Origin of the sequence: Pantoea sp. B65, assembly GCF_047308185.1 — a bacterium.
Lineage (GTDB): Bacteria > Pseudomonadota > Gammaproteobacteria > Enterobacterales > Enterobacteriaceae > Erwinia.
This window is the reverse complement of the sequence record NZ_JAHXPU010000007.1, coordinates 1-49,492: the sequence shown is the minus strand read 5'-3', so window position 1 is coordinate 49,492 and position 49,492 is coordinate 1. Positions and strand designations below refer to the sequence as shown.

The following is a 49,492-nucleotide window of genomic DNA, read 5'->3' as shown; positions in this document are numbered from 1 at the left end:
TTCAGCGAACGGTGCATCCGCTCATGCCGTCCGTTCTGCTCCGGGTGACCTTTCCTGATGCGCTCCGGCAGGATACCCAGCTTTATCAGCCACACGCTGAGCTGGCTCAGTCCGGCGATGCCTGAACCGGCGAAAGGCGCCCCGTTATCCGTACGCAGTACTTCCGGCAGCCCGCACTCCCTGAAGACCTTTTCCAGACAGGCGCGAACGAACACCGTACTTTCCGCCTGGCCAGCCTCGCATGCCAGCAGGTAGCGGCTGTGGTTGTCGGTCAGGGTAAAGGGACGGCAGTAGCTGCGGTCCAGTAGCCGGAAGCGGCCCTTGAAGTCAGCGCTCCAGACCTGATTAACGTGACGGATATCGGTCAGCTTCTGCACGTTGCCCGGTGTGCGTCTGCGCTTTTTACGGTCAGGTATTAAGCCTTCGCGTTTGAGGAGGTCACCGACAGTGCTGCCGGCCGGGACATCAAAGTTTACGTTGTGGTTCAGGAGCCACTGACGGATTTTACTGGCCCCCCAGTCCTGATGAGTGAGCCTGAGGTCGATGAGCTGCCGGGCGACATCGGGTGGGATGCGGTGCGGCTGCGTAAGACGTGCACGGGAACGGTCAGCCAGAGACAGGGGGTCATCGTGCTGAAAACGGTTAAGCCACTTGTATCCGGTTTTACGGCTGATGCCGAACTGGCGGCAAAGGGAAGCAAAAGAATGAGTGCCTGCATGGCAGGCACGGATGAATTCGAGGCGTTGCATGATAACAGTCTCAGTCCAGGGCATAGTGAGTCTCCTCCGCTATGCCAGTTATAACTGTTACCCATGTGCCCGGTCTAAAGTGTTACCCATGTGACCGGTTTGTACCTAAATGCCGCCCGTATCAATGGTTTGCACTGCTGCCACCTTCGGGACGGGAGCCATGGGACGCAAACTATGTAGCTACCGCTTGACGTTCAAGACGGTAGCTACAGGGGGGAGGCAGATAAGCGTAGGGGGCGGAATTCACCGCTAAACCGGCTAATTATTGATAAATTTTTCCAGAAACTGACGGGTGCGTGCATGCTGTGGATCGGCAAAGAGCGCTTTTGCCGGCCCCTGCTCAACAATACGACCGTGATCCATAAATATCGCGCGGTCGGCAACATCGCGGGCAAAACTCATCTCATGAGTGACAATCACCATGGTACGCCGCTCCTGCGCCAGGGCGCGAATGGTGTTCAGCACCTCGCCCACCAGCTCAGGATCCAACGCCGAAGTGGGTTCATCAAACAGAATCACCTCAGGCCGCATGGCTAACGCACGGGCAATGGCCACGCGTTGCTGCTGCCCACCCGACAAACGTCGCGGATAGCTCTGCTCTTTACCCTGCAAACCCACTTTTTCCAGCAGCTGACGCGCACGCGCCACCGCTTCAGCCTTATTCTCCCCCTTAACGATAACCGGCCCTTCAATAATATTTTCCAGTACCGAGCGATGAGGAAACAGATTAAAACTCTGGAAGACAAAGCCGACCTGCTGACGCAACTGGCGCACTTTCTCTTTCTGCCGGTTAAGGGAAACCGCCGCATCAATCAGAATATTACCCACCTTAATAGTGCCGCTATCCGGCACCTCCAGCAGATTGATGCTACGTAGCAAGGTGGTTTTCCCCGATCCGCTGGGGCCGATAATCGCCACCACTTCACCGGAACTGACCTGCAGATCGATGCCATGCAACACCGTCTGGCCGTTAAACTGCTTCACCAGTTTACTGACTTCGATGGCGCTCATTTTGACTCCCGATCCTGACGATTAACATGGTTTTCCAGTTGGTTTTGCAGCGCCGACAGCAGCGTCGCCATCACCCAATAAATCAGCGAGGCCGCAAGATACATGGTAAAGACTTCCAGCGTACGCGAGGTAATTAACTGCGCCTGGCGAAACAGTTCCGGCACCTGAATCGTTGCCGCCAGCGAGGTATCTTTCACCAGACTGATAAAACTGTTGCCGAGCGGCGGTAATGCGGTCCGCGCCGCCTGCGGCAGGATCACCCGCCGTAGCGTCTGCCAGGGCGTCATGCCGATACTGGCGGCGGCTTCCCACTGACCACGCTCAATGGCCGCAATGGCGCCGCGTAATGATTCCGAAGCATAGGCGGCGGTATTCAGCGACAGGCCAATCATCGCCGAAGGAATCGGATCCAGTTCAATACCAAACTGCGGCAGACCGTAGTAGATCATAAACAGCTGGGCGATCAGCGGCGTACCGCGGAAAATCGAGACGTAAAAGCGGGCCAGCCAGCTTACCGGCCAGAAGGGAGACAGGCGCATTAACGCCAGAATAAAACCGAGCACCAGGCCAAAAAACATGCCGCCGATACTCAGTTGCAGCGTAAAGACGGCACCTTTCAATAAAAAAGGTGCTGAATCCAGCACCAGTTGAATGCTCTCTTGCATTATTTAGTGACGTCCGCGCCAAACCATTTCGCCGACAGCTTAGCGAGCGTTCCGTCTTTTTGCATATCCGCAATCGCGCCATCAATGGCTTTCACCAAATCGTCATTACCTTTACGGATCGCCACACCGGCTTCCTGGCGGGAGAATGCCGGCCCCGCGACAGCGAGGGTATCACCGGTTTTCTTCACCAGATCCAGCGCGGCCAGGCGATCAACCAGGATGGCATCAATACGACCGACGCGCAGATCCTGATATTTGGTCGGATCATCATCATAGGTACGAATATCCGCCTGTTTGACATTTTCACGCAGCCACTGCTCGTAATTCGAACCAAGGCCAACGCCGACTTTCTTGCCATTCAGGTCTTCCGGCTTAGTGATACTGGCCGCGTTCTGTTTTTTGGTCAGCGCCTGAATACCGGAAATAGTATAAGGCGTAGAGAAGTCATATTTCTTTTTGCGCTCGTCGGAGATGGTCACCTGATTGATCACCACATCAATACGTTTTGAGTCCAGCGATGCCAGCATTCCGTCCCATTTGGTCGGTTTCAGACTGGCTTTAACCCCCAGATGCTGTGCCAGCGCATTCGCGAAGTCGACCTCAAAACCGGCCAGCTTGCCGCTTTCGTCCTGGAAACTGAATGGCGGATAAGTGCCTTCCAGACCGACCAGCAACGAACCGCGCTGTTTCACTTTATTCAGTAAATTCTCAGCGGCAAAGGTCTGGGCATTAAAGCCGGCCACCAGTGCAACTGCCATCACCCCCATCACCAGCTGGCGACGTAGCAGAGAAAATTTCATATCAACCCCTTTAATTATTAATGTAACCGCCCGGATTATAGACTCTTTTTCGTAACGGATTTAGACCGAAGGATGATAAGCAAATAACGCCGGTGCTCCACCGGTATGCACAAAGACGATCGGTCCTTCACGACGGAAGCGCTGCTGCGCAATCCCGTCAATCAGCCCCGCCATCGCTTTGCCGGTGTAGACCGGATCCAGCATAATCCCTTCCAGACGCGCCAGCAGCTTCACCGCCTCCATCCCCTCTTCATTTGGCATACCGTACTGCGGAGCGTAGTAGTCATCCCATAGCGTAATCGCCGCCGTGGCGTTAATCTCCAGCGATTGCGCCAGTGACTGTTGCAGGCGCGCGACTTTTGGCAACTGATCGATAATCTTGCGCGATACCGTAACGCCAATCAGTTCGGTATCCGGTAGCAGCTGCTCCAACCCAACCGCCAGTCCGGCATGGGTACCGGCGCTGCCGGAGGCCACCACCACCGCCGCAATATCAATTACGCCTTCACTCTGGTGGACAATCTCCTGGGCGCACTCGACATAGCCAAGCGCACCAAGCGCATTGGAGCCACCGATCGGGATCACATAAGGACGGAAGCCCTGCGCTTCCAGCCGCGTCGCCTGCTCTTCCAGCTGGCGGTCTGGCGCATCCAGCGCATCGACCATCACCACTTCGCAGTCCAGCAATGACAGCAGCAGTCGGTTACCATTACTCAGGTAGTTTTCGGCGGCGGTCGCGATCGGATTTTCCAGTAGCGCGACGCATTTCAGGCCCAGTTTAGCGGCAACGGCGGCGGTCTGACGCACATGGTTCGACTGGATGGCGCCGGCGGTGACCAGCACATCGGCCCCCTGGCGCAACGCATCAGCGGCGAGAAATTCAAGTTTTCTCAGTTTATTGCCGCCAAACGCCAGCGGCGTGACATCATCACGCTTGATAAAAATATCGCGGCCAAGGTAGTCAGAAAAACGCGGAAGGTGCTCTAACGGCGTAGGGGCACCAATAAATTCGAGACGGGGAAATTGCATCAAATGGTGTAAGGACAACGTAGCCTCCGCAGAAACTGTTTTCAGTTATCCTTACAGTTTTGCAGAAGATGACCATTTGGTCATCTTCCATTTAATAAGAGTGCTAATTACGTTGCCAGCCAAGGAACTGATCGTACTTGCGCAGCGCGATGCGGTAGTTATCATGACCCGCATCCGGCAGGTCGTTTTCCAGGCATTCACGCCAGCTATTGCCCCGCAGTTTATCTGCCGGGAAATTACGCGCCGACAACATATCGTCGAGGCGGCGCAGGCGCACCACGTACTCGCGAATGGTGCTATGACTCATTTCGGTCTGCTCAAACAGATACTGTTTGAACGCCATGATGTCGAAATAATTAGGATGGGTATTGCAAAAAATATCACTACAAAAGCGACACAGCGCTGTAAGCTCATTTTGCAATTTAAACCAGACTTGATCATCAATCAGCTGGTCCATCCGGGCAATGGCCTCTTTATTTATTATCTGGCCACGAAAAACTAATGCCATTCTGTCTAAAACTTTACCGCAATGGGAACAGTGGCTCTGACTATGTTTATAGTCTTTCAAATATCGGCTTAATGGCCTTGTTTTTGTTTTGGATCCCATTAGTGAGTCCCCGGTTAGTTTTCTGAAAGCGAGAACTGACAATGTCAGCGCGCTCCCGTTAACCGGGCGCGCAGGCGTTTAATCGCCTGACTGTGCAGCTGGCTGACCCGGGATTCCCCGACCTCCAATACCGCGCCAATCTCTTTCAAGTTCAGTTCTTCCTGGTAATACAGTGTCAGCACCATCTTTTCGCGATCCGGCAAAGCCTCAATCGCTTCGATGACACGTTCACGCAGATTCCCTTCCATCAACTGATGCAGTGGGTTAGCTTCTTCATGCCCCTCTGTCACCAATTCCGCGCTGTCGCCGTGTTCCTCACGATATTCGTCGTAGGAAAAAAGCTGGCTATTGTTGGTATCCAGCAGTATCTGTCGATACTCTTCCAGCGATAAGTTCAGTTGCTCCGCAACCTCCTGCTCGGTAGCCGATCGCCCTAAGGATTGCTCGACCTGATGCATCGCACCGGCCACTTCGCGAGCGTTACGACGCACGCTACGAGGAGCCCAGTCACGGCTGCGCAGTTCATCCAGCATTGCTCCCCGGATTCGTTGCACCGCATAGGTGGTAAAGGCTGTCCCCTGTAGCGCATCAAAGCGCTCCACGGCATTTAACAGACCAATACCTCCTGCTTGTAGCAGATCGTCCAATTCGACGCTGGCTGGCAGCCGCACCTGCAGGCGCAATGCTTCATGGCGCACTAACGGTACGTATCGCTGCCACAGCGAATGTTTATCCATCACGCCTTCGGCGGTATATAAATCGTTCACTATGACTACCCTGCGTTAATTAAGTTATCGGCATGATTATCCGATTCTGTAGGGATATTGATTGGCGGAATAAGGATAAAAAAGGCGGTTTATTTAAGATTTGTCCGATCCAGCGATCGTCGCGGGATCCGCAAACCAGGGCGGGGATCCCGCCCTGTGGAGAAGTATTTCCTAACGCAGAAGATCGAGCCTGGCGCGCGTGGCTGCTGGCACCGCGTCCCAGAGCGCACAGACTTTACCGTCTATTTCACGCCAGAACTGACTCAGTATTTCATCCTGCTGCATCGCCTGACGAAATCGTACCGTACCGCGGGTGGCGTCAATGCTAATCATCCGGCTGGCAAACAGGCGTTGCAAATCACTACGCAGGTAGAGGCCGTTATCGACACTATTATCGATGAGAAATCCCTCTTCATTTTCACGCGTATCAATATGACAAACCTCCAGCCATGGATAAGGCATATGCGGGGTGAGCAAGGTGCCGGTGATCACACAGGCGCCATAGCGTGCCTTTACCGCGCTGGTAAACTCTGCCTGAACCGCATGCTGCCACACTTTGACTTTCACCCGCCGCCCGACCTGAGTACCGGCAATCACCGCCGCTGGCGGCGTCAGCAACGGCGTCGTCAGCACCACGATAAACTGCACCCGCCGTGAATGGTTAAAACAAGGATGCAATTGTGGATTAAACAACTGCCAGTACTCCTCTTCCCCCTCCTGCCGCATCAACGACAGCTTATAGCCGCGGCTGGCCAGCAGGTTCTGCGTATCGGCGGAAGTGGGATCGAGCATGGCCCAAACCTGGCTTTCCCCCATCACTTTCCAGCGATTATCTTTACCGCCCGCCTCCCCACGACGTAAATAAAGGAAAGATTGTTGCTGCTTCAGATAGTGTTCAAAGCGGCGGAGATAGTTTTTACGTTCATTATCGCCAGCGACAAAGAGCAGATCCTCCAGCGGGCCGTTGGACTCCTGATGGGCAAATACCGCACGAATCACCAGATGGCGATTCACTGTCGACGGACTCAGCAATCCGCGCGCCGTCAGCTCTTTTTCTTCGGGGTAGCGCTGCGCATAACGCAGCGCAATCTCCTCAAAGCTCAACAGCTGCCCAGGTAACAAGTCATAATTGAAGCGCATAAGGACACTCCAGAGATAAAAAAACCCCGCCAAAGCGGCGGGGTTTGAATGTTTTAACTGGCTTGTGAAACCGATTAGCCCTGCAGCAGAGACAGAACCTGCTGTGGAACCTGGTTAGCTTTCGCCAACACAGAGTTACCCGCCTGCTGAATAATCTGTGCTTTAGACAGGTTAGAAACTTCCACCGCGTAGTCAGCATCCTGAATACGAGACTGCGCTTCAGACAGGTTAGTGGTGGTGTTGTTCAGGTTGGTGATTGCAGAATCCAGACGGTTCTGCACCGCACCCAGGCTTGAACGGAAGGTATCAACTTCAGCAATCGCTTCGTCCAGCAGTGCCAGTGGATCAGCAGTTGCCGCACCTTCGAATTCAGCCGTGGCAGAAGCACCGCTCAGTTCAACCGTTACAGTTTCAGAGGTGGTGGTAGCGCCGCCGTTGACCAGACCGCCGGTAACAGCATAGTTTTTACCATCAACTGTAGTGTAAGCAGTGTTAACACCCGCTTCAGTTGTTGCAACTTTCAGCAGTGCGCCAGTCTGAGTGGCGGCAGCAACGCCGTTGTCATCATCATCGTAGGTTACATCTACGGTGTTCAGAGTCACGTCGCCAGTGGTATCGTCAACAGACGCGGCATAGTATTCACTACCGTATTTCACCACATAGTTAGCGGTTGCGGCACCAGTACTGTCCTGCAGGTTGTGCAGACTCAGGCTGTCAGAGCTAACGGTAGTACCGGTTGCAGTAGACAGAGTGGTGGCAACAGCAGACAGGTCTACTGCAGCAGGTGCGGCAGAACCGTCGCCAATTTCGCTCAGGGAATCGCCAACCTTAACTGCGTTACCGCCAACAGAGAAGCCGCCCAGACCCAGAGTGGTTGAGTCAATTTTCTTCAGGTCGATAGAGATGGTTTCACCATCGTTTGCGCCAACCTGGATTTTCATGCTACCGTTTTCTGCCAGTACGTTCACGCCGTTGAACTGAGTCTGACCAGATACGCGGTCAATTTCAGACAGACGTGAAGTGATTTCATCTTGGATTGAAGTCAGGTCGGAATCGGAGTTAGTGCCGTTCTGAGCCTGTACGGTCAGTTCACGGATACGTTGTAAGTTGTTGTTGATTTCTGACAGCGCGCCTTCAGTAGTCTGTGCTGCAGAGATACCGTCGTTAGCGTTACGAGACGCCTGAGTCAGGCCGCTGATGTTAGAAGTGAAACGGTTGGCAATAGCCTGACCAGCTGCGTCATCTTTTGCGCTGTTGATGCGCAGACCAGATGACAGACGCTCGATAGAAGTAGACAGAGCAGACTGGTTCTTGTTGATGTTGTTCTGAGTGATCAGCGAGAGGCTGTTGGTATTAATGACTTGTGCCATGATTAATTTTCCTGTAATTCAAGTCTATCGGTTAAGGTGTGGGCTTCAACCCGCCGGCTTCAGCGCCGTCAAAGTTGTTATCGTCTACCTCTCAGCAACCTTTAGAATTTTTTTATTATCCCACCATTTTTTTTACCGTTAGAAATACCCTTCTCTATTACCGTTATTCGCTTTATTAACGCCGCATAAATAATCGTAAACTTCACACATCAATTGCCGATAACCCACGTTATGCATTCTTACCGTGACAAATTAAGGAAACCATCATGGCTAGTATATCTACCCTGGGTATCGGATCCGGACTGGATCTAACAACTATTCTTGACAGTCTGGAAACAGCAGAAAAGATCCCACTCACTCTGATTTCCGACCAGCAAACGTCGTACACAGCAAAACTCAGTGCCTACGGTACTCTGAAAAGCGCCCTGGAAAAATTTCAGACTGCCACGGATACACTAGCCAGCGCGGATACTTTTTCCGCAGCAACCGCAACCAGTAGCTCAAGTGCATTTAGCGCAACAACGGGGTCTGATGCCGTCGCCGGGAAATACACCATTAGTGTGTCAACGCTGGCCACCGCACAAACCCTGACGTCAGCCAGCAAAACCGATAAAACCACCGCCATTGCCAGCTCGGCCAGCACCATTACCATTCAACAGGATAATGGCGATGACGCGGTAACCATCGATCTGACGGCGGCGAATTCGTCATTAACCGGTATCCGTGATGCTATCAACGCAGCCGATGCCGGCGTAACCGCCAGTATTATTCAGGTATCCAGCGGCAGCTACGTATTGTCGGTCACTTCCGACGATACCGGCGTTGATAACGCCATGAGCATTAGCGTCAGTGGCGACAGTACACTACAGAGTTTCCTCGGTTATGACGCCAGCGCCAGTAGCAATGGTATGACCGAAAGCGTTGAAGCGGTGAATGCCGAGTTAACCGTAAACAATGTGGCAATTGAAAGCAGCAGTAATTCTCTCACCGAAGTGATCCAGGGAATTACGCTTGAGCTGTCTGATGTTACCAGTGGTAACCAGACGCTGACCGTCACCAAAGACACCTCCGAAGCGTTAGATGCCATCACCGAATGGGTTGATGCCTATAACACTCTGCAGGACAGCTTTTCCAGCCTGACGAAATATACTGCTGTCGATGCTGGTACTGATGAACAGGATAGCAGCAATGGCGCACTGCTTGGTGACAGTACCCTGCGTACCATTCAGACCCAGTTAAAAAGTTTGCTAACCAACGCCTCCAGCTCATCAACATTTAAGAGCCTGTCGCAAATTGGTATCACTACCGATACCGGCACCGGCCAGTTGGAACTGGATTCTGATGCCCTTGAAGAAGCTCTGGCAAGCGACGCGGACGGCATTAAAGAGATGATTATTGGTGATGGCAGCACTACAGGTATTGCTACCACCATGTCTACCCGCCTGACCGGCTGGTTAGCCGACGACGGCATTTTGCAGGCAGCAACCGATGGCGTGAGTTCTACGTTGAATGATTTAACCGATCAGTACAACGCAATGAGCACCCGTATCGACAATATTGTGGCGCGCTACAAAGCACAATTTACCCAGTTGGACGTACTGATTAGTCAGTTAAACACCACCAGTGATTATCTAACTCAGCAGTTCAGCAGTTCAGACAGCAGTTCGAGCAGCAGTTAGTGATAAAGAGAGGATATAATGTATAGCGCAAATGGCACCAAAGCCTACGCAAAAATAGGCGTAGAAAGCGCAGTAATGAGCGCCAACCCAAGTCAGCTGATGACACTGCTTTTTGATGGGGCGCTTAGCGCCCTGGTCCGCGCCCGTCTGTTTTTGCTGGACGGTAATATTGTCGGCAAAGGTGAATCGCTGTCGAAAGCGATTAACATTATCGAGAATGGTTTACGCGTCGGCCTGGATGAAACCAGCGGTGATGAGCTTACTGAGAACTTAGCTTCACTTTATACTTATATGGTACATCGCTTACTGCAGGCTAACCTGCGGAACGATGCCGATGCTATTCAGGAAGTTGAAACGTTATTACGTAATATCGCCGATGCCTGGAAAGAAGTCTCAGGTTCCACAGAACTGGTTCAGGACGCCGTTTAAATGGATATTGCACCGCACTTGCTCGAAATCTATCAACAATTATTGCGTATCAGCCAGTCAATGTTAAATCTGGCATCCGAAGGCAAATGGGACGCCTTAATTGAAATGGAAGTTCATTATCTCAGTGTGGTTGAAAAGCTGGCGCAGAGTACCGAAAAAACGCCGATCAGTGCTCACGCGCTGGAGCAGTTGCGCCCGGTATTGCGTCATATTCTGGATAATGAAGCCGAAGTTAAAAGCCTGCTTCAGGCGCGCATGGATGAACTTTCACAACTTATTACGCAATCCACACGCCAGAAATCAGTTAATTCAGCTTACGGCAAACTTTTCGGGAATGTGCTGTATCCTAATGATCCTGGCTAAAAAACATTATTTTCCTTGCCTCATCCTGACAAACGCTATACAGCGGGCCGACAGTAAAAATAATTCTGTTACGGCCCGCGCTTTTCTCCCCGCTTACTCCATACTTGATTTTCAGTTAGTTAACCATGGAGTCTGGCATGCGCAATCCCACCCTGTTGCAGTTCTTTCACTGGTATTACCCGGATGGCGGCAAACTCTGGCCCGAAGCCGCCGAACGTGCAGCATGGCTGGAAGAGGTCGGCTTTACCGCTATCTGGTTACCCCCGGCTTACAAAGGTGACTCCGGCGGTTATTCAGTCGGCTACGATAGCTACGATCTGTTTGATCTGGGTGAATTTGACGCCAAAGGCAGCCGCGCCACCAAATATGGTGACAAGGAACAGTTGCTGGCGGCGGTTGCGGCGCTGAAATCCCATAACCTTGGCGTGCTACTGGATGTGGTGCTCAACCATAAGATGGGCGCCGATGAAAAAGAGCCGGTGCTGGTTAACCGCGTCAATCCGGATAATCGCGAAGAGATCGACGATGAAGTGGTCGAGGCCGAAGCCTGGACACGCTTTACCTTTCCGCAACGCGCCGGCAAATACTCGCAATTCATCTGGGATTACAAATGCTTTAGCGGTGTCGATCATATCGAGAATCCGGATGAAAACGGTGTGTTTAAAATCGTTAATGACTACACCGGCGACGGCTGGAATCAACAGGTGGACGACGAACTGGGTAATTTTGACTATCTGATGGGCGCCAACATCGATTTTCGTAACCATGCGGTCACCGAGGAACTGAAATACTGGGCACGCTGGGTGATGGCGGAAGTACACTGTACCGGCTTCCGGCTTGATGCGGTAAAACATATTCCCGCATGGTTTTATAAAGAGTGGATTGAGCATATTCAGGAAGTGGCCGACCAGCCGATGTTTATTGTGGCGGAATACTGGTCCCACGAGGTGGATAAACTACAGCAGTACATCCATCAGGTAGAGGGAAAAACCATGTTATTCGATGCGCCGCTGCAGATGAATTTTCATAACGCCTCGAAACAGGGCGCCGATTACGATCTGAGCCAGGTCTTTAACGACACGCTGGTGGCTGCCGATGCCTTTCACGCCGTCACTATTGTCGCTAACCACGACACCCAACCGCTACAGGCGCTGGAAGCCCCGGTTGCCCCCTGGTTTAAACCCCTCGCCTACGCGCTGATTTTGCTACGCGAACAGGGCGTGCCGACGGTATTTTATCCCGATCTGTTTGGCGCCAGCTATCAGGATGAAGGCGGTGATGGCGAACCGCACCAGATTGAGATGCCGGTCATCCCCGAGCTGGAAGCGTTAATCCGCGCCCGCCAGCTGTATGCCCATGGGGTGCAGACCGATTATTTCGATCATCCCAACTGTATCGCCTTCAGTCGCAGCGGAACCGGGGAGTTCGCCGGCTGTGTGGTTGTGATGTCTAACGGTGATGAGGGTGAGAAAACCGTGGCGCTGGGAGAAGATCATGCGCATTCACAATGGTATGACTATCTGGGTCATCGTCAGCAGATTATTACCTGCGATAAACAAGGCAACGGGCAGTTTTACTGCAATGGCGGCAGCCTGAGCGTCTGGGTGGCGCAGCCAGCCTGATAATCACCCCGGAGAGAGACTCTCCGGGCTTCATCGCCAGCGCTTACTGCGCGATTTTTTGCACCTTCATCAGTGACGGTTCGATATTTTGCAATGACGTGGCGTTTGGCTGAGCCGGCAGCGCGTCCAGCGCCTGTTGGCACTCTGCGGTCGGATGCTCCATTTTTTGCAATTCCAGCTTGTCGTAGTGTAATACCTGGCCTTCCCTCTTCAGCGGCATTACACGTAACTGTCTGTTGACGTTAACATACTCGCCACCGCGTACCGTCAGTTTGCCCGGTTTGGCAATCACCCGCTGCCACTGGCGACAATCCAGCGTATCCCCCTGTGGGGTGATAATCAGGCTGGCCACCGCCTGGTCGCTGATTAACCCCGCCTGGGGAGTAAGAGTTTGCCAGTAACCCTGCAGGTCAGCAGGTGCTGGCGTCTTAACCGCCTGATCATAACTGGTAATCTGCGTACAACCGCTCAGTGCTAACGCACAAAGTGCAATCCACTTCTTCATTTTAATTCCCTAAGCTCAATGCGTACGCCGGTACGGTATAATCATTCCGGTAATTTCTGCAAGAAACATTCGCCAGATTTCCCTCCGTCTGCCGCCGGGGAAGCATCTGCGCTTTATGAAGTGTAAACTACCCGGATTGAATCAAAAGGATAACCCCGCATGAAAACCCCTGAAGAGTATTACACCCTCGCCCGCGCCATGTTCTTACAGGCGCATCCCGATTTCCATGCCGCCATGGATAAAATCAGCGAGCAGGATGCCCGGGCCATGGGGGTATCACTGGAGAAACTGCGCGAAATTCAGGCTGACCGCATCTATGCCGCTTTTCTGCGGGCGAAAAAACAGGATGCGATACTGTTCTCCATCCAGCTGGCCGAGCCAAATAAACAGGTAGCGGCGCAGGCGATAGAGAAATATCTACGTTCGCACGCCCGGGCATTGGGGATGACATGGGAAGAGTTCTGTATTAAAAATGATCTCTGAGCTGTGAAATGGGCAGGGAAACTGCTCATTATGCTAATTTATAATGATTATTTAACAAATATACGCCATTTCGACGATTAAAATTGTACAATTAACTATTTTTTGTATAACTTTAATACGCGACCAATAATCGCGTATTACCCTTGTAACCAATCGTGCGCTTGCACGGCCTCTGGAAGTGGCACAGGATTTCCACCTCCAGAGGTTTATTTTCTCCCTTTTCTCTCCCCGGCAACATTTGTAAACAACCGCGGTGATTCGCCCGGCAGCTAATGGTCTACCCTTAATAATGCCTCGTAGTGAGGACGTAACAGATTAAGGAGAAATTATGTTTGAACAGGCAAAAGACAAAGTTGATGAAGCCATCGGTGCCGGTCAGGAACAATTTGGCAAAGCCTCGCGTTCACCTGAATATGAAGTGAAAGGAAAAGTGCGTAAGCAGTTGGCGCGCGGCAGTTATGCGGTGGATGATCTTGTCGATTCTGTAAAACAGCAAACGCAAAGCTCTCCGCTCGCCTCACTGGCGATTGCTGTCGGCGTGGGTTTTGTCCTTGGGAAAGTTATTGGCCGCAAATAAGCCACGCCAGAGATCGGTGTAGCCGTTGACACCCGGCTATGAATGCCGCACTGAACGGGAGCCATCAACGGCTCCCGTCCGGCGTTTCAGATATCCGACCCGGCTGCGGCTTTATGCCTCTGATTTCTCATCAACATAACGTGTCACCGCCAGCAGGCGATTCACATGCGTCAGCAGCAGATCAACATCAGTTTGTAGAAACTCAGCAGGAGACTCGGTTGCCGTAAGAATGGCATTCTGAATATTCTGCGAAATATTATTTGAACCCTCTTTCCCTGCGGTCAGGAGCAGCGCGGCAATCAGCAAAGATTGCGCTTCAACCTGAGCCGTCAGCTCTTTGGTATCTACATCCATCTTCGCCAGCTTCATTAAAATGTCGATAACCAGTTGCTTCATTGGTATTCCCCTGTGATTTTTTTGCCAAAGACCTGACCAGACAGTCAGATAACGCTCATCGCCTTGATACGTGAATAGCCATAGCTGAAGGTCTGATCGCCGGGGCAAACCAGTACCAGTACATCGCCAGATTGCGCCTCGCCGAGCATCTCTGCGAGTTCAGTATCAAACTCTTTACTCAGCCCGGGCAACGCCATAAACATTTCACCAGGATAATCGTCGTTATCGTCCAGCGGCATATCTTCTATACGTGACCCCTTCACCACATAAATCAGCAGCTGCCTGCCTTCATGCAGCACTTCCGCTTTTAAATGTTTTCCTGTTGGATGCTTAGCCATATCCACTCCCGATCTGTACGCTGCCCGCAGACACGTCATTCTTAACGATTGCCAGCGATGAAACTACCACTGTCGCCCGCGTTTCGGAACGCTTGTTACCGCAAGAAACGATAATTATTGCGACAATCGCCGGATAAAACAGCAGTTAAAGCGCAGCCACCATTGATACTGTATTATTATCCAGTATTATTGGCGAGCAAAAAGATCACGGCAGGATTACTTACCAGAGAGGTTGACAGCAATGTTCGTCGAGTTGATTTACGATAAGCGCAATGTGGCAGGGCTAAACAATGCCAATGAGATGATCCGCGAAGAGCTGGAGAAGCGCATTCACCGTGCGTTCCCGGATGCAGTGGTAAAAGTTAAACCAATGCAACGTAATGCGATTGAAACCGATGCCAGTAAAGGTGACAAAGCGATCATGGCGCGCATTATCGAAGAGATGTTTGAAGAAGCGGATATGTGGCTGGTTGCAGACTTATAATCCGGCAGGCGCCGGGGGCTAATTATCCGGGCGCTGCCAGGCTAACCAGCGGATATAAAACAAGCTATTGCCAGCCACAGGGCGTAGACTGAGCTACCTGTAACGAGTGAGATAAAGAAAATGATCAGTCTCGACAGTTTACGCTTTTTTCGTTCCGGCACCCGGCAAATAAAATGCCCCGCCTGTGCGCATACTCATAAACAGCTTTCAGCGAAAATCAGCAAAGATCACACGCTAATTTGTCCTCAATGCGGCCACTATTTTACTGCCGTCCAACGCAACAGCGAAAAAACACCCTAAAAAATAATATTGCGCCAGGCCAAACTGCATTGCAACCGGTCGTAATAGTGCGAACCGTTGTAATGCAGGCGCGAGGTGTAGGTTGTCAGCAGAAAATACAGACGTAAAAAAACCCGCACAAGGCGGGCTTTTTTTTCAGGCTCTCTAACTGCTCAGGCCGGGGCCATCATCGCTATCGTAACAGAGCCTGCGGCGTTATTGCTTAGCGTGCAACAACGTTGGTCGCTGAAGGACCTTTAGCGCCGTTCTCAACAGAGAACTCTACGCTCTGACCTTCGTCGAGGGTCTTGAAGTTATCACCCTGGATTGCAGAGAAATGTACGAATACATCTTTGCTGCCATCGGTAGGAGAAATAAAGCCGAAACCTTTCTCAGCGTTAAACCATTTTACTAAACCAGTCATTTTGTTAGACATAATTCTTTCCTCTGAATTTCGAAGCCCGTAAACAGGCGGACAGGATTGCTTTGCAGATAATACTTATGAGCAAGGTAATAAGAAGATTCAGGAAAAGAGATATCTAAGATAACGCTCGAACTGAGAACTGCTTTAATAAAACCGCTTGGCATAAATAGGTCTGTACCACAAACCGATGCGCTATTTACACACGTAACGACTTTTTAAGCAAGCACTATCATCAATTTATTTTTAACAGGCGTAACCTGACGGCAACAATATCCGGCCGGTAACCGCCATGAAAAAGACTCGCACAATGCGAGTCCCGGCAGATAATCAGGCTTCATTCTCGATACGATTGGCTTCAATCTCGAGATCCTGCACGGTTTTTTCCAGTGTTTCGAGTACCGCCCCCTGGCGGGTAAGCAAATCATTGATCGCGGCGGCAAAGGTGTCGTTTTTATATTCACCCGCATCAAATGCCAGCCACTGTGCTGACAGGGTTTCCGTATTGGACTGGGCATAGTGACGCATCTCTTTCAGCTGCGAAGTCACATCACGTAAATAGTCGGTCTGCGTTTTCAGCGTTTCATTATCACTCATGCTGGTTCCCTTTCTGGTTATTTAAAGTAAATAAGGCGAACTACCCAGTTAAATGTAGTGAAAAATCGCCAGTTAACCTTAAGAATAATCGGAAGATGCCGCAGCAGGGTGAAGCAGAACAAAAAAAGGCCGCCAGCAAAGCTGGCAGCCTGGTAAAATTTGTGACCTCTCCCCGGCGCTTATCTCCGGCACTCACACTGCGGTGGCGTTAGCTCTGCGAAAGGACAGCCACAGCATGCCAGAGCCATTCTCAACGAAAGTTATACCAACCGCCGATTTGTCAGAGCGGCGCTTCATCCAGTACGCGATGCAGCACGGCAGACAGCTCATTAATTTCAAATTTTGCCACATAACCATTAGCGCCTACTTTGCGCACATGATCTTCGTTGGCGCTGCCCGACAGTGAGGAGTGGATCACCACCGGCAGATTCCTCAGGATGGAATCACTTTTAATATTGCGCGTCAGCGTAAAACCATCCATTTCCGGCATTTCCAGATCGGTTAACACCAGCGAAATTTTATCGCTAATCGGCCGCCCTTCAGACAGCGCCTGCTTGGCTATTACCTTGATTCTTTCCCAGGCATCAAGTCCGGTATTATACATTTCACACGGAATGCCCATAATCTTCAGCCCCTGCTCCAGCATGTTGCGGGCAACTTTGGAATCTTCGGCAACAATCGCCACCGCGCCAGGGGTGAAACGGAAAACTTTTTCTTTGATTTGCTCCGGCGGAACGTCGCGAATTGACGGAATAATGTCCTGCAGGATCTGCTCAACATCCAGCACCAGCGCCATATTATTGCCGTTACCCTGCTCTTCATCATCCAGCAACGCGATGCTGGTCACATTACGGCTGCTGACACTGGCATCGGCGGGATGGACCTGGTTCCAGTTAAGACGCACGATATTATCCACTGACTCCACGGCAAACGCCTGAGTGTTACGGGCATACTCCGTGACCAGCAGCAGATTAAGACCGGTAGTCGGTACGCAACCGACTACCGCAGGCATATCAATAACCGGGATCAACTGCCCACGAATATTTGCCATACCCAGCAACGGCGAACGCATACCTGCAGCACGGGTAATAGGAAGCATCGGCACAATTTCACGCAGCTTAAATACATTCAGGCCAAACAGCTCAGATTTTTCATCCTGGCTGGCTTTTCCCAGTCGGAATAATAAAAGTTCGAACTTATTTGATAATGTTAGATTTGCCCTTTCATCGATTTCTTTCTGAAAGTTATCCATTTTTACCTCTAAGTTATTATTAATTAATGTAAACTTACATGTGATATCGATGATGAGCTAAAGCAATGAAACCTTCGCTTCCTCACTTCTCACCAGCATGGGTGCTGTGTTAATCACTGATGAGGGTTATCGGCAGTGAAATAAAAAAGTACAGAGCTAACTGCCGGACATTCGATGCGATTTTTAAAAGTGTGCGCTAAACACGGTTAACGCCAACACCGGCGATAAAAAAAGCCTCGTCGGCATGAGCCTTATAGGCTTGCAGGACAATAGTCGGGTTAAGGGATGCAAATGCAGCGCCGATAACCACGCCGGTTACACCTGCATATTCATAATATCCTGATAAGCGGTAATCAGCTTATTACGCACCTGAATCCCCATCTGCATTGATATCGATGATTTCTGAAGATCGACCATCACATCGTTCAGCGCCACACCGGGCTTACCCATTTCAAAATCCTGCGCCTGATTGCGCGCGGCGTTCTGCGTTTCACTGATCTTACCCAATGCTGCTTTCAACTGACCGGCGAAATCTGCATGCGCGGTGCTGTCAGTGCTTTGATTGCTGGCCTGTAACATCGCCGTCTGCAACTGCTGCACCACACTTTCGATGCCCTGAATTGCCATCTGTTTACCTCTGATCGTGATGAAGATGATTTTTAATGCTGCAAACTTATCACAGCGTCAATAAGACAAAGCCTGTAAATAGCAGCAAAAAACACAGCTTATCTGGCAATCAAATTTTGCGATTAAGAAAATAATGTCAGTCCATTGGGGTGGAACTTTTTACTGCAAGCCGCATCAGGGAGTCAGCTTTGCTACCACACAACGTGAAACCGTCAGGTCAACTGTCAGGCAGGAAATGGTCATGAATGCTACTGTCACTCAGGATTCAGCAGAAAAGAAAGGCTTCAGTGACCTTTTGGTTCGCCTGCGTGCAAACCCTCGCGTTCCTATAATCATTGCCTCCGCGTTTGTTATTGCGGTTGTTATCGCCATGGTCCTGTGGGCCAAAGCGCCCGACTATCGTGTGCTTTACAATAACCTCACCGACGAAGATGGCGGCGCAATTGTTACACAGTTAACCCAGATGAACGTTCCCTACCGTTTTGAAGAGAACGGCGGCGCATTAATGGTGCCAGCGGAAAAAGTTCACGAGCTGCGGTTACGCCTGGCGCAACAAGGATTACCGAAAGGCGGAGCGGTTGGCTTTGAATTACTGGACAAAGAGAAGTTCGGCATTAGCCAGTTCAGTGAACAGGTTAATTATCAGCGCGCTCTGGAAGGCGAGCTGGCGCGAACCATTGAAACCTTTGGTCCGGTAAAAAGCGCACGAATCCATCTGGCGATGCCAAAGCCGACCTTATTTGTACGCGAACAAAAATCGCCATCCGCTTCCGTTACGCTCAACCTGCAACCGGGCCGCGCACTTGATGAAGGCCAAATCAGCGCGGTAGTGCATATGGTTTCCAGCAGCGTCGCGGGCTTACCGCCAGGCAATGTTACCGTCGTCGACCAGGCGGGACGCCTGTTAACCCGGGCTGATGCTGCAGGTCGTGATCTTAACGATGCCCAGCTGAAATACACTACCGATGTAGAAAACCGTTATCAGCAACGTATCGAAGCGATTCTTGGCCCAATCGTTGGTCAGGGCAATGTGCATGCTCAGGTTACTGCGCAGATCGACTTTGACAGCCGTGAGCAGACTGACGAGCAGTATAAACCGAACACCGATCTCTCCACGGCGGCGGTTCGCTCGCGCCAGAGCAGCCTTAGCGAACAGTTGGGTGGACAGAATCCAGGCGGCGTACCCGGTGCATTATCGAATCAGCCAGCACCGGCTAATACGGCGCCAATTGCGACTGAGAACACCACGCCTAACGCCAAGACGGCGGCGAACAACGCCAATACGGCTAATGCAGCGAATACGGCAGCCAGCACCGGCTCAAGCAGTGCCCGTGTGGTACCGTCTAATACCCGCAAAGATGACACCACTAACTACGAAGTCGACCGCACTATTCGTCACACCAAGATGAATGTCGGCAATGTTAAACGTCTGTCGGTAGCTGTAGTTGTTAACTACCGCGCCGATGATAAAGGCAAAGAGATCGCGCTTAACGAGCAACAAATTAAGCAGATCGAAGACCTGACGCGTGAAGCCATGGGCTTCTCCACCGACCGGGGAGATAGCGTCAATGTCGTCAACTCACTGTTTACTCAGAGCGATGTCAGCGGTGGTGAACTGCCGTTCTGGCAACAACAGTCGTTCTTTGAACAGATGATGATCGCCGGACGCTGGCTGCTGATTGCACTGATTGCCTTTATCCTGTATCGCAAACTGGTACGCCCTCACGTGGTGCGCAAACAGAAGCAGGAGAAAGCAGCCGCCGAAGCCGCTGCGGCAATGTCCCTGGAGCCAGCGGAAGAAGCCTACTCAGTCACGCTTAGTAAAGACGAGCAGGAGCAGGAACGTAAATCTCAGCATCGCATGAGCGCTGAGGTTCTGAGCCAACGTATTCGCGAGATGTCAGATAACGATCCGCGAGTGGTGGCACTGGTTATTCGCCAATGGATGAGTAACGAACTATGAGTCTGACCGGAACCGACAAAAGCGCCATCCTGATGATGACACTTGGTGAAGAGCGTGCAGCGGAGGTGTTTAAACACCTTGGCACTCGTGAAGTGCAGCATCTCAGCGCCGCAATGGCCAACATGAAGCAGGTATCTCATAAACAGCTGACTGAAGTGTTGCGGGAATTCGAAGCTGATGCTGAGCAATTTGCCGCTCTGAGCCTCAACTCTAATGACTATCTGCGCTCGGTGCTGACCAAAGCGCTGGGAGAGGAGCGTGCCGCCAGCCTGCTGGAGGATATCCTCGAAACGCGCGAAACCACCACCGGCATGGAGACGCTCAACTTTATGGAGCCGCAGTCGGCGGCAGACCTGATCCGCGACGAACACCCGCAGATTATCGCCACCATCCTGGTGCATCTGAAACGCGGGCAGGCAGCCGATATTCTGGCCCTGTTCGACGATCGCCTGCGCCACGATGTCATGCTGCGTATTGCCACTTTCGGTGGCGTACAGCCAGCCGCTCTGGCCGAACTGACCGAAGTACTGAACTCACTGCTTGATGGTCAGAACCTTAAGCGTGCGAAGATGGGCGGCGTAAGAACCGCAGCCGAGATTATCAACCTGATGAAGACGCAGCAGGAAGAGGCGGTTATCGAGGCCGTACGCGAATTCGATGGCGAACTGGCGCAAAAAATTATCGACGAGATGTTCCTGTTCGAAAATCTGGTGGAAGTGGACGACCGCAGTATCCAGCGCCTGCTGCAGGAAGTGGAGTCCGAACAGCTGCTGGTCGCGCTGAAAGGTTCCGAACAGCCGCTGCGCGAGAAGTTCCTCAAAAACATGTCTGCGCGCGCTGCCGATATCCTGCGCGACGACCTGGCCAACCGAGGCCCGGTACGTATGTCGGCGGTGGAAAACGAGCAGAAGGCAATTTTGCTGATTGTGCGTCGTCTGGCGGAAAGTGGCGAGATGGTGATTGGCGGCGGCGAGGAAACTTATGTCTGATGCCTTTTCTTCCCGGCCGTGGAAAACCTGGCTGCCTGATGATTTAGCGCAGCCTGAGAAACCGTTAACTGATGAGTTTGTTGTGCCGCAGATCGCCACCGACGACAGCGATGAGCAACAAAGCATGCTGGAGTCAATGCAGGCGCAGATTCGTAATGAAGCGCAGAGTACCGGCTATGCCGAAGGCTATAAAAAAGGCTTAAGCGAAAGTCAGCAGGCTGGTTATGAAGCGGGTTTTCAGCAAGGCCTGGCGGAAGCCCAGCAGCAGCAGGCGCCATTACAAGCGCGCATGCAGCAGTTGGTCACCGAATTCCAGCACACGCTGGAGGCGCTCGACAGCGTAATTGCGGCGCGTCTGATGCAGATGGCGCTGGAAGCCGCGCGTCAGGTGATTGGTCAGGCAACGGCGGTTGATGGTTCCGCCCTGCTGCGCCAGATACAACAGATGATTCAGCAGGAACCGATGTTCAGCGGCAAGCCGCAGCTGCGTGTCCATCCGGATGATCTGCAACGCGTTGAGCAGACACTGGGCGCCACGCTGGACCTGCATGGTTGGCGTTTACTGGCCGACAGCTCGCTGCATCCTGGCGGCTGTAAAGTCAGTGCTGAAGATGGCGACCTTGACGCCAGCATTGCTACGCGCTGGCATGAGCTGTGCCGCCTTGCCGCACCGGGAGAATTGTAATGACAACGCGTCTTTCACGCTGGCTGGGGGTTCTCGACTCTTTCGAACAACGCATGGGCCAGTTGCCGACGGTGCGGCGTTATGGTCGTCTGACCCGCGCCACCGGGCTGGTGCTGGAAGCTACCGGCCTGCAACTGCCGCTCGGCGCCACCTGCGTGATTGAGCGCAATGATGGACATCAGATTTCCGAAGTAGAGAGTGAAGTCGTCGGCTTCAATGGCAGTCGGCTGTTTCTGATGCCGCTGGAAGAGGTCGAAGGCATTCTGCCCGGCGCGCGCGTATTCGCCAGAGTGGTCGGTGAAAACCAGCACAGTGGTAAACAACTGTTGCTCGGGCCTGAACTGCTTGGCCGCGTACTGGACGGCAGCGGTCGTCCTCTGGATGGCTTACCGGCGCCGGATACCGGCTACCGCGCCGCCCTGATCACCCCACCGTTTAACCCGTTACAGCGTACGCCGATTACCGACGTGCTGGATACCGGCGTGCGTGCCATTAATGCCCTGCTCACCGTCGGCCGAGGTCAACGCATGGGGCTGTTTGCCGGCTCCGGCGTCGGTAAAAGCGTGCTGCTGGGCATGATGGCGCGTTATACCAAAGCGGATGTGATTGTGGTGGGATTGATCGGCGAACGTGGCCGTGAAGTAAAAGACTTTATCGAAAATATTCTGGGCGTTGAGGGGCGTTCGCGCGCCGTGGTGATCGCCGCGCCAGCCGATGTTTCTCCCCTATTGCGAATGCAGGGTGCGGCCTACGCCACGCGTATTGCCGAAGATTTCCGCGATCGCGGTCAGCATGTCTTGCTGATCATGGATTCTCTGACGCGTTATGCCATGGCGCAGCGTGAGATCGCGCTGGCGATTGGCGAACCGCCGGCCACCAAAGGTTATCCACCTTCGGTATTTGCCAAACTGCCGGCGCTGGTTGAGCGCGCCGGCAATGGCATCGATGGCGGCGGCTCGATTACCGCATTTTATACCGTACTGACGGAAGGCGATGACCAGCAGGATCCAATTGCCGACTCCGCGCGCGCCATTCTTGATGGCCATATTGTGCTGTCACGACGTCTGGCGGAGGCCGGCCACTATCCGGCGATTGATATTGAAGCGTCAATCAGCCGTGCGATGACTTCGCTGATCGATGAGAAACATTACGCCCGCGTGCGTCAGTTTAAGCAGTTGCTGTCGAGTTATCAGCGCAACCGCGATCTGGTGAGCGTCGGCGCCTATGCCGCTGGTAGCGACCCGACACTGGATAAAGCGATAAAACTCTATCCCGAACTGGAAGCATTCCTGCAACAAGGCATTTTTGAGCGCAGTCATTATGACGACGCCTGTCTGCATCTGCAGGCCATCTTTGGTTAATGATGATCACGAGCCGGCATTATCCGGCCCAACATAAAAACATCCGTTGAGGCCAGCATGGTGAAACAGAATACACCCATTGAGACCCTGCGTGATCTGGCGCAGAAAGATGTCGAAAAAGCCGCGCTACAGTTGGGTAATGTACGCCGGGCGCATAAGCAGGCTGATGAACAACTCTCCATGCTGCTCAACTATCAGGATGAATATCGCAGCAAGCTGAACAATGATATGTCAGGCGGTATCGCCAGTACCCGCTGGCATAACTATCACCAGTTTATTTTTACCCTGGAAAAAGCCATTGAGCAGCACCGCAATCAACTGGCGCAGTGGAACGTAAAACTGGAACAGGCTTTGCGGTTGTGGCGTAGCAAACAACAGCGTCTCCACGCTTACGAAACCTTACAGGCGCGAGCTACAGCCAATGAATTAGTACAAGAAAACCGTCTCGATCAGAAACGGATGGATGAATTTGCCCAACGGGCATCATTGAGGAAAGGCGAATGATTACGCTGCCAACACTTCCCACTTCAGTCACCTCAGAAAACGGCATTGATACGTCAGCAACCGGTGCAAATCTTCTTGCTGACGACAGTAAACCGCAAGCTTTTTTGACCCTGCTGGGTAATCGTCTTTTAACTCTGGCCCAGAAGTCGGGCGAGAACACCGCTGATACCACACAGTTGGCGTCGGGCGAAACCAGCGAAGAGCAACCGGTTAGCGAACTGAGCGCTCTGCTCGCGGCACTGGATAAACCGGAAACGCTCAATACACTATTGCAAGCGGAAAATGTTAAAGGCGACAGCAAAACCGCCGATGATAAAGATAAGCTAAAAACAACCGAATTAAGCGATAGTGATATGCAGGCCTTACAGGCGCTATTTGCCATGCTGCCCCAGAATCCGGCTCTGGCCCAGGTCACCACCGCCAATCAGAGTGATATGCTCACCGCCACCACTCGCGATGGTAGTGACAAAACAAACGCATTAGCCGCAATGCTCAGCAATATCACTGGTCAGACAACCGCTGATGCCACCAGTGAGAGTGTGCCCACTGGCGTCAGCAGCGCGGCGATGACTCAGGTCGCTGACGGCAAATCGACTACCGCATTGATGCCGTCAGCGATTGATGTCAACAGCAATGGCAGTAGTCAAACCAGGAGTGATGATGGCAGCGTTTCATCGGCCACCAGTGCGTTTCAGCAGGTATTAAACAGCATCAGTAAAGAGGAGTTGCAGGATCAGAACCTGAATCAGTCCAGCAGCACTCCGAACCTCAGCGCTGTGGTCTCAAGCGCCAGTACAGCGGCAACGGCGCCAATCGCTTCGGCCACCACGATGACACCGGCAACGCCGCAGTTGAATTCACAGCTCGGTAGCCCGGAGTGGCAGCAAGCGTTAGGACAGCAAGTACTGATGTTTAGCCGAAACGGCCAGCAGAATGCCGAGTTGCGCCTGCATCCACAGGATCTGGGCAGTATTCAAATTAGTCTGAAACTGGATAACGACCAGGCCCAGCTGAGTATGGTCTCCGGCCATAGTCAGGTGCGCGCCGCGCTTGAGGCCGCCATCCCGCAATTGCGCACAGCGCTGGCTGAGAGCGGCATCAACCTCGGTCAGACCAGCGTCAGCAGTGATGCCTTCCCTCAAAGCCAGTCTTTTAATGGCCAGCAGGAATCGCGTCGCGACAGTAGCGGCAACAGCAGTTTTGCTCAGGCACTGGAAGGCGATAGCGAAATCACGCCGATTGCCGTACCAGCCGCCCTGCAGGCACGTGCCACAGGCAATAATTCTGTCGATATTTTCGCCTGATTGCGACAAACGCATAAGGTAATAGCAAAACGCGCGTCTTTTCCTCCCATTGAAAGGCGAGAGACGCGGGATAATCTGACCTGGCTCGCCGGCTGGCGATGCTAAAATAATTCACAGGAAGTAACTGCCATCATGTCTGAAAAAGCGAAAACCAAAGGCCGCAAACGTTCAATTATGATCCCAGCATTACTGGTCGTAACGCTGATCGCTTGTGGCGTGGCAGGTTATACCGTCTGGCGAATGATGAATAAGCCTGCTGATGCTGCCCACGCGGTTGAAAAGCAGGAACCACCGGCCGCGCCAATCTTTTTAGCTCTTGATACTTTTACGGTTAACCTGGTTAATGCTGACAACGATCCGGATCGCGTACTGTACGTAGGTTTTACCCTGCGCGTACCCAATGAGGAAACGCACCGTCGCATGACTGACTATCTGCCAGAAGTCCGCAGCCGGTTACTGTTACTGCTGTCTCGTCAGAATGCTGTCGCACTGGCGAATGAACAGGGTAAACAGGATCTGGTCACGCAGATTAAGCAGGTGCTGGCGCCTCCGCTGGTGAAAGGTCAACCTCCGCAGGTGGTAGACGATGTCCTGTTTACTGCCTTCATTTTGAGGTGAATCAATGGGCGATAGCATTCTCTCCCAGGCTGAGATCGATGCGCTGCTTAACGGCGACAGCGACAGCACGGAAGATGTAAAAATTAAAGGTAAGGGCGATAGCGATATCCGTCCTTATGACCCAAATACCCAGCGTCGCGTGGTGCGCGAGCGTTTACAGGCGCTGGAAATTATTAACGAACGCTTTGCACGTGCATTTCGTATGGGTCTGTTCAACCTGTTGCGTCGTAGTCCGGATATCAGCGTCGGCGGTATCAAGATTCAGCCTTATCATGAATTTGCCCGCAACCTGCCGGTTCCGACCAACCTGAACCTGATCCACCTGAAGCCCCTGCGCGGAACGGCACTGTTTGTGTTCTCCCCGGGGCTGGTGTTTATCGCCGTAGATAACCTGTTTGGCGGTGACGGTCGCTTTCCGACCAAAGTGGAAGGACGCGAATTTACCCATACCGAACAGCGCGTGATCCGCCGCATGCTGAAGCTGGCGCTGGATAGTTACAGCGAAGCCTGGAAGGCGATTTACCCGCTCGATGTGGAGTATGTGCGTTCGGAAATGCAGGTAAAGTTTACCAATATCACCACCTCGCCAAACGATATCGTGGTGACCACCCCTTTCCAGGTGGAAATTGGCAATCTGATGGGCGAATTTAACATCTGTATTCCGTTCAGCATGATTGAACCGCTGCGCGAACTGCTGGTTAACCCGCCGCTGGAGAACTCGCGTCAGGAAGATCACAGCTGGCGTGAGACGCTGGTGAAGCAGGTTCAACACTCGGAACTGGAACTGGTGGCGAATTTTGCCGACGTATCACTGCAAATATCGCGCATTTTAAAATTAAAACCCGGTGATGTACTGCCGATTGAAAAGCCCGAACGCATTATCGCGCACGTCGATGGTGTGCCAGTATTAACCAGTCAATATGGCACGCTGAATGGCCAATATGCGCTGCGTGTGGAACATTTGATTAACCCGATTTTGAATTCGCTGAATGAGGAACAGCCCCATGACTGATAATAAACCGTCCGACGATAACGGGTCCGCGGACGATCTGTGGGCTGAGGCAATGAACGAGCAGGCGGCATCTTCCAGCGCGCCTTCACCGGAATCTGTATTTAAGTCTCTGGAAAGCAATGAAGTTATCGGTTCAATGCAGGACATTGACCTGATTATGGATATTCCGGTCAAGCTCAGCGTTGAACTGGGCCGCACCAAGATGACCATCAAAGAGCTGCTGCGTCTGTCGCAGGGTTCGGTTGTGGCGCTGGACGGCCTGGCCGGTGAACCGCTGGATATTCTGATCAACGGTTACCTGATTGCGCAGGGTGAAGTCGTAGTGGTGGCGGATAAATACGGCGTACGTATTACCGATATCATTACTCCGTCTGAACGTATGCGTCGACTGAGTCGCTAAATGAGAAGCGGCACTCAGCAGCTTCAACAGATACCGGCGTCACAACCCGCCACTAGCGCGGGTTCCATGCTGACCCAGGTAAGTTCCGTGCTGGCGTTTATCGTCTTACTGATTCTGTGCTGTGCCTGGCTGGCGCGCCGTTTTGGCTTCGCTGCCAAAAAGGTCGGCTCGCAGTCGTTAAAGATTAGCGCCAGTGTCAGTGTCGGCCAGCGTGAACGCGTGGTGATTGTCGATGTGGATGACGCGCGCCTGGTACTGGGTGTAACCGCACAAAATATTACGCATCTGCATACTCTGCCGCCGAAAGCCCCGGAAGAAGATCCGACGCCAACGACGCCAGCAGATTTTCGCCAGGTGCTCCAGACGTTGATCAAACGCCCGGGGAAACCACAATGATTCGTCGCCTGCTACCGCTGCTGCCACTGTTACTGCTGGCGCCTGAAGTTCACGCCCAGCTGCCGGGCTTAGTCAGTCACCCGCTGGCCAACGGCGGACAAAGCTGGTCACTGCCGGTGCAGACGCTGGTGTTTATCACCTCGCTGACCTTTTTACCGGCAATATTGCTGATGATGACCAGCTTCACCCGTATCATCATCGTCTTTGGCCTGCTGCGCAACGCGCTGGGTACGCCATCGGCGCCGCCAAACCAGGTAATGCTTGGTCTGGCGCTGTTTCTGACCTTTTTTATTATGGCGCCGGTGTTTGACAAGATTTATCAGGATGCTTATCTGCCGTTTAGTGAGGATAAGATCAGCATGGAAGTGGCGATCGATAAAGGCGCCCAGCCGCTACGTGAATTTATGCTGCGTCAGACGCGCGAAGCCGACCTGGCTCTGTTTGCCCGGCTGGCTAATACGGCGCCGATTGCCGGCCCGGAAGCCGTACCAATGCGCATTTTGCTGCCGGCCTATGTCACCAGCGAGCTAAAAACCGCATTTCAGATTGGTTTTACCGTATTTATTCCATTTTTGATTATCGATTTAGTGGTCGCCAGCGTCCTGATGGCATTGGGGATGATGATGGTGCCGCCGGCGACCATCTCCCTGCCGTTTAAGCTGATGCTGTTTGTGCTGGTCGATGGCTGGCAACTGCTGGTGAGTTCGCTGGCGCAAAGTTTTTATTCGTGAGTGGTTATCTCCAGCGGAATCCTTAATGGCTCCCGGATTAAAGCGCGGCATTAATGCCATCCCCTACAATGTTTCATCTCACCCAGGGAATAAAAAATGACTCCTGAATCGGTAATGGTCCTTGGCCAGGAAGCGATGAAAGTGGCGCTGGCGCTGGCCGCTCCCCTGCTGCTGGCGGCGTTAGTCAGCGGTCTGTTAATCAGCCTGTTGCAGGCGGCGACCCAGGTAAACGAACAAACGCTGTCGTTTATCCCGAAAATCCTCGCCGTCGCCTCTACCGTAGTGATTGCCGGCCCGTGGATGCTCAGCCTGGTGCTGGACTATATGCGCACCCTGTTTAACAACCTGCCGTATATCATCGGCTGATGCTGACTTTCGACAGTAGCCAGCTGATGACCTGGCTAAGTCAATTTTTCTGGCCAATGGTGCGCATTCTGGCACTGATTGCGACCGCGCCGATCCTCAGCGAGCGCGCGATCAACCGTAAAGTCAAAGTTGGTCTGGCGGCGATGATCACCTTCCTGCTGGTGCCGTTGCTGCCAGCCACTAATGTCACGCTATTTTCAGTTGGCGGCTTCTGGCTGCTGATTCAGCAGATGCTGATTGGCATCGCGCTGGGTTTTACCATGCAGTTTGCTTTTGCGGCGGTGCGTACCGCCGGTGAAATTATCGGTCTGCAAATGGGCCTTTCCTTTGCCACGTTCTTCGATCCGGGCAGCCGGTTGAATATGCCGGTGCTGGCACGTTTTCTCGATATGCTGGCGATGTTACTGTTTCTGAGTTTCAACGGCCACTTATGGTTAATCTCGCTGCTGGCAGACAGCTTTCATACCCTGCCAATTGGTGGCGACCCGCTTAATTCCAATGCATTTATGGCGCTGACCAAAGCCGGTGGATTAATTTTCCTTAATGGCATGATGTTAGCGTTACCGCTTATCACTTTGCTGCTCACCTTAAATATGGCACTGGGTTTGTTAAACCGTGTTTCACCACAACTCTCCGTTTTTGCCATCGGTTTCCCGGTAACATTGTCAATTGGCATTATGACGATGGGCATCATGATGCCGCTGCTGGCCCCTTTCTGCGAACATTTGTTCAGTGAAGTGTTTGATTTGCTGTCTGACATCCTCTCCGAGATGCCGCGCTAGCAAACATTAGCCGCACAAACACAACCGCACCGTGATACTTAAGCAGTCAAAAACTATATGTGCATTTTTCGAACCATTTTTAACAGAATTCAACTAAGGAAATTCTGATAAATGCATTTGTTCGATGAAAATTATTCTTATTAAATGTCGCTTCGCGTATTTTAAAAATGAAATCCCAAACGGAGATGACACAGGTTTAGTGCTTTCCCATAGCGCAAACAGGTGTTTTTAAAGGACTTTTTTATTTATTTTTTTTGCTTGTCTTAAATTGGTTTTTGCGGCATTGTCAACACTCCTCGGGGTGTCATACATTCGGAGAGTAAATGCTTTTAAGAATTGTCCTATCAGCATCAGACTGGTTCTGCGCGATAGTGACAAGGCTTTCAAAAAATTGCGGTGGATTCTATGAAATGGCGGGCTGCCAGTTGGTCGTTCTGACCAGCACGATCCCACTGCGTTTAGACAGAGTCATACGTCTCCCAAACCCAAACTATGCAGCAATAAGCAAGGATGAAAAGATGGTCCTGGCAGAACATCTGCTCCGACGTCTTGAGCTGAGTAACAATAAAAAACCTGATAAGCAATCTTTCTCGTACCGCGATACGCGTAATTCATCGTTGATTTAACGGATAACAATTTGGTGAGGGTCGCTAACATGCCAACGATTATTATGGATTCATGCAGCTACACACGACTTGGTCTAATGGACTACATGGCTTTGAAAGGAGTGAAGAAAAAGAATATCTCCTCAGCTAGTGATATCGACCAGCTTCATAATAAATGCCAACAGGTCAAGCCTGGCATTGTATTTATTAATGAAGAATGTTTTATTCACGAAGCAGATGCCAGCCAGCGGATCCGTAGTATCATTATGCAGCATCCGGATACGTTATTCTTTATATTTATGGCAATCTCGAATATCCATTTTGAGGAATACCTCTATGTTCGTAAGAACTTGATTATTACATCAAAATCGATAAAGCCATCAACTTTAGACAATCTGCTGAGTACCTATTTACAAAAAAAAATCAGCGCCACAACGCGTATTTCATCTGGGCTCGATGTTCATCCATTGACATTAAGCCAGACTGAATCAAACATGCTGAAAATGTGGATGTCAGGGCATGATACCATTCAGATCTCTGACAAGATGCAGATTAAAGCCAAGACGGTGTCATCGCACAAAGGCAATATTAAACGTAAAATTAAAACCCACAATAAACAAGTCATTTATCATGTCGTTCGTTTGACGGATAATGTCACCTCGGGTATTTATGTGAATGTGAGATAATCACGCAGTGAAAGGGCCGGCAGCCGCCGGCCTTTTATTTTATGCTGTTCCTCTGTTTTTGCGATGTTGATCGCACTTCTCCCCCTAATGTTTTCTCTGTTAAAGCCGATGTCTGGATTGATTATCGGAGCTGTGCTTCGCCCTTCATCTGACAGAGAGCTACAGGATATGAAAGCTAAACAAGCGACGCCCGAACAAGGTGGGATAAGTTTTTGGGAGCATGTGCGACTGGTCCCTTTGTTCACCGTGATCTTCAGCGGGATTTTGCTGCTGTTTGCAGCATGCATCGGTCTCTCCAGCTATTTCCTGATCCACAGTAACCAGTCGTTAAACAATGCCACTCAGGAAATACAGACACGTCTCGGGCTGTCTAACAGCTCTAACCACCTGCGTACCGCACGTCTGCTGATTATCCATGCCGGTGCGGCGACCCGCATTGGCGATATGGATGAATTCAACGCTAACCTTGCCGCGACGGAAAAACGTTTGAAGCAGGCACAGGAGAGCTTTCTAATCTATGCCAATCGCCCGAATAAAACGGCGGAAGATATCCCCCTTGACGATCCGCTAAAACAGCTTTTTGAGGAGTATCTGAATAAAGGCGTGATGCCAATGCTGGAATCCGTCAGGCAAGGCAGCTTTGAAGGCGCGATTGCGCAAGAAACCGATGTTATCCGCAAAATGGATGATGCCTACAATCTGGTACTGCTGAAAGCAATTAAGATCCGCACCGACCGGGCGGCAGCGATTAATATTGAGGCCTCGAAACAGTCTCATCTTGGCTTTATTATGATGGGCGTCGCCTTTGCCGTTGCCCTGGCGCTGACCACGATTACCTTTGTCTTCCTGCGTCGGGTGATTGTTAATCCACTGCATAATGCAGTCGGGCGTATTGAGCGCATCGCCAGCGGTGATTTAACCACGCCGATTCGCCAGTGGGGACGGAATGAAATTGGCACCCTGAGCAATAACCTGCAGCTGATGCAGCAGGCGCTGCTAAAAACCGTTGGCTCAGTGCGCGAAGGCGCCGTTGCCATTTATCAGGGTTCCAGCGAAATTTCCGCCGGTAATATTAACCTCTCCTCACGCACCGAGCAGCAGGCAGCCGCGCTGGAGCAAACTGCCGCCAGTATGGAACAGCTCACCGCCACCGTGAAACAGAACACGGAAAACGCCCATCATGCCAGCCAGCTGGCAGCCGATGCCTCAGGCAAAGCACGCCAGGGCGGTGATATTGTTACCGGTGTGGTGAGTACTATGAACAATATATCCAATAGTTCGAAGAAAATTGCTGAAATTACCACGGTGATTAACAGCATCGCCTTCCAGACCAATATTCTGGCACTGAACGCCGCAGTAGAAGCTGCGCGCGCCGGCGAACAGGGGCGCGGATTCGCCGTGGTGGCCAGCGAAGTACGCAACCTCGCCCAGCGCAGCGCGCAGGCAGCAAAAGAGATTGATGGCTTGATCTCGGAATCCGTGTCGCTGATCGGCAGAGGTTCTTCACAGGCAAGTCAGGCTGGCGATACGATGCATGAAATTGTTGATGCGGTACGCCGTGTGACAGACATTATGGCGGAAATTGCTGCGGCTTCCGATGAGCAGAGTCGTGGTATTGAGCAGGTTAGCCAGGCGGTTACCGAGATGGATAATGTCACGCAGCAGAACGCCTCACTGGTTGAAGAGGCATCCTCTGCGGCATCCTCACTCGAAGAGCAGGCAGCACGTCTGACCCAGGCCGTTGCCGCTTTCCGGCTTAACGATCGGCAACAAGCAGGCAGAAGTAGCCCGCCTTCGGCAGTGGTGGCCAAACCGGCACGTGCTGGAGCCGGCAAAGCTGCGGTGACCAGTGGGGATAATTGGGAAACTTTCTGAAAAGATGGCGGGAGCCATAAATGTGACGGGAGCCATAAATGGCTCCCCTACGGTGTTTCAGATAGATTTGCGTAGGGGCGGCATTAATGCCGCCCGTATCAAAGATTTGCACCAGCCGTTAATGGCGGCATTAATGCCACCCGTATCAATGATTTGCGTAGGGGCGGCATTAATGCCGCCCGTATCAAAGATTTGCACCAGCCGATGGCATGCGATGCCCGCCCTGATTACAACTTATCGTCGTGCAGTTCAACAAAAATGCCATCGTCATGGCCCAGTTCATTAAAGAACCAAATCCCCAGCGGATAATCATCCAGCGACACCAGATACATGGTCCCTTCGCTAAAATCTTCCACCGCCAACACCTTACCGGCGCGACGTGGACCACCATCCGTCTTTACTGTAACCCGATCATTAACCTTCATCTATTTCCTCCCGCTCGACAATAGTGGAAGTTTAACTGAAAACGTCCGGGTTTTCCTGACTGCGCGCAATCACTTAGCGACGCGCAATAACCCATACGGCATGCACAATGCCGGGAATATAGCCGCACAGGGTGAGCAAAATATTCAGCCAGAATGCGCCAGCGAAGCCTACCTGCAGAAAAACCCCCAGTGGTGGTAACAAGATAGCGATAACAATACGCAGAAAATCCATAATAACTCCTGTTGGATAAATGAACCGACACAACCTTTTAAACTGACCGGTAAAGATAGCATTTATCTCTGAATCCGCCGTAACTGACGTGTAAATCATCGTAAGTTCCCCTGATGGCAAAGAGATTTTCGATTTCTTAACATTTCACCACGAGATTTTTGACACCCTCTGCCGTTACAATTTCCTCACTGCACCAACCCCAAAGGCGCAGTCAACCAAAAAGTAACAAGGATTTTTGCCCGCGCAGCGCGGGCTTTTTTTTTGCCGGTCTCCCCCCCACTCCCTGGTTTTTTCCTGACGACTATACTTACAGAACCATTGCTCTGTGAGGGTAACGCTATGGCTACAGCGAAAGAGTACAGCGACAACGTTCAGCGGGAAGTCAGTATTGATGTCGAGGCGCTTCTGGAGGCAATTCAGAGCCGCACCTCCGGGGAAGTGAAAGAGTTTGTGGATAACGAAAAGGCGCATCAGGTGCAGGTTGATGGCAAACAGTATCACTCGTATACCGAGCTGGCTGAAGCGTTCGAACTGGATATCCGTGACTTTTCGATCAGCGAAGTGAACCGCTAAAATCAGGCTGATAAAAAAATCCCGGCCAGTGGCCGGGATGAAGAGTACGCAATGAAATTCGTTACACCAGGAAATTCCTTAACAAAAATAGCTTACGCTTTAACCTATCTAAGACAAGTCTGATGTTGCAACAAAAATGCGACTTTTGCTGCAACTTTTGTCCATACCCGCCACTGACCGTTACGGATATCGCGGTCTTCCGGGCGGTTATTTTCCGTACCGCTACCGCCGTGCCCCGCTGCGTTTTAAGATTATTCTGAGCAAGCCTGAACCCGCTTTCGTCACGCGGCGGATATGGCAGCGATAAACTCCATAGTCCGCAGAGTCCGTTATACTTAACGACTAATCAGGAAGTTATCTTTCCCGTCTGGCCAACATTTGAGGTACGTAACATGCCCAGTTTGCATGACTCGTTAATGATAGTGACTGATTTAGATGGCTCGCTACTGGATCACCATACTTACAGTTGGCAACCCGCACAGTCATGGCTGGAAAAGCTGCAACAACACCAGATCCCGCTGGTGATCTGTTCCAGTAAGACCGCCTCAGAAATCATTCCGTTGCAGCAGCAACTGGGATTCAGCGCTGCGCCGTTTATTGCGGAAAACGGCGCACTGGTGCAACTGGATCGTGCCGATGGCGAGGTTATCCGCCATCACGCCGGAAAAGATTACAGCGAAATTTGCCACTGCCTGCGCCGCCTGCGTCAGCAATACCAGTTTCGTTTCAGCGGTTTTGCCGATTTTACCGATCAGGAAGTGGCGGAGATAACCGGCCTGACGGTGCGAAATGCCGCGCTGGCCCGGCGTCGTGAGGCATCGGAATCACTGGTATGGCGCGACAGCGACCAGCAGTTTGCTGCTTTCCGCCAGGCGCTCGACCAGCAGGGTTTAGCCCTGACCCAGGGTGGACGCTTCTGGCATGTGATGGCCCGCGGCAGCGGCAAAGGCGCGGCGCTGGCATGGCTGTTACAACAATATCCGCAGCAATATATCACCATCGGGTTAGGTGACGGGCCAAACGATGCGCCAATGCTCGACCGCGTCGACTATGCGGTCGTGATTAAAGGGCACAGTAAAACCGCGGTAACCTTAACCCGTCAGGATCGGCAGAATATTTACCACACCTCAGCTTATGGCCCCGAGGGCTGGCACGAAGGGCTGCAATACTTTATCGCGCAAAATTAGCCATGATGCTGGCAAGCCGCACGCTGTCTAAAGGGGAATGCAATGAGTGATTTTTACCAGAATGGTGTCATTACTACTTTTCACAATTTGACCGGCCGCAGAGTGAGCGAGCTGGAACAGGATTTAGTGCAGTTTTCAGGCAAACGCAAAATGGGGCTAATTCTCCCGTCCCTGTTTTCTGAACTGGAAGGGCCGGCGCTCAGCAATATTGTTGATGAACTGGCGCAGGTGCCCTATCTCGAAGAGATTGTTATCGGGCTGGATCGTGCCGATCGCGAGCAGTTTCTGCACGCCCGTGAGTTCTTTTCCCGCCTGCCACAACGGCATCGTATCCTGTGGAACGACGGTCCGCGCCTGAAGGCACTGGACGCCGAACTGGATAAGGAGGGACTATCGCCGACCCAGCCAGGTAAAGGACGCAATGTCTGGTTCTGTACCGGCTACACCCTGGCATCGGATCGCACCAGCTGTGTGGCGCTGCATGACTGCGATATTGTCACCTATGAGCGCGGTATGCTGGCGCGCCTGTTCTACCCGCTGGCCAATCCTTCATTTCAGTACGAATTCTGCAAAGGCTTCTACGCACGGGTGGCGGATAATAAACTGAATGGCCGCGTCGGTCGTCTGCTGGTCGGGCCGTTACTGCGCTCGCTGCAGAAAGTTTATGGCCATTCCGATTATCTCGACTACCTCGGCAGCTTCCGTTATCCACTCTCCGGTGAGTTCGCCATGCGCACCCACGTGCTGAACGGCATCAAAATTCCCGGCGACTGGGGACTGGAAATTGGCGTGCTGTCAGAGATCTATCGTAATTACACCACGCGCCAGAGCTGTCAGGTGGAAATTGCTGACAACTACGATCATAAACATCAGCCGCTATCGGAAGAGGATGGGACCGGCGGTCTGCGGCGCATGAGTAACGATATCGTGCAGTCGCTGCTGCGAAAAATGGCCACCATGGGCGTCAATATCACCAGTGACTCGTTCCGCGTGCTGAAGGCCACTTACTATCGCAACGCGCTGGATACAATGGAAGTGCATAATCACGAAGCGGCAATGAACGGGCTGAAGTTCGATCAACACGCTGAAGAGGCGGCGGTGGAAATGTTTACCCAGTCAATACTGGAAGCCGGCCAGGCGTTTATTGAACGCCCCAACGATAAACCGTTTATTCCCAGCTGGAGCCGGGTGCAATCCGCCTTTCCGGATATTCTGCAACGCATCTATCAGGCGGTAGAAGAAGATAACCAGGGCCAGGTGTAAGCCCTGCCCGCTGGCCGGTAAATTCATACCGGCCAGGATTTAGCGCGGCGGCTGGTCATCAGCCTGCTGCAACTGTTTTGCCACTTTACGCGCCGCATCCGCATCCAGCCGCTACGCCAGATGTTGCAGGATCGCGGTACGTTTACGCTGTTCAACCCGGTTATCGTGCCAAATCATCAGGCCGCGCAGCAGGGTAAACAACACTCCCAATAAATAGCCCCACTCCTGCACACTCAGTCGGGTAAGCGCACCTCTGGCCATGCCGAGCAACAGCAGCAACGCATTCATTATCATCTCCATCACACCCTCCTGTCGGAAAAGATTATGAAATGATAATGAACTTAAAGTTCACATTCGGCAAGTGCCATTGTCTATTTTGTTAATGGGATCACTAACCCAAATTCTCCCACTTGGCTTCCACTACCACGCCAATGATACGGCAGTTATTGCTGATTTCCTGCATCTTATAGTCCGGATTCAGCGGCTTGAGGTACTTGCGTCCGCCATCTTCAATATACTTTTTGAAGGTCGCTTCATTGGCGTCGGTCAGACGTGCAATCACCAGTTTCCCTGAAGTGGCGGCCACTTCCGGATCGACAAGAATCATCATACCTTCCGGAATGCTCAGCCCGACAGGCGCCGTCATCGAGTCGCCTTTAACTTCCAGCCAGAAGCTGCTCTCACTAACATGGCGGGTGGTCGAAGGCCAGCGGTCAATCTCTTCGCGCGCCCAGGGTTCAATCGCTTCGCTCCATAACCCGGCGCTAACCCAGCTGATCAGCGGATAACTGTTGTAGCCGGGTGGCTGTACCACTGCTTTCACGTTGTTATCCCATTCGCCGCTGCCAAGCTGCAGCCATTCGAGATTCACATCAAGAAACGCCGCCAGCGCCTGTAGCTTACCCTGGCGCGGTATCGCCTCGCCATTCAGCCATTTGCCCACCGCGCGCGGCGTCACATCCAGCGCACGTGCCAGAATCACCCCACGCCCATGGGCATCAAGGCCTTTTTGTCGGCAGGCCTCATTGAGGCGCGCGGAGAAAGCGTTATGCTGCAGAAGTTCGTCCGGCATAAGTTCACCTGGTTCATATTACAGCCAAAATGGACTTAAAGTTTATACTGAATGGACGTATTCGGGAAGGGGCCGCCTGAGATAACCCTATCTGCAGGCGGTTAGCTGACTAGCCGGCGAACTGGCGCTCGGGGGAAAAGGCAAACAGTTCATCCTCTTTAAATGCCTCACGTCGGACGCCATAACCATCATACCAGCGGCATTCAACCATACCGCTGGCATAGCCGGTAACAATCATGCGTGGTCCGCCATCTTTAAGCTGTACTTCATCACTGACAAAAAAGAACATCATGCGCCTCCTATCAGGGTGAAAAAAAACATACTTTCGGAAATATAGCAGGCACTAATGATTCGCGCCTGCGACCGTCGACACAAAAAATGACTTACCCGCATTCCAGAGAAGAAAATATCGATATTGCAGTGATTTAGCTACATATACGATTTTATGATGACTATTTGCGCAAAATATCAAAAAAAAAGGATAACCACCGTTATCCTTTTTCACCAAACCATTAGCGCCTGGAATCAGATTTTGCAGCCTTCGCAATCGGCTTCGTCGCCCAGATCGGCAGGCACTTCACTGGCTTTCTTTGCGGCATTCGCTTCAGCCTGTTCCAGCTGCGCATCAATATCAAATTCGAACATATCGTCGTTCATGGTTAACTCCAGGTTATTGTCTTACCGATTACAAACTGCACACTACCGTGCTACAACTGCCACTTTTTAGGGTATCGCGCGCAGCTTAGCAATCATATTTACCAGCAATAGCACAATCGAACCAATGATAAAGCCGATGACTAAATTGGCGCCATTGCCCAACAGTGCCGCCAGCAGGCCATTAAATCCGTCCGTGAAATGCGCAATGTTATGATGCAGCCACGGTACACCGTGAACCACAATACCGCCACCGACCAGAAACATTGCCAGCGTGCCAACCACCGTCAGGATCTTCATCAGCCATGGCGCCGTCACCAGCAGGCCACGCCCAATCGCCTGTGCGGCGGCGGAATTTTTCTCCGTCAGCCACAGACCGAGATCGTCCAGCTTAACGATAGCGGCAACAATGCCGTACACGCCGATGGTCACCAGGATGGCAATTCCGGAAAGGATCAGCACCTGATTCAGTAACGACGCATCGGCGACTATCCCCAGCGTGATGGCCACAATCTCCGCCGACAGAATAAAGTCGGTGCGGATCGCCCCTTTCACTTTCTTCTGTTCAAACTCCAGCGGATTCTGCCCGGCGGCTTGCATTAACCGCTGCTGACGCGCTGCGTCTGACGCCTGCGTTTTGTCGCGCTGCAGACTGTGCAGTACTTTTTCCACCCCTTCATAACAGAGATAGGCGCCGCCCACCATTAGCAGTGGCGTAATCGCCCAGGGGGCAAAAGCACTGATCACCAGCGCCAGCGGCACCAGAATCAGCTTATTAAGGAACGAACCTTTCGCTACGCCCCATACGACCGGTATCTCCCGATTGGCTTTAACCCCGCTCACCTGTTGTGCATTTAGTGATAAATCATCACCCAGTACGCCAGCGGTCTTTTTCGCCGCCAGCTTGCCCATAACCGAAATATCGTCGAGCAACGTGGCGATATCATCCAGTAACGTCAGTAAGCTACTTCCCGCCAAAGTCGATTCCTTGATTAATGTTCATGGTGCTGACAGCAGGGACAAACCTGCACTTCAGCGACAGCCATATCCGCAATACCATCACAATCCCACTCCACCCGAACCGGCAGCCCTTCGGCCTGATCGTGATGCAGATATTTACTGACCGGGCTCTCCGTCATACCGGAAATCTCTTCGGTGGCAATCAGGGTGTCGCCAACATAAATACGCGCTGTCGCCTGAGTATTCACCAGGCGCTGATCGCGCAATTTATACAGACGTCTTACGGTCAGCTTGATGCTGGACATAGGTTCACCGTGGGTATGTTAGCAATGGAACGCCAGATCTAAACAATTATGGGTCAGAATGGCAATCTTTTGTAACCGTTAACACATGATTTAATCGGCAACAATTGCAACAGCGCACGCGAATTTCTGGAGGTAAAATAATTTTAGCGGTAGTGTATCCCCCCTGTTAATCCACCGGAATGGATCATGTCACGCTTTACTGCCCCGGTTGTACTGTTAGTCGCTTCACTGTTTACGCTGTATATCATTTGGGGCTCAACCTACTACGTTATTCGTCTCGGTGTCGAAAGCTGGCCGCCGATGATGATGGCGGGCTTACGCTTTCTGATTGCCGGCATCATCCTGTTTCTGTTTTTGCGCCTGCGCGGGCATCAGCTACCTGGCCGACGAGCGCTGCTGAATGCGGCGGTGGTCGGTATACTGCTACTGTCGGTCGGTAATGGTCTGGTGACTATCGCTGAACATCAGAATGTCCCCTCCGGCCTTGCGGCCGTTATGGTGGCGACGGTACCGCTATTCGCACTCTGTTTCAGTCAGCTATTTGGCATCGCCACCCGCTGGATCGAATGGCTGGGGATCGCCGTCGGCCTCAGCGGGATTATTTTACTGAACAGCGGCGGTCATCTGAGCGGTAACCCATTGGGTGCGCTGATGATCCTGCTGGCTGCGGTTAGCTGGGCATTCGGGTCGGTCTGGGGTTCACGCATTGAACTGCCTAAAGGCCCGATGGCGGCGGCAATTGAGATGCTGGCGGCGGGGGTGGTACTGCTGCTGGTCAGCACCATCAGCGGTGAAAAACTGCAGGCCGCGCCCGGCATACAGGGTATACTGGCGCTTGGTTTTCTGATTATTTTCGGCTCAATTATTGCCATTAATGCCTATATGTATCTGATCCGCAACGTCAGTCCGGCAGTGGCGACCAGTTATGCCTATGTTAATCCGGTGGTGGCGGTATTGCTTGGCACCAGTTTTGGCAATGAAACCCTGTCGACGCGTGAATGGCTGGCATTAGCCATTATCATCTTTGCCGTAGTGCTGGTAACGCTGGGCAAATATCTGCTGACGGCAAAAGCCCAGTCGCGCTCAGCATAGTCCGATGCTTAACAACGGTGAATGCCCTGATGATCAATCGCGGCATTACCGTTCCCGGCAATAATCCACTCCTCCAGCCGCGAAGTAATTGCTTCATCAGCCAGCCGCAGTTTTCCGCGTAATGCGCACTCCCAGACAGTTAACACCTGCCAGCCAGCGGCGCTCAGCTCCGCGCTGTCCCGTGCGTCACGCGCCACATTACCGTTAATTTTTTGCAGCCAGAACTCCGAACGGGTCGCCGGTAGCCGGAACAGATGACAGTGGTGGTGATGCCAGAAACAGCCATGGACAAAGATAATGGTCTGATAGCTGTCCAGCACAAAATCAGGCCGCCCTGCCAGGGTTTTATCCTGGGTGCGATAGCTAAACCCGAGCGTGTCCAGCAAACCGGCCAGACGCTTTTCAATTGCCGTATCCTGGGTGCGGATGGCGCGCATATTTTTGCTGCGGATAGCAGCAGAGTGGACATCGGCCATACTCCCTCCTCCTGTCGATGACATTTTCAGCACGGGCGGCCTTCATTAATAACAAATTTTATCACACGGCGGGAATGCCGGAAGCGACAGAAAACGGTCAAAACCACAGATACGGTCACATTCGGTCAACCATAAATTCCATAAACTAACATCTGCGATCGACGAAAGCGGGTGAAAAGTTAATCTTTCCCGCCGAAATAATGTGATAAACGTCACTATTCAACCGTAATTCCCATTTAATTTCACAATAAATCTTCATATTTCATCACATGAAAAAGCGCGCCAATTTCTTCGTATCAGAGTGCCAGGCAGCACACGTTCTTCATCTGCTGTTTTCCTTAACCTTAATGTCAACCGGGGGTCACCATGATGCCAATTGAACGCCAGCGCCTGATTATTGAAGAACTCAATAAAAATGGACGAATTCTGGTTTCAGAGTTAACTGAACAACTCAGGGTATCGCAAGAGACTATTCGTCGCGATTTAGCGGCGCTACAGAAAAAAGGTTTGCTGAATCGCAGTCACGGTGGCGCAGTAATGGCGCAGCGCAGTGCCGGTACTCTAACCGCGCCAGCCAGTCGGGCGGAAGAACATGCTTTATCATTTGGTCAACGGGTCAATGAAAATGTTAATCAGAAAATGCAGATTGCGAAACGGGCGCTCGACTTTATCAGCCCCGGCGACTGTATATTACTCGACAGCAGTACCACCAGCTGGTTCCTGGCACGCCAGTTACCGGATGTCGAATTAACGGTGCTGACTAATTCATTACGTAATGTGCAAACACTGGCGCCAAAGGGAAATATTCGCACTATCTGTCTTGGGGGCGAATACTCAATACGCTATGAAGACTTTAATGGGTTAGTGGCTGAGCAACCATTAAAGGACTTCCTGATAAACAAGATCTTTTTTTCTTGTCGCAGTCTGGGTAATGACGGCTATCTTCGTGAAGGGCATGAAAACAATGCTCATCTGAAGCAGCAAATGCTACTGGCTTCAGAGCGAAAATACCTGTTAATAGATTCCAGTAAGTTCCTGAACCCCTCATTCGCGCGTATCTGCCACTACCGCGAGGTGGACTTTCTTATTACCGACAGTATGAAAGATAAAGAGTTAAAACAAGAATTAGCATGGAACGGCGTAAATATTATTGACTGCTCGCAACGCCCGCAATCCACGCAAATAATCAACTACTAAATCCGTTATTAAAAGAACAACCGGAGAGAAAATGAAAAAGACCCTTATTACCTGTACCCTTCTATCCCTGTTTGCCACCGGCTTTGCTCATTCCGCGGAAAAATTGCGCATGGGTATCGTGGTGAAAGTCGGCGGTATTCCGTGGTTTAACGCGATGGAAACCGGTATTAAAAGTGAAGCGGCAAAACGCGGTATTGATGCCTGGCAGGTTGGCCCGACCTCTGCCGATCCGGCATTACAGGTTCGTGCCATCGAAGACTTAATTGCGCAGAAAGTCGATATTATTGGTGTGGTGCCTAACGATCCGAAAGTGCTGGAGCCGGTATTGAAACGTGCGCAGGAAGCGGGTATTCGGGTGATCACCCATGAATCACCGGGTCAGAAATATTCCGACTGGGATTTCGAATTAGTCGATTCGACCTCCTATGGCATCGCGAATATGAAAAAGCTGGCGGAATGCATGCACGAAGAGGGCAAATATGCCATGTATGTCGGCAGTCTGACTATTCCACTGCACAACGAGTGGGCCAATGCGGCAATTAATTATCAGAAACAGAATTACCCGAAAATGCAACTGGTGGGTGATAAATTTGGCGTTGGCGAATCACTGGATGACTCAATCCGTACCACCAATGAACTGATGTCCAAATACCCGGATATGAAAGGGCTAATGGCCTTTGGCTCCAGCGGGCCCATCGGCGCCGGTCGTGCGGTGATGAACCGGCAGAAGATCGATCAGGTTTGCGTGATCGGCGCTTTCAGCCCGGGCCAGGGCGCTTCGCTGGTTAACCGTGGCGCAATTAAAGGTGGCTATATCTGGAACCCGCTGACGGCTGGCGAAGTATTTATCCGGGTTGCCGATATGATGCAGAAAAAACAGCCGATTACCAACGGCATGACCATTGAAGGTCTGGGCAAAGTTCAGGTTGATGAACAGACCCATACCATCCTCGGTAACAGCACCGAGAGTCTGGATAAAGCCAACCTGCCGAAACTGGTCAAACTGGGACTGTAAGTGATGACGCAAATCGAACCACGCCAACTTATTGTGCTGGAAAACCTGTCAAAAACTTTTGGCGGCAATCGGGCATTAAGTGAACTGTCACTTTCGTTGATGGCTGGCGAAGTACATTGCCTGGCTGGCACAAACGGCTGTGGTAAGAGTACGCTGATCAAAATCATCTCCGGGGTGCATGCCCCGGATGCCGGCAGCAGCATTACGCTGGGTAACGGTGAGACCTTTACGCGTCTGACGCCGAAAAAAGCCCGTGATTTTGGTGTTCAGGTGATCTACCAGGACCTCTCGCTATTTCCGAATCTTAGCGTGGCGGAAAACATCGCCTTTGAACATAATTTAACTGGCCTACCCGGCTGGTACAGCGCGAAGAAACTGCACCAGACCGCACAGCGGGTTATCGACGAGTTACAGTTTAACCTGCAGCTGGATGAGAAAGTCTCGGCGCTCTCCATTGCCCAGCGTCAGCAGGTGGCTATCTGTCGCGCACTGGTGGCTGACGCGCAACTGGTGATCATGGATGAGCCTACCGCCTCCCTCACCCGTACCGAAGTCAATCAACTCCTGCGCACCGTGCGCTATCTGAAAGAGAAAAATATCTGCGTGGTGTTTGTCAGCCACCGTCTGGATGAAGTGCTGGAAATCTCCGACCGCGTAACGGTGATCCGCGATGGCCGGAAAATCGGCACCTGGCCTGCCAGCGACATTGACAGCCACCGCCTGACCGAACTGATGACCGGCCTGAAACTGGATTATCAGTTAAAAACCCCCAATGCCAGCGAAAGGCGAATCTTACTGGAAGTGGAAAACCTGTCGCGCAGCGGGCAATACCGCGATGTCAGCTTTAAACTGCGCGCCGGTGAAGTGCTGGGACTGTGCGGCCTACTGGGATCCGGACGTACCGAACTGGCCCTGTCGCTGTTTGGTATGACGCAGCCGGAAAGCGGCAAAATCTGGCTCGACAGCAAGCCGGTCAGATTCCGCAGCCATGAGGATGCGATTAAAAGCGGCATCGGTTACGTCTCGGAAGACCGTCTGACGCTGGGCCTGATCCAGCAACAGTCAGTGGCCGACAATATGGTGTTGTCGATTCTTGACCAGTTGCGTAACCGTTTTCATATCATCGATGAATACCGGAAAAACAAGTTAATTCTTGAATGGATTAATCAACTGGGTGTTCGCGTGTCTGACCCGAACAATGCCATTTCGACCCTCTCCGGCGGCAACCAGCAAAAAATTGTGCTGGCCAAATGGGTCCTGACCCAGCCGAAAATTTTGATCCTGGACTCCCCTACCGTTGGCGTCGATGTCGGCGCTAAAGCCAGTATCTACCGGCTGATCCACCAGCTGGCGCTGGAGGGATTAGCCATCATTCTTATTTCCGATGAAGTGCCTGAAGTCTATTACAACTGCGATCGCATTCTGCATTTCCGCGATGGCACGGTAACCGCTGAGTATCAGCCGGCTCACGTCGGGCAACAAACACTGGCAGAGGTGATCAATGCCTGATTTATCCTGTTTTAAACCGCAGTCCAGCCAGGGCTGGCTGGCATGGGTATTGGTTATCTGCATCACGATTTTCTCTTTTTCCAGCGATCAGTTTTTAACCATTCAGAACTTGCTCGACCTGACGGAAACCTATGCAGTGACCGGCATCTTTGCGCTCGGGCTGTTTGTGGTACTGGTCACGGGCGGTATCGATATCTCCTTTGCTGCCGTCGCTTCGGTGGTGCAGTACTTTATCGCCACCCTGTTTTTACAGTTTCAGTTTGATAATGCCGTACTCAGCATTGCCCTCGCCATCGCCAGCGGCATGCTGTTTGGCATTATCAATGCGGTGCTGATCTACTCACTACGTATCGTGTCGATTATTATCACCATCAGCATGCAGTCGCTGCTGTTTGGCATTCTGATGTGGCTGACCGATGGCCGCAGCCTCTACTCATTGCCGGAGTGGTGGACGACTCTGCGCAGCGTGCTGCCGTTTGAGATCCACGGCCAGCATTTCCAGCTCGGCCTGCCGCTGCTGGTGATGCTGAGCATCGCCGCGCTGACCTGGATTTTACTGAATAAAACCCACCTCGGTCGGCAGTTATATGCGGTTGGCGGTGACCAGGAGTCGGCACGCCGCATTGGTATCCGCGTCGGTCTGATCCATATTTTTGCTTACGGCTATCTCGGCGCATTAGCCGCCATTGGCGGCATGGTTCAGGTCTACCGCATGGGCGAAGTGGTGCCGAATGCGTTAGTCGGGGGTGAACTCGATGTGCTGGCCGCCACCGTATTGGGCGGAGCCAGTTTAATGGGCGGTAAAGGTACGGTAACCGGTACCCTGATGGGCGTCTTTCTGATTGCGATTCTGAAAAACGGTCTCAACCTGATCGGGGTATCTGACTACTTTATGAATATCGTTATTGGCGGCGTCATTATGCTGGCCATTACCATTACTCATTATAAAAAGCGCAAAGAGACCGATGTCAGTTTTATCTGACATCGAGGAGAGCACAATGAAACGACTGCATATGTTTAAACCTGACGGTGTTCAGGCCGGTTTGATGCTGCTTATCGTTCTGGCAGTGATACTGTTCAGTCTGTTATTACCGGGACGTTTTTTAACCGCGCCGACATTTATGAGTATCGCTTTCCAGCTGCCGGAATTAGGGCTACTGACGCTGGCGATGTTTATTGCCATTCTCAGTGGCGGCCTGAATCTGTGCATTATCGCCACCGCGAATATTACCAGTCTGTTTATTGCCTGGCTGCTGCTCAGTTATTTACCGGCCGATGCCAGCATCGCTGTGCAATTAGTCTGGCTGACACTGGGTATTATCGGCGCCGCGTTAATTGCTACGGTAATTGGCATTATTACCGGTCTGATGGTCACCCGGATTGGCGCCCACCCGATTCTGGTCACCCTGGCCACCATGATGACGGTAAAAGGCATTGGTATTTACCTGACCAAAGGCAGCGCGTTAAGTGGCATGCCGGAAGTGGTGCGCATCCTCGGTTCGGAAACTTTGCTGGGGATCCCGTTGCCGCTGTATCTGTTTATTTTCGCCGCCGCAGCGATGGCGCTGTTTCTTGGTAAAACCCGCGCCGGTAAATGCATCTATATGGGCGGCAGTAATATCAACGCAACCTGGTTCAGCGGCATCAATACCCACCGCATGCTGGTGATGGTGTATGTCATCTCCAGTTTACTCTGCGTACTGGCGGGGCTGGTGATGATGGCGCGCTTTAACTCGGCGCGTATTGGCTATGGCGACTCCTATCTGCTGCTGACGGTACTGGCGATTATTCTGGGCGGCACCGACCCTAACGGCGGGTTCGGTAAAGTGACCGGCGTAGTGCTGTCGCTGATCGTCCTGCAGGTGTTATCAACCGGCTTCAATCTGATGAATATCAGTCAGCACTTTAGTCTCGCCATGTGGGGCGCGGTGCTGATTGTGGTGCTTTCAATTAAATTTTTTAATTCTCGCTATTCAGAACATCGTGCGATGCGTCGAAGTGCGCTAATAGCTCAACAGACTGCTCTGATCAATAAAAAGGAAATCTGATGCGTACTAAAATCTCCCCTTCCCTGATGTGTATGAACCTGATGGAAATTAAGCAACAGCTACATGTGCTGAATACGCGCGCTGATTTTCTCCATGTTGATATTATGGATGGGCACTATGTGAAAAATATCACCCTGTCGCCTTTTTTTATTGAGCAGATCCGCCCGCACACCCCATTAATGATTGATGTGCATTTGATGGTGGAAGAGCCAACCGACTTTATCGATGCCGTGGCGAAAGCCGGTGCTGATTATATCTGCCCCCATGCGGAAACCATTAACAAGGATGCCTTTCGCGTTATTAACCAGATCCGCGCCCTCGGTAAAAAAGTCGGCGTGGTGTTAAATCCGGCAACCCCGGTCTCTTTTATTCATCACTATATTCACCTGCTGGATAAGATCACCATTATGACCGTGGATCCGGGTTATGCCGGCCAGCCGTTTATTCCGGAAATGGTGGCCAAGATCACCGAACTGAAAACGCTAAAGCAGCAGCATGGTCACCCGTACCTGATTGAAATTGATGGCTCCTGCAACACGAAAACCTATTCCACCCTGCTGGCGGCCGGTGCGGAAGTGCTGATTGTCGGCACCTCCGGCTTATTTAACCTCAACGAAGATCTTGCTGCGGCGTGGGAAACCATGAGTCAAAGCATTCAGCAGGCTCAGAACGTGCCAGGAGCAACCGCATGACACAATCCTGGCTGGGTATAGATATTGGAGGTACCAGCACCCGATTTCAGATTATGGACAGCGATCGTCAGTGGCAGGGTTTTCATAAAATCGCCACCAGCAGCTGGGCAACCACGGATGATGCCTTGTCCGCTTTAGCCAGGCTAATCCAGGACGCAGTGAAGCAACAGGATATTCATGGCGTGATGCTCGGCCTGCCCGGCATTCTCAGTCGCGATCGCAGCCAGGTACTGTCATTGCCTTTTATTCAGGCGCTGGATCACCAGCCGATAGCCCAATTGCTGAGCGAAAAAATCGGTATTCCGGTAGCGATGGATAAAGATGTGAACCATCTGATGCTATGGGATCTGATGCAAATGGCGCAGCTGCCCGACAACGCTGTCGGGATTTATCCCGGTACCGGGCTGGGCAACAGTCTGTGGCTGAACGGCCAGTTCTACCATGGCCAACACGGGAGTTCCGGTGAATTAGGCCATATTCCGCTGGTCTATGCCGCCAGCCCGGAGCAACCGTTGCCGTGCCCGTGTGGTAATCTCGGCTGCGTGGAGACCGTCACCTCCGGCCACTGGCTCAGCAGCTGGGCGCGGCGCATGGCGCCAGAAACGGCAATCTCCGCTCTGTTTAGCCAGCATCAGGCGCACCCCGATCTGCAGGCGTTTGTCCGACGTCTGGCACAGGTGATTGCGATTGAGATGAACATTCTGGATCCGCAATACCTGATCCTTGGCGGCGGCGTACTGGGGATGGCCGACTTCCCGCTGTCCCAGCTGCATCAGCAAATTATTCAGTATCTGCGCCCGCCCGCCACCCGTAATGAACTACAGATTATTTTTAGCAATGCGACGGATTACACCGGCTGTCGCGGCGCCTGTTACGCAGCAGAGCGGCATTTCAGGAGGGCATTATGAAAGGCAGAGTATGTGTATTTGGCTCCTTTAACCTCGATATTGTCGCCGGCATGGCGCGCTTTCCGAAGCCGGGGGAATCGCTGGTCGCCCATAGCAGTATGATGGGTGCAGGTGGTAAAGGCGCCAATCAGGCAACCGCCGCACTGCGGGCCGGTGCGCGGGTGCACTATATTGGCAAGATCGGCAATGACGATTACGGCATCTTTGCCCGACGCCATCTGGAAAATACCGGTTTTGACGCCATTACCCTGTTTACCTGCAAAGAAAAACCGACCGGCAACGCCCTGATTTTTGTTGCTGGCGATGATGCCGAGAATATGATTTCAGTCTATCCGGGAGCGAATCTTACGGTTACCGCGGCCGAGACGCAGCGCTGCCAGCCAACGATTGCAGCGGCCGATATTTTGCTGTTGCAGCTGGAAAATAATCTGAACGCCATTCAGCGCATGATCGATATCGGCCGTGATGCCGGGACTTTTGTGATTCTTAATCCGGCCCCGTGGCAGAAAGTCAGCGATGCGCTGCTGAGTAAAGTGAATTTAATTACCCCTAATTGCACCGAAGCGTCGTTGTTAACCGGGATGGTAGTCAGCGATATTGCCAGCGCGAAACAGGCGGCGATGCTGCTGCACGATAAAGGGGTGGGTCAACTGATTATTACGCTGGGGATGCAGGGCGCATTGTTATCGGTGGATCGGGTGATGTCACTGATTCCGGTATTCCCGGCGCATCCCAAAGATACAACCGGCGCGGGTGATGCGTTTAACGGTGCCTTAGCGGCACGGCTGGCGGCCGGTGAACCGCTGGAAAAAGCAGCGCTGTTTGCTTCAGCTTATGCCTCCGTCAGCGTGGAGAATATCGGCGCCGCCCAGGGTATGCCGCGTTATGCTGACGTACTGGAGCGGATGCAAAGTCATCCGCAGCTGGCGGTCACAGCGCTGTAAATTCCCCGCCGTCAGGGAGGCATAAAGCCTCCCCTACAGCAGGGGGGCAGATATTCTGCCGTAGGGGCGGCATTTATGCCGCCCGTATCAATGGTTTGCACTGCTGCCACCTTCGGGACGGGAGCCATTAATGGCTCCCCTACATCAGGAGGCAGATATTCTGCCGTAGGGGCGGGATTTATGCCGCCCGTATCAATGGTTTGCACTGCTGCCACCTTCGGGACGGGAGCCATTAATGGCTCCCCTACAGCAGGGGGTCAGATATTCTGCCGTAGGGGCGGGATTTATTCCGCCCGTATCAATGGTTTGCACGGCTGCCACCTTCGGGACGGGAGCCATTAATGGCTCCCCTTGTATCTTGTTTTCTGTGGTGGTTAGCTACCACTACATGAAACGGAGGCAGATTCAGGCTCCCCTTAAGGCTCTGACCTTCATTCGTAGCATAATCCCTCCGTTTCTCCTTTCACGCCAGC

Annotated in this window: 60 protein-coding genes; 35 read left to right on the top strand and 25 right to left on the bottom strand. The window is 52.2% G+C overall.

Features of this window, described 5'->3' with window-relative positions:
• The 9 genes from JWF83_RS00400 to JWF83_RS00360 all read right to left on the bottom strand — a co-directional run.
• The coding region (locus JWF83_RS00400) for a DDE-type integrase/transposase/recombinase (protein WP_413647923.1) at positions 1–773 on the bottom strand (773 nt) is incomplete at its 3' end.
• Positions 774–1,007: 234 nt separating this feature from the next.
• A complete protein-coding gene (tcyN, locus tag JWF83_RS00395; RefSeq protein ID WP_413647922.1) occupies positions 1,008–1,760 on the bottom strand; it encodes an L-cystine ABC transporter ATP-binding protein TcyN in 753 nt (250 codons plus the stop codon).
• On the bottom strand, positions 1,757–2,425 hold the full coding sequence (gene tcyL, locus JWF83_RS00390; RefSeq protein WP_413647921.1) for a cystine ABC transporter permease: 669 nt from the start codon (positions 2,423–2,425) through the stop codon (positions 1,757–1,759). The genes tcyN and tcyL overlap by 4 nt, the downstream gene beginning before the upstream one ends.
• The gene (gene tcyJ, locus JWF83_RS00385) at positions 2,425–3,225 is read right to left on the bottom strand and encodes a cystine ABC transporter substrate-binding protein (RefSeq protein ID WP_413647920.1); all 801 of its coding nucleotides are present in this window, start codon (positions 3,223–3,225) and stop codon (positions 2,425–2,427) included. The genes tcyL and tcyJ overlap by 1 nt, the downstream gene beginning before the upstream one ends.
• A gap of 60 nt (positions 3,226–3,285) precedes the next feature.
• Positions 3,286–4,272 carry a D-cysteine desulfhydrase gene (locus tag JWF83_RS00380; RefSeq protein ID WP_413647919.1) on the bottom strand — a complete coding sequence of 329 codons (987 nt, stop codon included), beginning with the start codon at positions 4,270–4,272 and terminating at the stop codon, positions 3,286–3,288.
• An 85-nt stretch (positions 4,273–4,357) separates the two neighbouring features.
• A complete protein-coding gene (fliZ, locus tag JWF83_RS00375; RefSeq protein ID WP_413647927.1) occupies positions 4,358–4,861 on the bottom strand; it encodes a flagella biosynthesis regulatory protein FliZ in 504 nt (167 codons plus the stop codon).
• A 44-nt stretch (positions 4,862–4,905) separates the two neighbouring features.
• Complete coding sequence (locus JWF83_RS00370) at positions 4,906–5,628, bottom strand: RNA polymerase sigma factor FliA (protein ID WP_413647918.1); 723 nt, start codon at positions 5,626–5,628, stop codon at positions 4,906–4,908.
• Positions 5,629–5,799: 171 nt separating this feature from the next.
• A complete protein-coding gene (locus JWF83_RS00365; RefSeq protein ID WP_413647917.1) occupies positions 5,800–6,768 on the bottom strand; it encodes an HNH endonuclease signature motif containing protein in 969 nt (322 codons plus the stop codon).
• Positions 6,769–6,842: 74 nt separating this feature from the next.
• The gene (locus tag JWF83_RS00360) at positions 6,843–8,138 is read right to left on the bottom strand and encodes a FliC/FljB family flagellin (protein ID WP_413647916.1); all 1,296 of its coding nucleotides are present in this window, start codon (positions 8,136–8,138) and stop codon (positions 6,843–6,845) included.
• Between the two features lie 266 nt (positions 8,139–8,404).
• Between JWF83_RS00360 and fliD the strand changes: the two genes are divergently transcribed.
• The 4 genes from fliD (at position 8,405) to amyA (ending at position 12,231) form a co-directional block, all read left to right on the top strand.
• Positions 8,405–9,817 carry a flagellar filament capping protein FliD gene (gene fliD / locus JWF83_RS00355; protein ID WP_413647915.1) on the top strand — a complete coding sequence of 471 codons (1,413 nt, stop codon included), beginning with the start codon at positions 8,405–8,407 and terminating at the stop codon, positions 9,815–9,817.
• Between the two features lie 18 nt (positions 9,818–9,835).
• Positions 9,836–10,246, top strand: a complete 411-nt coding sequence (fliS, locus tag JWF83_RS00350; RefSeq protein ID WP_413647914.1) for a flagellar export chaperone FliS — start codon at positions 9,836–9,838, stop codon at positions 10,244–10,246.
• On the top strand, positions 10,247–10,609 hold the full coding sequence (gene fliT, locus JWF83_RS00345) for a flagella biosynthesis regulatory protein FliT (RefSeq protein ID WP_413647913.1): 363 nt from the start codon (positions 10,247–10,249) through the stop codon (positions 10,607–10,609).
• A 137-nt stretch (positions 10,610–10,746) separates the two neighbouring features.
• The gene (gene amyA / locus JWF83_RS00340) at positions 10,747–12,231 is read left to right on the top strand and encodes an alpha-amylase (protein WP_413647912.1); all 1,485 of its coding nucleotides are present in this window, start codon (positions 10,747–10,749) and stop codon (positions 12,229–12,231) included.
• 43 nt (positions 12,232–12,274) lie between these two features.
• Here amyA and yedD read toward each other — a convergent pair whose 3' ends face one another.
• A complete protein-coding gene (yedD, locus tag JWF83_RS00335; RefSeq protein WP_413647911.1) occupies positions 12,275–12,736 on the bottom strand; it encodes a lipoprotein YedD in 462 nt (153 codons plus the stop codon).
• Between the two features lie 159 nt (positions 12,737–12,895).
• Between yedD and JWF83_RS00330 the strand changes: the two genes are divergently transcribed.
• Complete coding sequence (locus tag JWF83_RS00330; RefSeq protein WP_413647910.1) at positions 12,896–13,219, top strand: DUF6388 family protein; 324 nt, start codon at positions 12,896–12,898, stop codon at positions 13,217–13,219.
• Between the two features lie 328 nt (positions 13,220–13,547).
• Positions 13,548–13,796 (top strand): CsbD family protein, encoded by a 249-nt coding sequence (locus tag JWF83_RS00325; protein WP_413647909.1) that lies wholly within the window; start codon positions 13,548–13,550, stop codon positions 13,794–13,796.
• A 111-nt stretch (positions 13,797–13,907) separates the two neighbouring features.
• Here JWF83_RS00325 and iraP read toward each other — a convergent pair whose 3' ends face one another.
• Entirely contained in the window at positions 13,908–14,192 is a 285-nt protein-coding gene (gene iraP, locus JWF83_RS00320) for an anti-adapter protein IraP (protein ID WP_413647908.1), read from the bottom strand.
• A 44-nt stretch (positions 14,193–14,236) separates the two neighbouring features.
• Entirely contained in the window at positions 14,237–14,530 is a 294-nt protein-coding gene (locus JWF83_RS00315) for a hypothetical protein (RefSeq protein ID WP_413647907.1), read from the bottom strand.
• A 241-nt stretch (positions 14,531–14,771) separates the two neighbouring features.
• Here JWF83_RS00315 and JWF83_RS00310 point away from each other — a divergent pair, with 241 nt between their 5' ends.
• On the top strand, positions 14,772–15,014 hold the full coding sequence (locus tag JWF83_RS00310; protein ID WP_413647906.1) for a DinI-like family protein: 243 nt from the start codon (positions 14,772–14,774) through the stop codon (positions 15,012–15,014).
• 120 nt (positions 15,015–15,134) lie between these two features.
• Positions 15,135–15,314: a YnfU family zinc-binding protein gene (locus JWF83_RS00305; RefSeq protein WP_413647905.1), complete on the top strand. Its 180-nt coding sequence runs from the start codon at positions 15,135–15,137 to the stop codon at positions 15,312–15,314.
• A 202-nt stretch (positions 15,315–15,516) separates the two neighbouring features.
• On the opposite strand, the gene cspA is transcribed toward JWF83_RS00305, so the two are convergent.
• The 4 genes from cspA to fliE form a co-directional block, all read right to left on the bottom strand.
• The gene (cspA, locus tag JWF83_RS00300; RefSeq protein ID WP_017800059.1) at positions 15,517–15,729 is read right to left on the bottom strand and encodes an RNA chaperone/antiterminator CspA; all 213 of its coding nucleotides are present in this window, start codon (positions 15,727–15,729) and stop codon (positions 15,517–15,519) included.
• 315 nt (positions 15,730–16,044) lie between these two features.
• A complete protein-coding gene (locus JWF83_RS00295; protein ID WP_413647904.1) occupies positions 16,045–16,311 on the bottom strand; it encodes a hypothetical protein in 267 nt (88 codons plus the stop codon).
• 280 nt (positions 16,312–16,591) lie between these two features.
• Positions 16,592–17,563, bottom strand: coding sequence for a chemotaxis protein (locus tag JWF83_RS00290; RefSeq protein ID WP_413647903.1), 972 nt, complete (start codon positions 17,561–17,563; stop codon positions 16,592–16,594).
• 315 nt (positions 17,564–17,878) lie between these two features.
• Positions 17,879–18,190, bottom strand: a complete 312-nt coding sequence (gene fliE / locus JWF83_RS00285; RefSeq protein ID WP_413647902.1) for a flagellar hook-basal body complex protein FliE — start codon at positions 18,188–18,190, stop codon at positions 17,879–17,881.
• A gap of 241 nt (positions 18,191–18,431) precedes the next feature.
• Between fliE and fliF the strand changes: the two genes are divergently transcribed.
• The 15 genes from fliF (at position 18,432) to JWF83_RS00210 (ending at position 32,467) form a co-directional block, all read left to right on the top strand.
• Positions 18,432–20,153 (top strand): flagellar basal-body MS-ring/collar protein FliF, encoded by a 1,722-nt coding sequence (gene fliF / locus JWF83_RS00280; RefSeq protein ID WP_413647901.1) that lies wholly within the window; start codon positions 18,432–18,434, stop codon positions 20,151–20,153.
• Complete coding sequence (gene fliG / locus JWF83_RS00275; RefSeq protein ID WP_413647900.1) at positions 20,150–21,142, top strand: flagellar motor switch protein FliG; 993 nt, start codon at positions 20,150–20,152, stop codon at positions 21,140–21,142. The genes fliF and fliG overlap by 4 nt, the downstream gene beginning before the upstream one ends.
• On the top strand, positions 21,135–21,827 hold the full coding sequence (gene fliH / locus JWF83_RS00270) for a flagellar assembly protein FliH (protein ID WP_413647899.1): 693 nt from the start codon (positions 21,135–21,137) through the stop codon (positions 21,825–21,827). Before fliG ends, fliH begins: the two co-directional genes overlap by 8 nt.
• Positions 21,827–23,188 carry a flagellar protein export ATPase FliI gene (gene fliI, locus JWF83_RS00265; RefSeq protein ID WP_413647898.1) on the top strand — a complete coding sequence of 454 codons (1,362 nt, stop codon included), beginning with the start codon at positions 21,827–21,829 and terminating at the stop codon, positions 23,186–23,188. The genes fliH and fliI overlap by 1 nt, the downstream gene beginning before the upstream one ends.
• 57 nt (positions 23,189–23,245) lie before the next feature.
• Entirely contained in the window at positions 23,246–23,692 is a 447-nt protein-coding gene (fliJ, locus tag JWF83_RS00260) for a flagellar export protein FliJ (protein ID WP_413647897.1), read from the top strand.
• Entirely contained in the window at positions 23,689–24,996 is a 1,308-nt protein-coding gene (locus JWF83_RS00255; RefSeq protein ID WP_413647896.1) for a flagellar hook-length control protein FliK, read from the top strand. Before fliJ ends, JWF83_RS00255 begins: the two co-directional genes overlap by 4 nt.
• Positions 24,997–25,128: 132 nt before the next feature.
• On the top strand, positions 25,129–25,614 hold the full coding sequence (fliL, locus tag JWF83_RS00250; RefSeq protein ID WP_413647895.1) for a flagellar basal body-associated protein FliL: 486 nt from the start codon (positions 25,129–25,131) through the stop codon (positions 25,612–25,614).
• A 4-nt stretch (positions 25,615–25,618) separates the two neighbouring features.
• Complete coding sequence (gene fliM / locus JWF83_RS00245; protein ID WP_413647894.1) at positions 25,619–26,626, top strand: flagellar motor switch protein FliM; 1,008 nt, start codon at positions 25,619–25,621, stop codon at positions 26,624–26,626.
• Positions 26,619–27,026 (top strand): flagellar motor switch protein FliN, encoded by a 408-nt coding sequence (gene fliN, locus JWF83_RS00240; RefSeq protein ID WP_413647893.1) that lies wholly within the window; start codon positions 26,619–26,621, stop codon positions 27,024–27,026. Before fliM ends, fliN begins: the two co-directional genes overlap by 8 nt.
• Positions 27,027–27,422, top strand: a complete 396-nt coding sequence (gene fliO / locus JWF83_RS00235; RefSeq protein ID WP_413647892.1) for a flagellar biosynthetic protein FliO — start codon at positions 27,027–27,029, stop codon at positions 27,420–27,422. It begins immediately after the preceding gene.
• Positions 27,422–28,153, top strand: a complete 732-nt coding sequence (gene fliP / locus JWF83_RS00230; protein WP_413647926.1) for a flagellar type III secretion system pore protein FliP — start codon at positions 27,422–27,424, stop codon at positions 28,151–28,153. Before fliO ends, fliP begins: the two co-directional genes overlap by 1 nt.
• A 96-nt stretch (positions 28,154–28,249) precedes the next feature.
• The gene (fliQ, locus tag JWF83_RS00225) at positions 28,250–28,519 is read left to right on the top strand and encodes a flagellar biosynthesis protein FliQ (RefSeq protein WP_413647891.1); all 270 of its coding nucleotides are present in this window, start codon (positions 28,250–28,252) and stop codon (positions 28,517–28,519) included.
• Complete coding sequence (fliR, locus tag JWF83_RS00220; protein WP_413647890.1) at positions 28,519–29,301, top strand: flagellar biosynthetic protein FliR; 783 nt, start codon at positions 28,519–28,521, stop codon at positions 29,299–29,301. The genes fliQ and fliR overlap by 1 nt, the downstream gene beginning before the upstream one ends.
• Before the next feature lie 655 nt (positions 29,302–29,956).
• Complete coding sequence (gene rcsA, locus JWF83_RS00215) at positions 29,957–30,592, top strand: transcriptional regulator RcsA (protein WP_413647889.1); 636 nt, start codon at positions 29,957–29,959, stop codon at positions 30,590–30,592.
• A 168-nt stretch (positions 30,593–30,760) separates the two neighbouring features.
• Positions 30,761–32,467 carry a methyl-accepting chemotaxis protein gene (locus tag JWF83_RS00210; protein WP_413647888.1) on the top strand — a complete coding sequence of 569 codons (1,707 nt, stop codon included), beginning with the start codon at positions 30,761–30,763 and terminating at the stop codon, positions 32,465–32,467.
• Positions 32,468–32,694: 227 nt separating this feature from the next.
• Here JWF83_RS00210 and dsrB read toward each other — a convergent pair whose 3' ends face one another.
• Positions 32,695–32,892 (bottom strand): protein DsrB, encoded by a 198-nt coding sequence (dsrB, locus tag JWF83_RS00205; protein ID WP_413647887.1) that lies wholly within the window; start codon positions 32,890–32,892, stop codon positions 32,695–32,697.
• A gap of 73 nt (positions 32,893–32,965) precedes the next feature.
• Positions 32,966–33,124: a YqaE/Pmp3 family membrane protein gene (locus tag JWF83_RS00200; RefSeq protein WP_413647886.1), complete on the bottom strand. Its 159-nt coding sequence runs from the start codon at positions 33,122–33,124 to the stop codon at positions 32,966–32,968.
• A 339-nt stretch (positions 33,125–33,463) separates the two neighbouring features.
• Here JWF83_RS00200 and yodD point away from each other — a divergent pair, with 339 nt between their 5' ends.
• The 3 genes from yodD (at position 33,464) to JWF83_RS00185 (ending at position 36,147) form a co-directional block, all read left to right on the top strand.
• Positions 33,464–33,697 carry a YodD family peroxide/acid resistance protein gene (gene yodD / locus JWF83_RS00195; protein WP_413647885.1) on the top strand — a complete coding sequence of 78 codons (234 nt, stop codon included), beginning with the start codon at positions 33,464–33,466 and terminating at the stop codon, positions 33,695–33,697.
• Positions 33,698–34,089: 392 nt separating this feature from the next.
• Positions 34,090–34,884 (top strand): mannosyl-3-phosphoglycerate phosphatase-related protein, encoded by a 795-nt coding sequence (locus JWF83_RS00190; protein WP_413647884.1) that lies wholly within the window; start codon positions 34,090–34,092, stop codon positions 34,882–34,884.
• 42 nt (positions 34,885–34,926) lie between these two features.
• Positions 34,927–36,147, top strand: a complete 1,221-nt coding sequence (locus JWF83_RS00185; RefSeq protein ID WP_413647883.1) for a glycosyl transferase — start codon at positions 34,927–34,929, stop codon at positions 36,145–36,147.
• Between the two features lie 111 nt (positions 36,148–36,258).
• Here JWF83_RS00185 and JWF83_RS00180 read toward each other — a convergent pair whose 3' ends face one another.
• From JWF83_RS00180 to JWF83_RS00155, 6 genes are all read right to left on the bottom strand, one after another.
• Entirely contained in the window at positions 36,259–36,447 is a 189-nt protein-coding gene (locus JWF83_RS00180; RefSeq protein WP_413647882.1) for a hypothetical protein, read from the bottom strand.
• Between the two features lie 91 nt (positions 36,448–36,538).
• Positions 36,539–37,219 carry a LexA family protein gene (locus tag JWF83_RS00175; RefSeq protein ID WP_413647881.1) on the bottom strand — a complete coding sequence of 227 codons (681 nt, stop codon included), beginning with the start codon at positions 37,217–37,219 and terminating at the stop codon, positions 36,539–36,541.
• Between the two features lie 109 nt (positions 37,220–37,328).
• Complete coding sequence (locus JWF83_RS00170; RefSeq protein WP_413647925.1) at positions 37,329–37,508, bottom strand: YodC family protein; 180 nt, start codon at positions 37,506–37,508, stop codon at positions 37,329–37,331.
• A gap of 236 nt (positions 37,509–37,744) precedes the next feature.
• Positions 37,745–37,876: a hypothetical protein gene (locus JWF83_RS00165; RefSeq protein WP_413647880.1), complete on the bottom strand. Its 132-nt coding sequence runs from the start codon at positions 37,874–37,876 to the stop codon at positions 37,745–37,747.
• Between the two features lie 66 nt (positions 37,877–37,942).
• A complete protein-coding gene (locus tag JWF83_RS00160) occupies positions 37,943–38,851 on the bottom strand; it encodes a DUF808 family protein (protein ID WP_413647879.1) in 909 nt (302 codons plus the stop codon).
• A gap of 14 nt (positions 38,852–38,865) precedes the next feature.
• On the bottom strand, positions 38,866–39,138 hold the full coding sequence (locus JWF83_RS00155) for a hypothetical protein (protein ID WP_413647878.1): 273 nt from the start codon (positions 39,136–39,138) through the stop codon (positions 38,866–38,868).
• A gap of 186 nt (positions 39,139–39,324) precedes the next feature.
• Here JWF83_RS00155 and yedA point away from each other — a divergent pair, with 186 nt between their 5' ends.
• Entirely contained in the window at positions 39,325–40,230 is a 906-nt protein-coding gene (gene yedA, locus JWF83_RS00150) for a drug/metabolite exporter YedA (protein ID WP_413647877.1), read from the top strand.
• Positions 40,231–40,238: 8 nt separating this feature from the next.
• Here the strand turns inward: yedA and JWF83_RS00145 are convergent, their stop codons facing one another.
• Entirely contained in the window at positions 40,239–40,706 is a 468-nt protein-coding gene (locus JWF83_RS00145) for a very short patch repair endonuclease (protein ID WP_413647876.1), read from the bottom strand.
• A gap of 366 nt (positions 40,707–41,072) precedes the next feature.
• Here JWF83_RS00145 and JWF83_RS00140 point away from each other — a divergent pair, with 366 nt between their 5' ends.
• From JWF83_RS00140 to JWF83_RS00105, 8 genes are read left to right on the top strand one after another with little or no spacing between them, the layout of a single operon-like run.
• Positions 41,073–41,903 carry a DeoR/GlpR family DNA-binding transcription regulator gene (locus JWF83_RS00140; protein WP_413647875.1) on the top strand — a complete coding sequence of 277 codons (831 nt, stop codon included), beginning with the start codon at positions 41,073–41,075 and terminating at the stop codon, positions 41,901–41,903.
• Between the two features lie 31 nt (positions 41,904–41,934).
• Positions 41,935–42,918 (top strand): substrate-binding domain-containing protein, encoded by a 984-nt coding sequence (locus JWF83_RS00135; RefSeq protein WP_413647874.1) that lies wholly within the window; start codon positions 41,935–41,937, stop codon positions 42,916–42,918.
• Between the two features lie 3 nt (positions 42,919–42,921).
• Positions 42,922–44,427, top strand: coding sequence for a sugar ABC transporter ATP-binding protein (locus tag JWF83_RS00130; RefSeq protein WP_413647924.1), 1,506 nt, complete (start codon positions 42,922–42,924; stop codon positions 44,425–44,427).
• Positions 44,420–45,409, top strand: a complete 990-nt coding sequence (locus JWF83_RS00125) for an ABC transporter permease (protein ID WP_413647873.1) — start codon at positions 44,420–44,422, stop codon at positions 45,407–45,409. Before JWF83_RS00130 ends, JWF83_RS00125 begins: the two co-directional genes overlap by 8 nt.
• A gap of 16 nt (positions 45,410–45,425) precedes the next feature.
• Positions 45,426–46,475 carry an ABC transporter permease gene (locus JWF83_RS00120; protein ID WP_413647872.1) on the top strand — a complete coding sequence of 350 codons (1,050 nt, stop codon included), beginning with the start codon at positions 45,426–45,428 and terminating at the stop codon, positions 46,473–46,475.
• Positions 46,475–47,167 (top strand): D-allulose 6-phosphate 3-epimerase, encoded by a 693-nt coding sequence (alsE, locus tag JWF83_RS00115; protein ID WP_413647871.1) that lies wholly within the window; start codon positions 46,475–46,477, stop codon positions 47,165–47,167. Before JWF83_RS00120 ends, alsE begins: the two co-directional genes overlap by 1 nt.
• Positions 47,164–48,075, top strand: coding sequence for an allose kinase (gene alsK, locus JWF83_RS00110; RefSeq protein WP_413647870.1), 912 nt, complete (start codon positions 47,164–47,166; stop codon positions 48,073–48,075). The genes alsE and alsK overlap by 4 nt, the downstream gene beginning before the upstream one ends.
• Positions 48,072–49,019 carry a ribokinase gene (locus tag JWF83_RS00105; RefSeq protein WP_413647869.1) on the top strand — a complete coding sequence of 316 codons (948 nt, stop codon included), beginning with the start codon at positions 48,072–48,074 and terminating at the stop codon, positions 49,017–49,019. Before alsK ends, JWF83_RS00105 begins: the two co-directional genes overlap by 4 nt.
• Positions 49,020–49,492: the final 473 nt, after the last annotated feature.

Coding starts and splice junctions, on each gene's coding strand:
- tcyN (WP_413647922.1), bottom strand. CDS start 1,760: ATGAGCGCCATCGAAGTCAGTAAACTGGTGAAGCAGTTTAACGGCCAG.
- tcyL (WP_413647921.1), bottom strand. CDS start 2,425: ATGCAAGAGAGCATTCAACTGGTGCTGGATTCAGCACCTTTTTTATTG.
- tcyJ (WP_413647920.1), bottom strand. CDS start 3,225: ATGAAATTTTCTCTGCTACGTCGCCAGCTGGTGATGGGGGTGATGGCA.
- fliZ (WP_413647927.1), bottom strand. CDS start 4,861: ATGGGATCCAAAACAAAAACAAGGCCATTAAGCCGATATTTGAAAGAC.
- JWF83_RS00365 (WP_413647917.1), bottom strand. CDS start 6,768: ATGCGCTTCAATTATGACTTGTTACCTGGGCAGCTGTTGAGCTTTGAG.
- JWF83_RS00360 (WP_413647916.1), bottom strand. CDS start 8,138: ATGGCACAAGTCATTAATACCAACAGCCTCTCGCTGATCACTCAGAAC.
- fliD (WP_413647915.1), top strand. CDS start 8,405: ATGGCTAGTATATCTACCCTGGGTATCGGATCCGGACTGGATCTAACA.
- fliS (WP_413647914.1), top strand. CDS start 9,836: ATGTATAGCGCAAATGGCACCAAAGCCTACGCAAAAATAGGCGTAGAA.
- fliT (WP_413647913.1), top strand. CDS start 10,247: ATGGATATTGCACCGCACTTGCTCGAAATCTATCAACAATTATTGCGT.
- amyA (WP_413647912.1), top strand. CDS start 10,747: ATGCGCAATCCCACCCTGTTGCAGTTCTTTCACTGGTATTACCCGGAT.
- yedD (WP_413647911.1), bottom strand. CDS start 12,736: ATGAAGAAGTGGATTGCACTTTGTGCGTTAGCACTGAGCGGTTGTACG.
- JWF83_RS00330 (WP_413647910.1), top strand. CDS start 12,896: ATGAAAACCCCTGAAGAGTATTACACCCTCGCCCGCGCCATGTTCTTA.
- JWF83_RS00325 (WP_413647909.1), top strand. CDS start 13,548: ATGTTTGAACAGGCAAAAGACAAAGTTGATGAAGCCATCGGTGCCGGT.
- iraP (WP_413647908.1), bottom strand. CDS start 14,192: ATGAAGCAACTGGTTATCGACATTTTAATGAAGCTGGCGAAGATGGAT.
- JWF83_RS00315 (WP_413647907.1), bottom strand. CDS start 14,530: ATGGCTAAGCATCCAACAGGAAAACATTTAAAAGCGGAAGTGCTGCAT.
- JWF83_RS00310 (WP_413647906.1), top strand. CDS start 14,772: ATGTTCGTCGAGTTGATTTACGATAAGCGCAATGTGGCAGGGCTAAAC.
- JWF83_RS00305 (WP_413647905.1), top strand. CDS start 15,135: ATGATCAGTCTCGACAGTTTACGCTTTTTTCGTTCCGGCACCCGGCAA.
- cspA (WP_017800059.1), bottom strand. CDS start 15,729: ATGTCTAACAAAATGACTGGTTTAGTAAAATGGTTTAACGCTGAGAAA.
- JWF83_RS00295 (WP_413647904.1), bottom strand. CDS start 16,311: ATGAGTGATAATGAAACGCTGAAAACGCAGACCGACTATTTACGTGAT.
- JWF83_RS00290 (WP_413647903.1), bottom strand. CDS start 17,563: ATGGATAACTTTCAGAAAGAAATCGATGAAAGGGCAAATCTAACATTA.
- fliE (WP_413647902.1), bottom strand. CDS start 18,190: ATGGCAATTCAGGGCATCGAAAGTGTGGTGCAGCAGTTGCAGACGGCG.
- fliF (WP_413647901.1), top strand. CDS start 18,432: ATGAATGCTACTGTCACTCAGGATTCAGCAGAAAAGAAAGGCTTCAGT.
- fliG (WP_413647900.1), top strand. CDS start 20,150: ATGAGTCTGACCGGAACCGACAAAAGCGCCATCCTGATGATGACACTT.
- fliH (WP_413647899.1), top strand. CDS start 21,135: ATGTCTGATGCCTTTTCTTCCCGGCCGTGGAAAACCTGGCTGCCTGAT.
- fliI (WP_413647898.1), top strand. CDS start 21,827: ATGACAACGCGTCTTTCACGCTGGCTGGGGGTTCTCGACTCTTTCGAA.
- fliJ (WP_413647897.1), top strand. CDS start 23,246: ATGGTGAAACAGAATACACCCATTGAGACCCTGCGTGATCTGGCGCAG.
- JWF83_RS00255 (WP_413647896.1), top strand. CDS start 23,689: ATGATTACGCTGCCAACACTTCCCACTTCAGTCACCTCAGAAAACGGC.
- fliL (WP_413647895.1), top strand. CDS start 25,129: ATGTCTGAAAAAGCGAAAACCAAAGGCCGCAAACGTTCAATTATGATC.
- fliM (WP_413647894.1), top strand. CDS start 25,619: ATGGGCGATAGCATTCTCTCCCAGGCTGAGATCGATGCGCTGCTTAAC.
- fliN (WP_413647893.1), top strand. CDS start 26,619: ATGACTGATAATAAACCGTCCGACGATAACGGGTCCGCGGACGATCTG.
- fliO (WP_413647892.1), top strand. CDS start 27,027: ATGAGAAGCGGCACTCAGCAGCTTCAACAGATACCGGCGTCACAACCC.
- fliQ (WP_413647891.1), top strand. CDS start 28,250: ATGACTCCTGAATCGGTAATGGTCCTTGGCCAGGAAGCGATGAAAGTG.
- fliR (WP_413647890.1), top strand. CDS start 28,519: ATGCTGACTTTCGACAGTAGCCAGCTGATGACCTGGCTAAGTCAATTT.
- rcsA (WP_413647889.1), top strand. CDS start 29,957: ATGCCAACGATTATTATGGATTCATGCAGCTACACACGACTTGGTCTA.
- JWF83_RS00210 (WP_413647888.1), top strand. CDS start 30,761: ATGAAAGCTAAACAAGCGACGCCCGAACAAGGTGGGATAAGTTTTTGG.
- dsrB (WP_413647887.1), bottom strand. CDS start 32,892: ATGAAGGTTAATGATCGGGTTACAGTAAAGACGGATGGTGGTCCACGT.
- JWF83_RS00200 (WP_413647886.1), bottom strand. CDS start 33,124: ATGGATTTTCTGCGTATTGTTATCGCTATCTTGTTACCACCACTGGGG.
- yodD (WP_413647885.1), top strand. CDS start 33,464: ATGGCTACAGCGAAAGAGTACAGCGACAACGTTCAGCGGGAAGTCAGT.
- JWF83_RS00190 (WP_413647884.1), top strand. CDS start 34,090: ATGCCCAGTTTGCATGACTCGTTAATGATAGTGACTGATTTAGATGGC.
- JWF83_RS00185 (WP_413647883.1), top strand. CDS start 34,927: ATGAGTGATTTTTACCAGAATGGTGTCATTACTACTTTTCACAATTTG.
- JWF83_RS00180 (WP_413647882.1), bottom strand. CDS start 36,447: ATGGAGATGATAATGAATGCGTTGCTGCTGTTGCTCGGCATGGCCAGA.
- JWF83_RS00175 (WP_413647881.1), bottom strand. CDS start 37,219: ATGCCGGACGAACTTCTGCAGCATAACGCTTTCTCCGCGCGCCTCAAT.
- JWF83_RS00170 (WP_413647925.1), bottom strand. CDS start 37,508: ATGTTCTTTTTTGTCAGTGATGAAGTACAGCTTAAAGATGGCGGACCA.
- JWF83_RS00165 (WP_413647880.1), bottom strand. CDS start 37,876: ATGAACGACGATATGTTCGAATTTGATATTGATGCGCAGCTGGAACAG.
- JWF83_RS00155 (WP_413647878.1), bottom strand. CDS start 39,138: ATGTCCAGCATCAAGCTGACCGTAAGACGTCTGTATAAATTGCGCGAT.
- yedA (WP_413647877.1), top strand. CDS start 39,325: ATGTCACGCTTTACTGCCCCGGTTGTACTGTTAGTCGCTTCACTGTTT.
- JWF83_RS00145 (WP_413647876.1), bottom strand. CDS start 40,706: ATGGCCGATGTCCACTCTGCTGCTATCCGCAGCAAAAATATGCGCGCC.
- JWF83_RS00140 (WP_413647875.1), top strand. CDS start 41,073: ATGATGCCAATTGAACGCCAGCGCCTGATTATTGAAGAACTCAATAAA.
- JWF83_RS00135 (WP_413647874.1), top strand. CDS start 41,935: ATGAAAAAGACCCTTATTACCTGTACCCTTCTATCCCTGTTTGCCACC.
- JWF83_RS00130 (WP_413647924.1), top strand. CDS start 42,922: ATGACGCAAATCGAACCACGCCAACTTATTGTGCTGGAAAACCTGTCA.
- JWF83_RS00125 (WP_413647873.1), top strand. CDS start 44,420: ATGCCTGATTTATCCTGTTTTAAACCGCAGTCCAGCCAGGGCTGGCTG.
- JWF83_RS00120 (WP_413647872.1), top strand. CDS start 45,426: ATGAAACGACTGCATATGTTTAAACCTGACGGTGTTCAGGCCGGTTTG.
- alsE (WP_413647871.1), top strand. CDS start 46,475: ATGCGTACTAAAATCTCCCCTTCCCTGATGTGTATGAACCTGATGGAA.
- alsK (WP_413647870.1), top strand. CDS start 47,164: ATGACACAATCCTGGCTGGGTATAGATATTGGAGGTACCAGCACCCGA.
- JWF83_RS00105 (WP_413647869.1), top strand. CDS start 48,072: ATGAAAGGCAGAGTATGTGTATTTGGCTCCTTTAACCTCGATATTGTC.